This is a genomic window from Bradyrhizobium sp. LB14.3 (assembly GCF_040547985.1).
GTDB lineage: Bacteria > Pseudomonadota > Alphaproteobacteria > Rhizobiales > Xanthobacteraceae > Bradyrhizobium.
In genome coordinates this window covers 1-57,237 of sequence record NZ_JBEPQT010000032.1, presented here as the reverse complement: position 1 = coordinate 57,237, position 57,237 = coordinate 1, and the positions used below count along the sequence as shown (strand labels likewise).

Sequence of the window (57,237 nt, the reverse complement as noted above, 5' to 3'; positions counted from 1 at the left end):
ACCGCGGCGATGTCCTGACCCTTGCTGGTCGCGCCGATCGCCCAGGCGAGATCGAGGCCGGCAAACCCCATGATGATGGCGCCGATCGGCACCAGCGCGAGGTTCGGGCGAACGTGGCTCAGGCTAGCGGCGAACAGCGAGCCGATGGCAATGCCGATTGCGAAGACCGCGAGACACAGCGTTACCACGCCCTCGGTGCCACCGACGACGTCCTTGACCAGCGCCGGCAGCAGCGAGAGCACGATGGCGCCCACCAGCCAGAACCAGGAGACGATCACGGTGCCGTCCCACAGCCGGTGGTCGGCGTGCAGCGTCTTCAACAGGCCGAGCGTCGAGGTCCAGGGATTGGCGTTGACGGACAGATCGGGTGCAGAGGGCGTTGTTGCCGGAATGCGGGAGGCGACGGCCCAGGACAGCAGGGCCAGCACGACCACGGCCGATGCGACCCAGCCCATATGCGCGGAGCCGGCCACGAACTGGCCGCCAGCGACGGTGCCGAGCAGGATCGCCATGAAGGTCGCACCTTCGACCAGCGCGTTGCCCGTCGCGAGCTCGCCGAGCGCGAGCTGGTCCGGCAGCATCGAATATTTCACGGGGCCGAACAGGGCGGCGATGACGCCAAACAGTGCGAGCGCTGCGAACAGCAGCGGCACCGAATGCAGCAAGAAGCCGGCGGCGGCAAAGCCCGCGGCGAAGATCTCGGCGAATTTGAGCCGCCGCGCGACGACGGATTTGACGTATTTGTCGGCGAGCTGCCCGCCGAGCCCGGACAGGATGAAATAGGGGAAGATGAAGACGGCGCCTGCGACCGTCACCAGCGCATCTCCGTGGCCGGTCGCGACACTGTAAAGCAGGATGATGACGAGTGCGTTCTTGAGCACGTTGTCGTTCAGCGCCGAGAAGAATTGCGCCCAGAACAGCGGCGCAAAGCGGCGTGACGACATCAAATCCCTGATCATGACTAGTCCTGTTTTGGAAACGCTGTCTGAGGTTGTTTCGTTGTTGGTTGGGCATCGGGACCGGAGGAGACGCGACGGGCAATTGCGGGTTGACGACGATCGTCCCGGCCTGCGCTGCGCCTTGGCCTTCCGATCCTGTTGGTCTCCGCGTGGCGACGTTTGGTTCGCAAATGGTTTTGGTCGCGGCCCTATCAAGCTCCGGCAGGGAGGCGTGCCGGCTGCGCCCGCCTCAGGTGAGGTGGGCGAGACGGCGAAAGGGCGAGAAGCGGCCGAGCAGGCTGAAGCGCCGGCCCTCATCACGGGCACGGGCGCGGTTGGCGCGCCACATCCGGAAGGTTGCGCGGCGCTCGGTCAGGACGCCGGCGATGTCGCAGGCATTTGCGATGCGATCGATCGGCGCCATCGCGAACCGCAGGAGCGCCCGGCCAATTCCGGCAACGAGAGCGGTGGCGTCATCGATGAAGGTGGAGGCGATATCAACGGCGAGGGTTTGCATTTTGCAGGTCTCCGAGATAGTGTGAACATTGTTCAAATGAGTATCCTGAAAATGAACAATGTTCAAGAAGAATCGCTACGAGACCAAAAAAAAAGTCGCCGACGGTTTCAGATCCTGGAGATCGCCCGTCGTATTATTGCGACTAAGGGTTTGAGATCGCTAAAGGTTCGGGATGTTGCCGAAGCCGCTGGCTGCTCAATCGGAAGCGTCTATAACGAGTTCGGCGACTTCGACGGGGTCATTTTGACCGTGAATCGGGAGACCGTTCAGGCGCTGACCGTGCGACTTGGCGGAGTTCCGGCCGCGGATCCCGTTCGCCAGCTCTATGGGCTTGCCGCGACCTATCTCGAGTTCTTCGCGGAGCACGCCAACCTGCTGCGCGCGCTGTTCGAGCATCGGATGGAAGACGATCGTCCTTACCCCGATGACATCCTTCAGCTGGTGATGGACGCGTTCGCGCTGATGCATCCACCTCTGGTGCGGCTGCTTCCGAATGCAGACGACGTGCAGATCGCGTTGCTGTCACGCACCCTGTTTTCCGCCGTGCACGGGATCATCTCGCTTGGCCTGGAAGAGCGCATGGTGGCCGTGCCGCCGCAGATGCTGCGCCAGCAGGTCGAACAGTTCCTCGACGCACATCTCGCCGGTCTCGGGATTTTGCCCGTACGCTGACGGGCGCCGTCGTCACGCGCGCGCAGCTTCGCGTTGTCGCGAGGCTACGAGGACGACGTCCGGCCGCACGCTGTCGACCTGAACCCGGTTGCGTCCCTTCTCCTTGGCGCGGTAGCAGGCCGCATCCGCGTGCCGCATCGCGCCTTCGAGCGTGGTGCAGCGATCGGCAATACAGGTCACGCCGATGCTGGCGGTTACCGCGAAGCAACGATCGTCCCAGGTGAAGCTGAACAATTCGAGCGATCGTCGCAGCCGTTCGGCGATATCGATGGCGCCCGAAGGCGAGCATTGCGGCAAGATCAGGCCGAATTCATCGCCGCCGAGCCGCGCCACCAGATCGTGCGGCCGCCGTTCCTGCTGCAACAGTTGTGCGACCTGGCAGAGCAGGCGGTCGCCCGCGAGATGGCCGCAGCTGTCGTTGACGTTCTTGAACTGGTCGAGGTCGAGCAGGATCAGGCCGAGCGAACCTGTCGCGATGTTGTCGAGCTCGCTTTGCAGGCGCGCCTCGAAGGCGCGGCGGTTGGACAAGCCGGTCAGCCAGTCGTGTGATGCCTGCCAGGCCAGGCGCTCCTTCTCGGCATGCAAGGCATCCTCGAACGCCTGTCGTTGCAGCACCAATCGCCGCGTGTGCCAGATCAGGAGCAGGATCAACGTCAAGGCGGTGACGATATTGACGCAAGCCAGCGTCATCTTGATGGCGCGGGAGCCTTCGCCGAGGACGGTGGAGAACCGGTTGGCGTGCACCGTGAACTGAGCGTTGAGCTCCGAGAGCCGCGACGACAATAATTGCAGGCGGTTGCCGTCCTGAACGGGCCCGTTCTCCAGTTCTGACCGGATGACCTCGCCGAACACGTTCAGCTCCAGCAGCATGGGGTCGGTGGCGGCCCACTCGCGGATCGCTTCCTTGAGAAAGCTGACCTGTTTGAAGTAGCGGAACAGCCAGATCAATCCCGGCACGTCATCGGGATCGTTGTCGCCTTGCAGAAAGCCGATGCGGGCGACCTCGACGTCGACCGGATCGCGCTCGAGCGCCCAGCGTGCGAACTCGTCGCCGATGGGAACAGCCAGCGAGGTCTGGTATTGCGCGAACTGGCTGGCATCTCCCGAATGCAGATAGAGATTGAGGAAATAGACGGCGTTTTTCTGCGAGCGCGACCACATCGCCTCGCCCGCGACGTAAGCGCGGACCGAGGACATGACCTCCAGGCTGAATCCGGCGATCGCCGCCTGCAGCACGACGACCATGACGAAAGGCGAGACGAGCTTGATGACGTGAAGGAAACTGCGTCCCTTCGTCGACGTCGTTGTTCTGCGAAACACTTTGCGTTCCCCAAGTCACTCGACGACCCCAGCGGAGTGATCCGCTCATAACGCGGATTACGCGTGAGGGGTTCTAAACTCGACTTGAAAATGCCGGGAGACTGCGTCGCAGAGTGAAGACGTTGTGAAACGGATGTTCGCAGATCGTTGCAAATGCCGTCGAACCGGAACTGACGCGGCATCGACGAGCCGATGTCTTGCATTCGACTTGCGCGGTTTACTCGATCGAGAGAGTTTGCTCTGGCGCTAAACCAGCACCGGCTTGCGCACCCGACCGGCGTCGCCGAAAACGCGCAGGTAACGCTCGATCTCCGAGGGCAGGCCGGTCGCCTTCTCGGGGTTGTCGGAGAGCTTGACCGCCGGGCGGCCGTCGACCGACGACACCTTGCAGACGATCGAGATCGGATCGAGATTGAACGAGCCGTCCGGCGGGCAGCCGACGAAATCATTGGTGAGGTTGGTGCCCCAGCCGAAGGAGAGCCGCACGCGGCCGCCGAAGTGGTGATAGGTCTCCTCGATCGAGCCGACGTCCATGGCGTCGGAAAACACGAGCAGCTTGTCCCTGGGATTGCGGCCCTTTGACTCCCACCATTTCATGATCTCCTCGCCGGCCTGGATCGGCGGCGCGCTGTCGGGGCGGAAGCCGGTCCAGTCGGCGACCCATTCCGGCGCATCGCGCAGGAAGGCCTTGGTGCCGAAAGCGTCGGGCAGCGCGATCAGGAGGTTGCCGCCATAGGTCTGGCGCCATTGGTCCAGGATGCGGTAGGGCGCCCAGCGCAATTCCTCGTCGTCCTTGGCGAGCGCGGCGGCGACCATCGGCAGCTCATGGGCGTTGGTGCCGATGGCTTCGAGATCATTGTCCATCGCGAGCAGCACGTTGGATGTGCCGATGAAGGACGGGCCCAGGCCTTCCTTCACCGCCTCCACGCACCAGCGCTGCCAGAGGAATCCGTGGCGGCGGCGGGTGCCGAAATCGGAGAGACGGAGGTTCTCCAGCTTGCGCAGCCGCTCCACCTTGGTCCACAGCTTGGCCTTGGCGCGGGCATAGAGCACGTCGAGCTCGAAGCGCCCGCGGCCCTTCATCGCCGCGCGCGAGCGCAATTCGTTGAGGATGGCGAGCGCCGGAATCTCCCACATCGTGGTGTGGCTCCACGGCCCGTGGAAGTGCAGCTCGTACTGGCCTTCGACCTTGCGCAGCTCGTATTCGGGCAGCCGGAATTCGGCGAGCCAGCGGATGAAGTCCGCCGAGAACATGTGGGTCTTGCCGTAGAAGGTGTTACCGGCAAGCCAGATCAGCTCTTTCTTGGTGAAGCGGATGGTGCGGGCGTGGTCGAGCTGGGCGCGCAGCTCGCCCTCGTCGATGATCTCGGCGAGCCGGACATGGCGCGAACGGTTGATGACCGAGAATGTTACCTTCTGATTCGGGTAAGATTCCCGAATCATTTGTAACATCAACAGCTTGTAGAAGTCGGTATCGAGCAGGCTGCGGATGATGGGATCCAGCCGCCAGCTGTGATTGTAGGTCCGGCTCGCAATGTCGGTCACTGTCATGGGGGAATTCTAGCGTGGCTGCGGCGACGCAACCAGTGGATTTGGGGAGGGGCAGGCCACCGCCCCGCACCGGTCGCGGGGCAGCCGCAGGGCGGGTCAAGCCGGGGGAAATAGTCCCTGGTCCAGCGCAGTAGCGCCGGTGCCTTTGGCTGACGCCGCTACTTCCCTTCTAACGTATTGACCGGCGTCCACTCGTTCGGCGGTGGATTTGCCGCGAGCCTTCTGGCGCGTTTCGCGAACAGCGCTGATGCCAGATCGCTCGCTGCCGCGTCCTCGAACGCCTCGACTGCCTTCGCAAAGTCGCGCACCCGCCAACACGCGAGCCCTTCCGCATACGCCGTCGCCGCCTTAGTCTGATCGACGCTCTCCGCGCCCTTATCGGCCAGCGGCTCGAATACCTTGATCGCCTCACCGCGCCCTAACACCCTGATCGCATCGAGCTCGCGCCAGGCGAAGCTGTCGCCGGTCTGCGTGACCGTCGCTTCCGAGACCATGATCGCGGTGCCGTAATATTTGTTGGCGCCTTCGAGTCGCGAGGCGACGTTCACGGTGTCGCTCATCACAGTGTAGTTGAAGCGGCGGCGGGAGCCGATATTGCCGACCACGGCTTCACCACTGTTGAGCCCGATGCGATGCGACAGGCCGCGGCCGGCGAAGGCGGCACTGCAGGCGTTGAGCTCTGCCAGCTTTTCGTGGCATTTCAGCGCGGCGTGGACGGCGTTGCGCGCGTGCGCGGGATCGTCGGCTGGCGCACCGAACATCGCGACGATGGAATCGCCGATATATTTGTCGACATAGCCGCGGTGGCTTTCGATGATGTCGGTCATGGCGGAGAGATATTCGTTCATCAGCGTCACCAGCTCGCCCGGCGTCATCGTCTCGGCGATGGAGGAGAAGCCGCTGAGGTCGGAGAAGAACATGGTGACGTTGCGCATCTCGCCGCCGAGTGCCGGCATCTTGCCGGAGGTCACCATGGTGTCGATCACTTCAGGGGCGAGATAGAACGCAAAGCTCTTGCGCAGGAAACGCTCGTCACGATCGGCCAGCACGAAACGGTAGCCGACCATCATCGCGAGCGCGGCAAGGCTCGCGAGTGCTGGCTCCGTCAAGGGCAGCGCCAGCGCGTGAACGAACGCGCCGACGGTCACGGCGGCATAAGCGGCGGTGAGAATGATCCAGGCGATCACGGCGCCACCCGGTGCAAGCACGCAGGCCGCGCAGGCGATGATCGCTGCGAAGGCGATCGTGAGAATGGTCCGCGCGGGAAAGCCCAGTTCTGTCACGGCATCGTGCTCGATCAGATTGCGGGCGGCGGTGGCATGCACGAAGACACCGGCGACGTCGCTGCGGGCCTTTTGTGCGGTGCTTGCCGGGGCGGGCAGGGCGCATCGTGGCCCGGGCGTTCCGTCATATCCGCCGGACAGTCGCATCGAGGTGAGCTTGCGGTCCTCGAAATTCAGGGCGGTGCCAAGCAGCACGACCTTGCCGTCGAAGGCGCGGCGGAAGAAATCGCGGTCGCCTTTTTCGACGCAGGCGCGCAGATCGGCAAAGGAGAAGGTCGGAACGTCACGGCCCAGCCCGCGAAAATTGAGCGTCAGTGCATTCGGCACGGCGGTCGGAATTGCATAACCGGACAATTCGGTCGTACCGGACGGTGCAATCCCGGGCTTTCCGCCGAGCGCGCGCGCGGCGAGCTCGACCGCCATCGTGGGGACCGGCTTGCTGTCGATAGAAAAGCTCAGCGGCATCCGCCGGATCACGTCGTCGGTGTCGGTGTGGACGTTGAGGGCGCGGATATTGTTTCTCACCGCCAGTTGCTGCGCGCGGTCGGGCCTTTCCTGATGGTCGTTGCTCAGGATCTCGCCGAGCACCAGTTTTCCGTTGTCGGAGAGTTGCCGCAGCGCGATCAGGTAGTCCCGGTCAAACCCCCTCATGCGCGTGCCGAGCGGCGCATCGCCAAACGGGATTTGCGATTGCTCGATCGAGCTTGGAAAGATCACGTCGAAGCCGATCACCTTGGCGCCGCCGTCGGAGATGCTCCCAAGCACCCGGCCGATCTCGCGCGTCCAGGTCTGCGTCGGCGAGCCCTTGAACGGCGGCGTGTCGTAGGTCTCACCGTCGATCGCCACGACGACGACCGGCGATGTCGCGGGATCGCGGTGGTCGCCGACGAGCTTGCCGCGCAGCGCCGTGAGGATGTCGAGTGAAAGGCCTTGCAGCGTACCAAGCGGCGGGGACGTGAAGACCGCACCCGCAACGAGCGCGATCAGAATCGCTGCAACGATGTCCCGCCTGCCGATCCGCCGCATCGCCCCGTCGCTAGCTGCCTATTCGAGCCGCAGCAGGCGGCCGACGATCGGCGTCGACGACGACGTGGCGCCGGCATCGACCTGGAAGGCGTAGCGCTTGGCGCCGAGAATGGCCAGATAGCTGCCGCCCGGGGTCAGCGACTTTCCGGCCTTGGCGAAGTCGTAGAATTTGCCGCCGATCATGTTGTCATTCCTCAGCGGGATGCTGATCGTGGGCTCCTTGCCGTCGGTGCGTTCGATCACCAGCGTGCTGCCGCTCTTGGCCTGCACCAGCGGCGCGACGCCGTAGAGCGTCGGCAGCTTGGCCGGCGCGCCCTTGGCGTCCGAGCGCATGGTGCGGAAGGTCGTAGCCGCACTTTGGTTCGCCTCGCGCTCGGACAGTTTGGCCGCATTGGTATCGCAGGGTACTTTTTCCCGCTTGACCTCGCCGAGCTGCACGGTGCTCTGCTCGGCGCCGACCAGGACGACGCCTTCGCTGATGGTCTCGCGCTGGCAGGATTTGAGATAGCTGAGCGTAATGCTCGCCTTCGGCCCGAGCTTGATGATCTTGCCTGGCGCGACATAGTCCATGAACGCGATGCCATCGACCTTGCCTTGCACGTCCTCGACGATGGCGGCGGGGGTCTCCGCCAGGGCGGGGGTGGCAAGACAGAACGCGCCGACAAATGCGCCGATGAGGCTTTTCATGGGAATTCTCATTCGCTTCGACCGATGGATGACCGGTCCCATCCTGGGCCGATGCTTAGCAGCGCAGCGCCCAGGCAAGTGTGACCAGAATCACTCTTAGATATTGGTGCCACTTTAGCAGGAACCGGTTCAAACCGGCGACCGGAGAAAGCAGAGCCCAGGCAAGCTGTCGGCCGGATGGATAATGTCAGGCGGCCGGGACCGCCTCAAGTGAACGGTCCTCGACCGGATGGCTCTCCGCCGCAGCCTCTATAATGGGAGCCAGCGTGGCCTCGGTCTTCTGATACGGCGTCGTCTGCTGACCGGCGGCGATCTCCACGACCTCGTCCCAGCGCGACAGGAAGGCCTCGACACAGGCCGGGTCGAACTGCCGGCCCTGGTTCTCGACCAGATAGTTGCGCGCCACGTCCAGCGGCATCGGGTCTTTATATGGCCGCCGCGTCGTCAGGGCGTCGAAGACGTCGGCGACCGCGACCACGCGCGCGGCGACGGGAATCTCGTCGGCCCTGAGGCCGTTCGGATAGCCCGCGCCGTCCCAGCGCTCATGATGACCTGCGGCAATTTGCGCACCGAGCTGGATCAGCTCGCAGCTGGAGTCGGCCAGGATTTTCTCGCCGATCGTCGCGTGGGTGCGGATCACCGCCATCTCCTGGTCGGTCAGCTTGCCGGGCTTGAGCAGGATGTTGTCGGGAATGGCGACCTGGCCGACATCGTGCAGCGGCGCGGCCAGATAAATGTCGCGGCAGAGCCGGGCGGGCAGGCCGAGCTGCTCGGCGATGATGCGGCTGTAGCGGGCGACCCGCAACGTGTGCTCGCCGGTGTCGTTGTCGCGGTACTCGACTGCAAGCGCGAGCCGCAGGATGATCTCCTCCTCGCGCTCGCCGAGCTTTCGTGTTGCCGCCGCGACTTCGCTGGCCAGATGCGCGGCACGATCGCTGAGCTTGCGTCCGGCTGCACCAAGCTGAATCAAATTCCGCAGGCGCACCGTCATTTCGACGCTCTGCGGCTGCTTGGGCAGGAAATCGGTTGCGCCGGCCTGCAGCGCTTCCATCTTGATGTCATCGGTCTGTCGCGAAGTGATCATCGCGATCGGGATGTCGGAGCAGCCGGGCAGGGTGCGGAAGGTGCGGATGAAGCTGATGCCGTCCATATGCGGCATCTCGTAGTCGACCAGCACGAGGTCGAAGACGCGCTCCCGCGCGCAAACCAGCGCGTCCACGGGATCGAGGAAGGTGGTGGCCTCGACCAGACCTTCGGCCTCGATGTGATGTTTCAGGAAGTTGAGGACGGAGCGGCTGTCATCAACCAGGAGCGCTTGGGTCAGCATCGGCGGCCGGGGCTCGTGCGGATGGCGGGGCGTGACTTCTACACATAGGCTCTGCGATTTAACGTGAAGCAAACGCCAGGACGGCGACGAACTGCCTTGAGACTGCGCGGGACGCATGAGATTTGGCCGCGCCATGCACGTCTGCATGCATACGCGAAGTTCTTCGGATTGTGACCCGTAGTTGTACGGACACCCTCATTAGGAGTTTGAATACTCTCCGTTGCGAATAGTTGTCGCGCGGGATTCTCGCCATGCGTGCGGCGAATCCTGAGGAAATTTGGGGGACGAATGTCGTCTGATGTCACCGAGCCGAAATGGTCCCTTCGGCTGCCAGCTGATTGCAGCATCGCTGGGATCCGCAACGTCTATGACCTCATTCGCGAGGCGTTCGGCCGCCAGGAGCGGCTCGAGATCGACTGTTCGAGCGTCGACAAGGCCGATGTGACCTCGATCCAGCTTCTGCTGTCCACCGCCAAGACCGGTGAGGCCCAGGGCCGGCCTGTGGTCCTGACCTCCTTCTCCCAGTCTCTGCGCAACACCCTTCGTCGCGCCGGCTTCGCCAGCGACGCGATGATCGATCAGCACTTCCCGCAAAAGAAAGATGGCGCCTAATGGCCACGATTCTCACGGTCGACGATTCCCCCAGCATCCGGCAGATGATCAAGGTCGTGCTCGAGCCGGCCGGTCATAACGTGATCGAGGCCGGCGACGGCGCGCAAGGGCTCGCCAAGGCCCAGGCCGGCAAGCTCGACCTCGTCATCACCGACCTCAATATGCCCGTCATGAACGGGTTGGAGCTGATCCGGGCGCTCCGCAAGCTTCCGAGCGCGGTCGGCATGCCTATCGTGTTCCTGACGACCGAATCCAACGACACGGTGAAGCAGGAAGCCAAGAGCGCCGGCGCCACCGGCTGGATCACCAAGCCCTTCAAGCCCGAGCAGTTGCTCGCCGTCGTCGGCAAGCTGGTGCGTGCATGAGCGCGATGGACCCGACCGAGGTCTTTCGTCAGGAAGCCAGCGAGCTGTTCGAAGTTCTTGAGGGGGCCCTGCTCGATCTCGGCCTGCGTCCTGACGATCGCGAGCTGGTCGATTCCGCCTTCCGCGCCCTGCATACGATCAAGGGTTCGGGCGCCATGTTCGGCTTCGACAAGGTCGCCTCCTTCACCCACGAATTCGAGACCGCGTTCGACCGCGTCCGCAAAGGCGAGATCAAGCCGACGCAAGACCTGATCTCGGTCGCGCTCGCCGCCAAGGACTACATCCGCGCGCTGATCGAGGACCCGCAGTCGACCGACGACGTCATCGGCGAAGCCATTCTCGACGATCTCGAGCGCTACGTGTTTCCCGACCAGGCTGCCACTGCGGCCGCTGAGATCATCGAGGCGCCGCTGGCACCAGCCGAGAGCAAGCAGGCAGGCTGGCATCTCTATCTGGAATTCGAATCCCACGTCCTGCGCAACGGCTCCAATCCACTCGACCTGCTGGAAGACCTCTGCAAGCTCGGCCCCTGCTTCGTCGTGCCTGTGACCGACGGCATTCCGTTCCTCGACGAGATGGAGCCCGAAGATTGCTACCTGAAGTGGGACGTCAAGCTGCACGCGGCCTGCGACAAGGACGCGATCGACGACGTCTTCATGTTCGTCTCGGACGAGATGAAGCTGACGCTCTCGCCGCTGGAGCAAGTCGAGGCGCCCGCGCCGATGCCGCTGTTCCAGCTGCTCGAGGAGGAGCCTGCAGAGGTGGCCGAAATGCCTGCGCCGGTGGTCGAGGCTGCTGCGCCCGTCGCCGCGCCGCCCGCCGCAACGACGGAACCCAAATCTGAATCGAAGCCGGAGCCGAAGTCCGAGGCCAAGCGCGACGATCGCGGCATCGCCACCGTCCGCGTTCAGGCCGAGCGTCTCGACGAACTGATGGACCGGGTTGGCGAGCTCGTCATCGCCCAGGCACGGTTGACCCAGCTCGCCGCTTCCGGCTCGGACCTCTCGATCAAGATGATCGCTGAGGAAATCGAACGCCTTGCCTCTTCCTTGCGCGACACCACGATGGGCGCGCGCATGGTGCCGATCGGTTCGCTGTTTGGCCGCTTCCGCCGTCTGATCCATGACCTGTCGCGCGATCTCTCAAAGCCAGTCGAGTTCGTCACCACGGGCGAGGATACCGAGCTCGACAAGACCATGATCGAGTGCCTTGCCGATCCCTTGGTGCATTTGATCCGCAACGCCATCGATCACGGCATCGAGGACACAGTCACCCGCTCGGCCAACGGCAAGACCGAGCAGGGCCGGATCGAGCTCGCCGCCGTTCATTCCGGCGCGCAGGTGCTCGTCACCGTGAAGGACAATGGCGGCGGCCTCAACACCGCGCGCATCCGTGCGAAAGCGGAAGAGCAGGGGCTGATCGCTTCCGGCGCTGTGCTGACCGATCACGAAATCCATCAGTTCCTGTTCCATCCAGGCTTTTCGACCGCGCAGACCATCTCGGCGCTGTCCGGCCGCGGTGTCGGCATGGACGTGGTCAAGCGCACCATCGAGAACATGCGCGGCACGATCGATTTGTCCACCAGGCCGGGCCAAGGCACCACCGTGACGCTGCGCCTGCCGCTGACGCTTGCGATCATCGAAGGTCTTTTGATCCGCGTCGGCGAAGGCCGCTACATCATTCCGCTGTCGGCGGTTGAGGAATGCATCGAGCTGACGGCCGAGGACGAGCGTTCACGCGGCCGCGACTTCCTCAATGTGCGCGGCAATCTCGTGCCCTTCCTCAGGCTGCGCGAGATCATGACCGCCTCGGGCATGCCCGATCGGCACCAGAAGACGATCATCATCTCGACCGGCGAGACTCACGTCGGTCTTGTCGCGGACCAGATCATCGGCAACCACCAGACCGTGATCAAATCGCTCTCCAAGCTGCATTCCGACGTCACGATCTTCTCGGGCGCGACGATCTTGGGTGACGGTACGGCGGCGCTGATCCTCGACGTCGCGCAGCTCGTCGCGCTGGCGCAGTCGAAGGTCGAGAAGCATATCAGCGAGGCGGCGTGATGAACGAGACGCATACGGGCGAACATCAGGTCGACGCGATGCAGGTTGTGATGATCGGTCTCGGCGAAGAAAAGTTCGCGCTCGACGCAGGCCTCGTGCGCGAGATCATCGATCCCGTGCCCGTGACCAAGGTGGCAGGCGCGAGGGCCTTCGTTCCCAGCGTGATCAATGTTCGCGGCAACGTCATCCCACTGGCGGACCTGCGCATCCGCTTCGGCATGCCGCAGCCGGAGGATTCGGCCGACACGCGCATCGTCGTGATCGAGCTGGAGCTAGATGGCGAGCCGGTGCTGGTCGGCGTCACCGCCGACAAGGTCTACGAGGTCACGGAGATTTCGCAGACCGACGTGCAGCAGACACCGCGCGTCGGCATGCACTGGAAGCCGGAGTTCATTCGCTTCATCGCCAAATGGCGTGAAGAGTTCGTCATCGTTCCGAACATGGAACGCATTCTGAATTGAGAAGTCTCGGGCGAGACTGGGGTAGGGGCTGGAAATGAGATTTACCGTCAAGGCAAAGCTTGCCAGTGCATTCGGCGTGATCATCGTTCTGTCCGGGGTTGCGGGCGGTGTGGCTTACATGAAGCTCGGCGACATGATGGCGACCGCGGACAGCATGGTCCTCCGTGCCAAGCGCATGGAAAGGGCGACTGAAGTCGAGAAGGACATTCTCATCCAGCTTCGCGCGGAAAAGAACGCCATCATTGGCAACGAGAGCGAAGTCGAGCAGGCTGCGACCGACGCTGCCAAGCGTCGCGAGTCAGCCCTGAAGACCAAGGACGAAGTCTACGCGTTGGCGAGCCAGGCCGGCAGGAAGTTGCTCGACGGCTTTGACGTGTCCTACGCCAAGATGAATGCTTATCAGGAAGAAACGATCCGGATCGCGAAGACCGACAAGGCCAAGGCGACCGAACGCTCGAGCAACGACGGCCGCAAGATTGTGAACGAAGCGCTCGAGTCTATGGGCGCCTATGTCGAGAACACCAAAAAACAAATGACTGAGCAGGCCGTTCAGTCGAAGGAAGAGGGACACCAGGCGCAGTTCCTGCTGATGATGCTCCTCGGTATCTCGTTGATCGTTGCGATCGGCGCGGCCCTCTGGATTTCGATCTCAATCAGCCGTTCGCTCGGCCGCGCGGTCAGCCTCGCAGGTGCCGTGGCTGACGGTGATCTCAATCAGACCATTCCTTCCGCCAGCAATGACGAGATCGGCGATCTCATGAAGTCGCTGAACGTGATGGTCGAGAAGCTCCGGCAGATCGTCGCCGAGGCGCTCACGGCCGCGCGGAACGTTTCCGCCGGCAGTCAGGAGCTCTCCGCCAGCGCCGAGCAGCTTTCTCAAGGCGCGACCGAGCAAGCCTCGTCCGCCGAGGAAGCTTCGTCCTCGATGGAGGAGATGGCCTCGAACGTGAAGCAGAACGCCGACAACGCCAACCAGACCGAGAAGATCGCCGCGCAGTCGGCCAAGGATGCCGAAGCCAGTGGCGTCGCGGTGGGCCGTGCCGTCAATGCGATGCAGACCATCGCCGAGAAGATCACCATCGTGCAGGAAATCGCGCGGCAGACGGATCTGCTGGCTCTCAACGCGGCAGTCGAGGCCGCGCGCGCCGGCGAGCATGGCAAGGGCTTCGCGGTGGTTGCATCCGAGGTGCGCAAGCTGGCCGAGCGCAGTCAGGCCGCGGCCGCGGAGATCGGTACGCTGTCGACAGAAAGCGTGAAAGTTGCCCAGGAAGCCGGCGGCATGCTGTCGAAGCTCGTCCCCGACATCAAGAAGACTGCCGAGCTGGTGCAGGAGATCACCGCCGCCTGCCGCGAGCAGGACGTCGGTTCGGCCCAGATCAACCAGGCGATCCAGCAGCTCGACAAAGTCGGCCAGCAGAACGCCAGCGCCTCCGAGCAGGTCTCGTCCACATCGGAAGAGCTCGCCTCGCAGGCCGAGCAGCTTCAGTCGACGATCTCCTTCTTCCGGATCGATCATGCCATTCGCAATGAAAGAGCCGCGCCCGCGCCGATCGACCGCGCAGTGGGCCAGCTGCGTGCCAAGGCCGCAACCATGGCGGCGGCCGATCGTGGCCCGAAGAAGCCCGCTCCGGTCCGGAAGCCGGCCCGTGCGTTGAAGGCGGCGAACGGCGGCGGCTTCGCCTTCGACATGCATGACGGCGAAGACGACCGCGACGCCGATTTCCAACGCTGATCGATCGGTCCGGCCTCGTGCCGGACCGTGCTCATTCGTAAACCTGGAATTCCTGGACTGCATCATGGCCGCAACCTCGCAATATCTGACGCTCGGGCTCGCCGGCGAGACGTTCGGCATCAGCATCCGCAATGTCCGTGAAATCCTTGACATGCGGCCGATCTCGCGCCTGCCGCACGCGCCGAACTTCCTGCTCGGCATGATCGACGTGCGCGGCAGCGGCTATCCGATCGTCGACCTCCGCTCCAAGCTCGGCCTGCCGGCCGCGGAGGCGACCGAGGCGACCCGCATCATCATCCTCGATGTGCCGATGAAGGATCGTCTGGTCGGCGTCGGTTTCGTTGCCGATTGCGTGTTCGAGGTTACCGACATCGACGAGCAGGGGATCGAGCCGATCCCCCAGGTCGGTGGCAAATGGCAGTCCAACTATGCTGCCGGCATCGGCCGCAAGGGAGAAAAATTCGTCATGATCTTCGATCTCGCCAAGCTGATGGCGAACGACGAGATCTCGGAAGGACATAGCGTGGTCGCGGAATCACCCCGCGCCGCATGAGTTTGCAAGAGTAAAGCGTGATCAGGCGTAAGCACCCCAATTCGAACCGACGAGACTGAAATGAGATTCACGGTAAAAGCTAAGCTGGCCTCGGCATTCGGCGCGGTCATTCTTCTCTCGATGATCACGGGAGGTGTCGCCTATAACAGTCTCTCCAGCTTGACCGCCCAGCAGGAGCGGATCGTCGGCCAGGCCACCCGTACCAAGCTCGCGGCGGATGTGATGGACGCGATCCAGGGGCAGCAACGCGCCGAGACCCGGATGATCCAGGCGGTGTCGGACAAGGAAACCCAGGACAATCACAATGCAATGCTGGTGCGTCGCGAGAAGACGCTCAAGCTCTACAACGACCTGCATGGGCAGGCGAGCGACAACGGCAAACGCATGCTCGACCAGGCTTCCGGGCCCATGAAGCGCATGAATGAGTTCGAGGATCAGACCGGAAAGTTCGCGCTGCTCAACTCGAACAACAAGGCTGCCGAACTCTGGAAGAACGAGGGTCAGGCCGCGGCCAAGGATCTCGACCTGATGTTCGACGCCGCTGTCGCCGAGCTGAGCAAGGGTGCATCCGAAAACCAGCGGGTGGTCACGGCGATGTTGACCGCCCATGCGGACATTGCGCGTCTGTCCCGCGCCATCGTGACGGCTTATTCCGCCACAAGCACGCAGGAACTCGAGGTGGACGTCAAGGAGGCCACGCAACGGTTAAATGACGTCAAGGCAGCGGCGGCGCAGGCGGGCCAGGCCGGCGCAGCAGCGGGAATCAATGCGCAGTCGGAGCGCCTCGCGAAGGTCGTCGATAACGTCACGCGCCTGGCCCTCGAAGCTGGGAACATGAAGGCGGCGGCCGTCGCAAACGGCGAAGGCCGCAAGGTCTTCAATGAGACGCTGGGCGCAATCGAGCAGTACGCCAAGCTGAACGAGAAGCAGATGGCGGAGGTCGTGGAGGAGGGCGCCAGGGAGGCAGCCCTCGCCAAGACGTTGTTGATCAGCATGATCATTGGTGCTCTCCTGATCGCGGTGGCTTCCGCGACCTGGATCGCCCTCAACATCAGCCGTGGACTCGGCCGGGCGGTCGATCTCGCCAAGGCGGTGGCGGTCGGCGACCTCAGTCAGAAGATTTCAGTGTCGAGCAACGACGAGGTCGGCGACCTTGTATCGGCTCTCAATGCGATGACGACGAATCTGAGCGCAACCGCCGCGGTGGCTAGCGAGATCGCACAGGGCAATCTCACCGTCGAAGCCAAAGCTCTGTCGGACAAGGACACGCTCGGTCTCGCGCTCGAGCGCATGGTGGAAAAGCTCCGGCAGATCGTGTCCGAGGCCCTGACCGCCGCGCGGAACGTTTCCGCCGGCAGCCAGGAGCTCTCCGCGAGCGCCGAGCAGCTCTCGCAGGGCGCGACCGAGCAGGCTTCGTCCGCCGAGGAAGCTTCCTCCTCGATGGAAGAGATGGCGTCGAACGTGAAGCAGAACGCCGACAATGCCAACCAGACCGAGAAGATCGCCGCGCAGTCGGCCAAGGACGCGGAAGCCAGCGGCGCCGCGGTCGGTCGCGCCGTCAACGCGATGCAGACCATCGCCGAAAAAATCACGATCGTGCAGGAGATTGCACGCCAGACCGATCTGCTCGCGCTCAACGCGGCAGTCGAGGCCGCGCGCGCCGGCGAGCATGGCAAGGGCTTCGCGGTGGTCGCATCCGAAGTGCGCAAGCTCGCCGAGCGCAGCCAGGCGGCCGCGGCCGAGATCGGCACGCTGTCGACCGAAACCGTCAAGGTGGCGCAGGAAGCCGGCAATATGCTTTCCAAGCTCGTGCCTGACATCAAGAGGACGGCAGAGCTCGTCGAGGAGATCACCGCCGCCTGCCGCGAGCAGGACGTCGGTTCGGCCCAGATCAACCAGGCGATCCAGCAGCTCGACAAGGTCGGCCAGCAGAACGCCAGCGCGTCCGAGCAGGTGTCCTCGACCTCCGAAGAACTCGCCTCGCAGGCCGAGCAGCTTCAGTCCACCATCGCTTATTTCCGTATCGAGCAAGGCGGAAAGGGCCACGCGCCGGCACCGATCGAACGGGCAGTCAACCAGCTGCGCGCCAAGGCGGCCACGATGGCGGCCGTCGAGCGTCCGGCCAAAAAGCCGCAGGCCAAGCCGGCGCGCGCCGTGAAGGCGGCCGGCGGCGGCGGCTTCGCCTTCGACATGAACCACGGCGATGACGATAGGGACGCAGATTTCCAGCGCTGAGACCCGTCAAGAGATCGGTCCATCCTTCACCGGTGGGCCGATCCGCCACCAGTGATTGCGTGAACGCGTGGGATTCAAGATGGCCCGAACGGCCCGACATTCAGTGCAGATGGCCCTCCCGGATGAGGGCAGGCAGCGATGATGCCCGCCATGCAAAATACGGCCGTCCATCTGTCGGACCGCCACTTCCGGACCATCGCCGAATTGATCGAGGGCCAGGTCGGCATCAAGCTGCCGCAGGGCAAGCGGCTGATGCTCGAGGGGCGGCTGCACAAGCGGGTGCGCGCGCTGAACTTTTCCGACCTCAACGAGTATGTCGATAATCTGTTCGAGGCGGATCATTTCGACACCGAGCTCACCCATCTCATCGACGTGGTGACGACCAACAAGACCGACTTCTTCCGCGAGCCGCAGCACTTTACCTTCATGCGGGAGGTCGCGATCCCGGCCCTGCTCAAATCGCACGGACGGAAGAACGCGAACCTGAAGGTCTGGAGCTCGGCGAGCTCCACCGGCATGGAAGCCTACACCACCGCCATGGTGCTGGATGACATGACGCGGAACGGCTCGCGATTTCAGTACCGCATCCTCGGGACCGACATCTCGACCGCGGTGTTGCGCCTCGCCAAGGCCGCGATCTACGCCCGCGACGTGCTTGCCCCGGTGCCGGAACAGTTTGTGAAGCGATATTTCTTGTCGTCGCGGGACAAGTCGCGCGGCGAGGTGCGGGTGGCACCGGAGCTGCGGCGTATGGTGCAGTTCATGCGGATGAACCTCATGGATGCGTCCTATCCCGTCGATCGCGACGTCGACATCATCTTCTGCCGCAATGTCCTGATCTATTTCGAGCGCGAGACGCAGCGCAAGGTGATCGAGCAATTGTGCAGCCATTTGCGGCCCGGTGGCTATCTGCTGGTCGGGCATTCGGAATCGATGATTCACAGTGCAGTGCCGGGTTTGAAGCAAGTTCAGCCAACCATTTTCAAGGTCTAGCCGGAGCGCAACCAAAATGCCGAGGGAGAAGGTTCGCGTATTGATCGTGGACGATTCGGCGTCGGTGCGCCAAATCCTGCAAACGATCCTCAATGAGGATCCCGATATCGAGGTGATGGGGACGGCATCCGATCCGTTCGCTGCGGCGCGACGTCTCCAGAGCGAAATTCCCGATGTCATGATCCTCGACCTGGAAATGCCGCGGATGGACGGCATGACCTTCCTGCGCAAGATCATGGCGCAGCGTCCGATTCCCGTGATCATCTGTTCCTCGCTTACCGAAGAAGGCTCGAACGTGATGTTCGAGGCGTTCGAGGCAGGCGCGGTCGACATCGTGCCCAAGCCGAAGATCGACACGCGGCAGGCGCTGCTCGAATGCTCCACGCGGCTGCGCGAGGCCGTGAAGTCGGCGGCGCAGGCGCGGGTGCGCCCTCGTTCCGAGCGGCGGACCATCGAGAAGAAGCTCACCGCCGACGCCATCATTCCACCCCCGGTGCAGGGCAAGGTCCGGCCGACGACGGAGCGCCTCGTGTGCGTCGGTGCCTCGACCGGAGGGACCGAAGCGCTCAACGACGTCCTGGAGATGTTACCGCCGCACTGTCCGCCCATTGTCATCGTCCAGCACATGCCGGCAGGCTTCACCGCGGCCTTCGCCAAGCGTCTCGACAGCGTCTGCCAGATCCGGGTCAAGGAAGCAGAGGACGGCGAGCCGGTGCTGCCGGGTTGCGCCTATATCGCGCCTGGCGCCCGTCACATGCTGCTCCAGCGCATCGGTCTGCGCTACCAGATCGCGATCAAGGACGGCCCGCCGGTGTCGCGGCATCGCCCGTCGGTGGACGTGCTGTTTCGCTCGGCCGCCCAGCATGCGGGCGCCAACGCGCTCGGTGTGATCATGACCGGCATGGGCGACGACGGCGCGCGGGGAATGCTGGAGATGCGCAAGCTCGGCGCCTCGACGCGGGCGCAGGATGAAGAGAGTTGCGTGGTGTTCGGCATGCCCAAGGAAGCCATCGCCCATGGCGGTGTCGAGAAAATCGTTTCGTTGCACCATATCCCGCGCGAGATCATGCTCTGGTACCAGGCCGGGCATACGGCGCTGACAGGTTGATTGCAATGTCTGCCATTCCGGCCAATACACTCGCTGAGGCGACCGCCGCGATCGAGGACGTCTCGTCGCGGATCGAGGAGGTCTTTGCGCGGGTCGGCCAAGAGCTTGGGCGCGGCCACCTCATCTTCAAGGAGCTGAACCAGGGCCTCGCGACGCTCTCCGAGGAACTCGCGGGCGCCGAGATCGAGGGGGCGGCGACGGCGCTACAGGAGATCGCCGCGCGGCTCAGCGAGCTTGCGCAGGCACTCCCGGCCGAGAGCGCCCTGCTTGCGACGATCGGTACGAGCACCGCGGAGGCGTCTGCGCTGCTCAAGCCGCTGTTCAAGCACATCCAGATGATCACCATCATCGCGCGCAGTGCACGGATCGAGGCCGCTTCGCTCGACGGCGACCGCGAGGGCTTTCTGGCCTTCACGCAGGAGGCCTACGATCTCGGCAAGGCCGTGCAGCGTTCGATCGAAGGCTGCGCGCGGGATCAGCAGCGCCTGTCGGAAGCGGTCGCCACCGCGTCCGGCCGGCAGAAGGAGTTCGAGAGCCGCTACGGGAATCAATTGGTGTCGGAGAGCACCGAGCTCGGAGCGGCCTATTCGGGATTGCGCGACCAGCGCCGCAACAGCAGCCAGCTCGCCGTTCTTGCCAGCAGCAGCACCAAAAAGATCGCTGAGGCGGTCGGCAGCGCCATTATTTCCCTGCAGGCGGGTGACAGCACGCGCCAGCGTCTCGAGCACGTCTCTCACGGCCTCGGCCTCGTGTCGGGCTCCGCCCCGAATATCGTTCCCCAACCAGCTGCGAGCGACGACGGCGCGCGCGCGATCTGCCAGTTGCAGGCGGCCCTGCTCAGGGACGCCCAGCGCGAGTTCGGCGGCGACATCGGCCAGATCGTTCGCGCGCTAACGGCCATTCTGCACGATGCGGGAAGCGTCGTCGGCCACGGCCGCACGCTGTTCGGCGGCGGAGATGGCAGCTCGTCGTCGTTCCTGGCGCGCATCAAGCAGACGCTGGCGCACGCCTCGAACCTGATCGCCACCTGCGAGGGTGCCGGCCGTTCGGTCGACGAGGCGCTCGCGATCGTCGAGGACACGCTGACAAAATTTCGCCAGGCGATCGCTGGTCTCGCCGAGGCGACCGTCGACATCACGCTGATCGGAATGAACGCCGGCCTCAAGGCAAGCCATCTCGGCAGCCGCGGCAGCGCCTTCGTTGTCATCGCTAACGAGCTCAAGGCGACCGCCGACCAGGTCTCGGCGGGCGCAGGGCGCTTGCGCCCCGTGCTCGACGGCATCGAGCGGTCGGCCGGGGAGTTGAAGAAGTTTCGCGTGCAGGGCGATCCCACGCAGCTCTCCAAGCTCGAGCCGCAGATCCTTCAGGCGCTGCGCGAGGTCGAGGCCGGCAACGAACGGCTCGACAAGCTGATGAGCCGGCTCGTCGACGAAGGCGCGGAGTTCGAGCGGCTGATGAATTCGGCGCAAGCCCTGATGACCAAGCTCGGCGAAGGTTCCGCGGCATTGCCCTCGGTCGCCGCGCGCCTCGAGACTGCGAGCGCGGGCGCACGGCGGCCGGAGCCACAGGACGAGGCTGTGCTCGACGATCTGTTCGCGCACTACACGATGGAGCGCGAGCGGGACGTCCACCGGGAATTCCTTCAAACGCTCGGGTTGGCGTCGATCGCCGCTGCGCGCCGGGTCGAGGCGGTCGAGACCACCGATGACGGCATAGAATTGTTTTGACCTGGCTGCCGGCGTCGCTTCGCGCGTCGGCAGCAATTTGACCGGTTGGCTTTGCAGGGCGTTAACCGTGGCGGAATGCTTGCCGCATCGGTCATTGTCGCGCCCCAGAGTTGGTCGCACATAGGGGTGAATTTCAGGACGGATGTTTTCATGCTGAAGGACGGCAAATACGCTGCTTGGTTCAGGACCCCGCGCGGTCAGGGCACCGGCGTCGTGCATCTGGCGGAGGGGCGAATCTCCGGCAGCGACAGCTTCTTCACCTACGACGGCTCTTATCGAATTGAGGAGCAGCGCTTCACGGCGGTTCTGACCACGCGGCGACATGCCGAGGGGCCGCCGACCGTGTTCGGGCCTGACGAGGTCGAGCTCAAGCTCTCGGGCGTGTGCAGCGGTGCGATGGCGACCTGCTCGGGAACGGCCAGAGAAGCGCCCGATGTGACGTTCGAGGCGACGCTGATCTACAGCCGGGAGGATGCTCCGGTTAGCGATGCCCGATGCGCGGTCGTGAAGCTCAATGACAAATTGCCCAAGGGCCTCGACAGCCGTTCACGGCCGCGCCATCCGTTCACGCCGGGATCGCACGGATCAGAGCGGAATCGTCCGTAGATTGCCTTTCACCTGCTGCGACTGGCTTTTGACGGCGGCCGACCGAAGCATGTCAGGACTGTTTAAGCGGATGGGCCTTCTGGTGCCAGGCCCAGGCAGTGCGGATCACGGTGGACAGGTCGGAGTGACGCGGCAAGAAGTTTAGAACTTTTCGCGCAGCAGAGGGGTCCGCGACGAGATAGGTGGGATCGCCAGCGCGGCGCGGCTTGACGGTGTGAGGCACCTCGCGCCCGGTCTCCTGCCTGATCGCAGTCAGGATCTCTCGCACCGAGAATCCGGACCCGGTGCCGAGATTGAAGCTGCTGCCGGCGTGCCCTTCTTCCAGCAGCTTCAGCGCCGCGACATGCGCCGCCGCGAGGTCGGTAACGTGGATGTAGTCGCGGATCGCGGTGCCGTCGGGCGTGTCGTAGTCGTCGCCGAACAATGCGAAGTCGGCATGGCCCTGGAGCGCCATCATGGCGCGCGGAATAAGATGGGTCTCGTTGTCACGCAACTCGCCGATGCCGCCCGCTGGATCGGCGCCGCTGGCGTTGAAATAGCGCAGGCAGAACGCGCCGAAGCCGTAAGCCGATCGGTAATCGGCGAGCATGCGCTCGATCATCCATTTCGATGCACCGTAGGGATTGATCGGCGCGCAGGGAAAATCCTCCGGCAGCTCCTTGGAATCTGCGTTACCGTAGACGGCGCCGGTCGAGGAGAACACGATGCGGTGGCAGCCTGCGTTGCGCATAGCCTGCAACAGCGACAGCGTGCCCTGGACATTGTTGATGTAATATTTCTGCGGGTCCGTCATGGACTCGCCGACGAGGCTCGCGGCCGCGAAGTGCATCACTGCTGCTATCTTGTGCTCGGCAAAGGCGCGCGCCAGCGCCGCTCCGTCGAGCAGGTCTCCGATGACCAGCGGGCCGGCAACGAAGCTGCGATGACCTGTCGACAGATTGTCATAAACGACGGGCTGATAGCCGGCCGCAGTCAGTGCGCGGCAAGCATGCGAGCCGATATAGCCCGCGCCTCCTGTAACGAGGATGGTCGGTTTGTCGATCATGCCTGGTACCTCAAAGCGAACTCAACCAACATCCAGGCGACCCTCGCCAGCAGCGAATCCGCACAACGCACGAGCAGCGCAATTGTGAGCCATTCGGGGCCTCCCGGCGAAATCGGCCCATACGTCGTCGGCCAAAAGTGGTGGAGAAGACCAGAGGATACCGAGTGGTTCCCCCGGAGATGACGTGACTCAGGGAAGGGCTATCGAAGTGATCTGGCCCAATACCATCGGCCCTCGTTTTGATGGTGGATCAATCAGATGAGCATAGAGCGATATTCGCTGTATGCAACCCGGTGGTAGCTTCCGCACCCTTGCCGTTCTTCGTCTTAGCCTAGCGTTGACTCTATCATTGCGAGATGCGGTCGGCGACCGCAACGCGGCAACGGTACCTTTAGGCACGAAAACTAGATTGTTGCTTGTGCAAAAAGACGGACGGAAAACATGCCACAAATATGGATGACATATAGCGAACTCGCGACACTTAGCGGGTGCACGCCCGCGGAAGCCCGAATGCAGGCCATCCATTTGTCGCTCGATCGTCGCAAAAGCCGCGATGGCACGACACGCGTCAAACTCGATCTGGCGCTGACGGCCAAATTCTTCGCGTCTGTGCGCGAGTCCGATTTTGATCTCGACAGCGCCATTGAGGCGCTCCAGGCCACGCATCGCCAGATGGCCGAGCTCCTGGTGCCGAACGAGGTCCTCGGCAGGCGTGGGGCAGCTTAAATCGCCGGACACTGCCCCCTATCACGATAGGCTATGTGACCGGGAGCCGAGATTCCTGCGATGGTTATCTCGAATCAGGCATAAATCTGCATCCGGAATTTCCGGCTGGGGCCGGTGTTCCAACTGCGACGGGCCAAAGAGCCCGCAGGAGGGGCGATGAGGAAAGCCAACTATCGGGTCTGCGTGACACTGTTGGGGACGGCAATGCTGGGTGGGCTGGTCATCTCGATGGCCACATCGGCAAATGCAGAGGTCGTGAAGCTGCAGGCCGATCTCAAAGGCAGCAATGAGGTGCCTCCGAACACCTCGTCCGGCTCGGGCAAGGCAGAAGCGACCTACGATACCGAGGCGAAAACTCTGACTTATGCGGTCACCTATGCCGGCCTGACGGGTCCGGCGATGGGAGCTCATTTCCACGGTCCCGTGGAGGCGGGCAAGAACGCCGGCATCGTGCTGCCGTTCAAGACGGTGCAAAGCCCCATCCAAGGCAGCGCCACTCTCACCGACGCGCAGGCCGCAGATTTGCTGGCCGGAAGGTGGTACGCCAACATCCACACGGCGGCGAACCCGGGCGGTGAGTTGCGCGGCCAGATGGCGAAGTAAGTTCAGCTGGCGCGTCTCGCCGGTCGTCTTTGTCGAGCGATGCTAGGACGGCGGTCTGGGCAAGAACGCCAAGATCATCTGGGCGAGCATAACCCCGACGGTACCTCCTGCCGCTTTTTGCAGCACGTCAAGGAAGCCGGGATCCCGGTCGGGTGTGAACGCTTGCAAGAGCTCCAGCCCCATGGCGACCGTGATGACCAGAGAGCAGGCCAAAGCGAATCGGCCCGGTAGCAGGAAGGAAAGCAGAAATCCGAGCAGCCCATAGGCGCTGAAGCGCTCGATCACGACGACCCAATAGGCCTCGTGATGCCCCATGAGCGCGGGTCTTCCCGCGAGCCTCGCCAGGGTGGCGTAGACGATGAGCGCAAGGCAGATGCTTGCGGCTGCAAAGAGGTGGTTCCTGCGCATCACGCCAACATACAAGGTTGGTCGCCCGTCTGGTTCGAAAGCCGAAAATATCGTTAAATTCCCTGCCGCATCGAGCCTCGGCTGGCGCAGGAATGTTTAGGGGAGACGCTTGGAAGCCAAACATTATGTCGAGGAAGCAGAAATGCTTCCGCAACAGTCAGGCCACCATAGCCGCGTCGTCTGAGAGCGCCACGCCTGCCTGCGCCGCGCGACGGGACTCGATCAGGTTGCTGAACCTCGCAAAGGGCAGGGGCGCCGCAACGAGATAACCTTGTCCCTCCTCTACGCCGGCGGAGACCAGCGCGCGGAGCTGCTCCTCCGTCTCGATGCCTTCTGCGACCACGGACATATTGAGGTCCCTCGCGAGCGCTACCAACATTTCCACGATCGTTGCCGTTGACGCGTCCACGGTGATCGTGTCCACGAAGAACTTGTCGATCTTGATCGTGTTGGCGCCAAGGCCCTTCAGTCGGGACAATCCGCTATGGCCAACGCCGACGTCGTCGATGGCGACACGAAAGCCGTGCTCCCGCAGTTCGGCTACGACGGCTGCGGCGCGCGCGAGATCGTCAAGCTCGCCGCGTTCGGTGATTTCGACCATGATCTGGCGCGCGGAGACCTTTGCCGTCAGGACCGTACGGCGCAGCGTTTCAACAAAGCCTGTATCCAGGAGGTGCTTGGGCACGACGTTCAGGGACAGCTTGAAATTCTTGTCCGCCGTCAGCAATGGCTGAAGGTCGGCGAGCGCCGATCGCAAGATATGCCAGGTCATCGCCTGGATGCGTCCACTGGATTCGGCGAGTGGAATGAAGTTCATCGGCGGGACCACCGAACCATCTCGGCGCAGCCAGCGAGCCAGGATTTCGCAGCCGTTGATCCGACCGGTCCTGAGGTCGAAGATCGGCTGATAATATGGTGTGAATTCGCCAGCTGCCAGTGCCCGATCGAGATCGGCGACAGGTCCTTCCATGCGGCGGCTTCGTGCCAGCAAGACGCCAAAGATGGCGCCAAGTCCAAGGGCAACAGCGAGGGTCGGCCAGTAAGCCTCGTTGTTCCAGCTCGAGAGGACCGCGTGATCGAGCCGGATCGTGGTATGGAGCGGAAATTGGGTGGAATTCCTCTCGAAACTGATCGGTTGCGGCAAGGCGCTGCCGGCGTCGGTCTGGAATTCGCCGAGTTTTTCGCCGTTGCTCAAGGCGAGGATGACTTCACTGTGCGCGCGCAGTTCGGCGGGCATGATGTCGAACAGGCTGGCATTGATGCCGACAATGGCGACCAGGGCTGAGCTGCCATTGATGTCCCTGAGCACTCCCAATGCGTCGCCGCCGAACTGCTCAACGCGAAACAGCATGAGCTTCTTATCGCGGGAAGACAGCATATCGCGGCGATCCACCCATCCCTTGTCGAACTCTAGCGTCTCGGAATAGGCCGAGCAGATCACCGAGCCATCCGGATTGACGAGCCGGACGTCCTTGATCGCAGAGCGCTGGTAGACGTGGAGCCGGATAGCCTGCAATGCCCCGGATTCGCAGCTGGCAAGCTCCCGCCTCGCGAGCTCGTCCAGGCTGTCAGCGGCAAAATCGACCGCAGCTTCGGAGCGACGCAGAACGACCTCGGTCAACTCGTTGAGCTGATGCGCTTGCTGGTGGCCAATGACGACCTCAGCAGCGAAATGGCCCGCCAGCCCAAACGTCAACGTGCTCGCAAGCACGAGCGCCGCAAACGGGAGGTTCGGTCGCTGCAATCTCATCCGGTCCAGACGGAATCCAGGAGGGCTAGAGGCTCGATCCTAGCTAGCGCGGGCTAAGATAGGGTTTAACGGTGCTTTGCGGCTCGGCGGTGAATCTAAACGATTAGCTAATGAGCGATCGCGACCAGCAAGGGAACAGGACACCCAGCTACTTGGCGCGAAGACGTAGTCGAGGAGCCAAGCGTGGAGGTCAGCTCGGTCCCGTCGAAAGAACATCGCCTGCTTTCCGAGGCTAGGCCTTCTTGCCTGACTTCGGCTTCAACGAAAGACCAAGCCGCAAAGCCATCCGCTTGACTGCGTCAGGCGTGCGCCCGAGCTGTTTCGCCGCCTCTTCCAGCGAAGTCGAAGACTTAGCCAACTCCATCAACCGGCGGTCCTCTTTGAACGACCAGGGCTTGCGCGCCATAACCGAAATCATCCTCTCGTCGACACAAAGACAAAGCCGCCAAGCGGACCCATGTTCGCTCGGCGGCTTTGCTTGGGTGGGGCCGGGCTTGGGGAGCCCGGTGAGGCGATGGATAAGCGATCGGTGAGACTTCGCAACAAACTCCGCGGGTTAAGCTAACCGCTCAACCTTACCGCGATAAAATCGGCGCGCGCCGCACCGTATAACCACGGAGGTTTCGCTTAACAAAGCCGCCATCGTAAGTGGCAGGCGACATCTTCCAGCGGATCGCAGATGAACCCGATCCACTACAGGCGGTCCGTCACTATACTGAAGGCATAGACAGGACGACGGCGCGATGCGCGAAAGCAGTCCCGGATTGGACTCCCTGAGGTGAACCGGGGTTGACATCATCGTTGCATCAAGTTCGGGCAACATCAGCTATCCTCACGGCCTGAGCCCGTTTCTCTCAGGTGACGATCAATCTTCAAACAACACGTTGCACAAACTTCATCTTCGTCTGGCAAAACTTTCAGCGGCGCCGATCTTGATGTCGTCACAACGACAAGCTGAAATACTCAGGGAGGAACGTTCCAGCAAAACGTGGGAATATTCCAAATGGCAGCGATCCTGGTTTTGGCTTCGATTTTTGCAACAGGTTTTTGCTACGGTTACGGTGTGCGGGCCTGGCGCTCCCGCAAGCGATCAGCGCGGGTACCGCCTCTATGCGCCCTATACTCCGGCCTCGATGGGAGTTGGCCGAAGCCAGCGCCCGTCGTGATGGCAGGGACCGGCGCGATATCTCGGCGATGGATCGATCTGACTTGGTCTCGATCACCGCGGCGCACGAAATAACCATGTGCGGTTAGGTTAATTTGTCGCAGTCCTTGTGAGCTTTGGAGCAGTCGCTTAGAAATGGGCCAATTGATTGCGAGAGTTCAGCTGCCGCGATTTGCGGGGTAGGCGTAGATGGCGTATCTGATTGCGTTGCTGGGCATGACAATTTGCGTCCTGCTCTTGATTGCTTTTGTTCGTACCTATAGTCGGCGGCTCAAAAATCTTCGTGGTCCTTGGATCCTCAATGAGGGCCGTCGCAATGATTGATCAAGGGCGCAATGCGCCACGCAGGTATTTTGTCGATCGGCAAGGGCATCGTGTTCTGATCGGCCTTTCGCTCGACGAGACGGCGGAATTTGAAGCGCTGGACCTTCCATCGATGAATGCTGATCATTCGGTGATCGAGCATGGGAGCGCAGAGGCCGTCGCAACCGGCGAAATCCGATGGCTTGAGCTTTATTCCAAGCACGAAGGGGCCTGGCGGGTGTGGATAGCGCAGAGCCGGGCGGAGCAGGCGGAAAATTCAGCCTTTGTTAACTACGTCTGACCGATGGTAGCGGCTTAGAAAGCCAGAAGTGGGATGGCCCAAATGTTCCAGCTGTTCCTGAGGGCACGCGCACACAATCTTCTCAACCTCCGCCGCAAGGACAAGGGCTTCAAGGCCCGCTCCACCGAGCGTGACGCTGCGACCGATCGCGTGCGGATCGATGCGGTGATAACTGCGCTCGATGCCGCCCTGCAGGAGGCTGAAAGGGAGCAGGCCGGCCTCAATCGGCGCGTCGACGATGCGCTCGCACGTGCGTCCGTCACCTTCGGAAACGGCACCGATGAATATCTGGAGCGGGAGCCGCTCGACAACTACCATCAGGATCTGTTTGCCGCGGACATCTCGAACGGCCAGCGGCGGCTCAAGGAGCTGGCGAGCACGATCTCGCACCTGAAATTCGTCAAGGCCGCGATGCTCACTCGCTTTCCTGATTTCAAGCCGCCGCAGCTCAACAGCTAGCAACCGGTGGTTCCGCAACGGCGTCGTGCCCTGGTTCAGGATCTCGGCGGCACCAAGCCAGGGCAGATTTCCTCAGGTCGGCTGCTCTGCGGCCCGGGAAGTGATTCCAAGCATGGGTCCAATCGGCTCTGTTTGATGTTTGGCTCCTCTGTCCTTTTTGATATGGTTCCCACCAGAGTTCTCGGACGGATTGAAGGAGCGAGCCAGGTGCCCCTCGGAAATTTGCAAAAGTTGATTGGATTGACATTTGTGTTGGCCTTTGCCGCGCCGGTAGCGGCTTCGGCCGTTACCGTTGAAGTGGCGCGCGCATGTGATGCTGCATTGATCAAGGCCTTTCCGCCAAAACAGATCGGCAATCCCGCTGCAGGTAGCAGCAAGGGGACGGCCAAGGAGCGGCGCGACTATTTCAGCAAATGCGTCGCGAACAATGGCAAGGTCGACGACGGTCCAGCGGACACGCCGAAGGACAACAAAGCCAATAAATAAACGGAGACGCGATGATGATTCATCCAATCCCGTCGCGCTTTAACGTCGTGGCGGGCAAGGTGAGTAGAACGCGCCGTTCGTTGCGTTGATGCGTTCGACGCATTGGTTGGGATCAGTCGGCGTCCCGGCCACGGTGAAGTCATAGCCCATACCTTTGACCACCACGACGTAGCGACCCGGCGAAAGCGTAAAGCCGTCCTGCTCCGGCTGCAGCGATAGCATCCTCGGCTGGTCCTCGACCGGACCTACTTTGTATGGGAAGGACATGCTGCGAATGACCCAGGTGTCGCCGGCGGTGACCATGGCCGCTTTCCCGGTTGCATCGACGCCCATCGCTCGGGAGACTTTTGCGACCACCCGAACCTCGGTCCCGGTTGCATCGACACCACCGTCGGACCTGAACACAATGAAGCTGACATCTCCGCTTGTCAGCGTCGTGGCGCTCGGCGTGTTGATTGCGGCTGAGATCGCGACACGGCGGTCCGGGATCTTTCCCGGGACCGGCTTGAGCTCCTGGAGCTGGCCGTCGCTCAGGGCGTAGACGCCGAAGGTCGTCGGCAACGGCATCGAGGGTTGCGCAGCCGTCGCCGGCTCCTTCGGTTGATCCGGTGTCCGTTCGACGTTCTCACCGCTAGATGGAGTCACAGCGACGGTGGGTTGAGGCTCGGAGCTTGTCGAGGTGCGCTTGGACAGCGTCGCGGACTGCCACAATGCGACGAATTGTGTCCTCAACCGCGGCCAATAAGTAACTGCAGCGCTGGCGCCGGCAATGATGACCAGGATGGCGGCTAATCGGATGAGGGAGTTGATGATGCCGCTTCGCGAGGACTGGTCGGGCGGTCTTGGCGGTGCGACAGAACCGGGCCATGTTTCCGCAAGCTTCTGAACGGGCGCCAGATTCGTAACGGGAGTCGGGGGACTGAGCGGCGACTGATGCGAAGCGACGTCTAGCGCCGACTCCGGCATTGCGGACAGCGCGTCGCGCTCAGGAGCGCCGCGTTCAAATGAAAGCTCAACCTCCCGAATGGCGCGTTCCAGCACTTGCTGGACCTCGCGGGATTCCCGTGCGTCGCCATGGGTGAATTGTTCCAGGAGCTTGATGCGGGCCTGCTCGTACACGATCTCGCGGATCTGCCGCGGGTCGCGGGATATGTCGCGAATCCGCCCGGACAGTAGACGCACAAACCCGGCCTTGATAGCGTGCGTATTTGGAGCGCCGGCGGCAGTGTCGCTGGGGTCAGTCATCAAGGCCGATCAAGTAACCCGGAATAGGCAGTTTCGCTAGGCTTTTCCGCGTCAAATCCATCGCTGCGAAAGCCGCTCTGATCGCCAGCTTGCAAGAGCCCTTGTCGCACCAGCTTCGGGGGCTTGCTTTTAGGCAGAAAGCTGTGACAGTTCGACGAGTTCCTCTTTCCGGTATTTTGATCATGCGCGACGGTCTCATAGCACTCACGTTTGTGGCTCTTCTGGTGCAACCTTCTTTTGCACAAGGGACCAAGGACAAGGCCAATTTGACGAGCACCAGCATCGTGACCTCACCTACGAAGAAGACCCAAACGGCCCAGAGCGCCTCACGACCGACAGCCGTCCGGAACCTGGCGCCGGGCACGCTGCCGAGCGGGACGGCGGCGCAGGGGGTCTGGAGGGACGGCAAGTTGATCGCAGTGCCTCGGCAATGACGACCCAAGCAACCGTGAAGGAACGGTGATCGCCTCTCCGACGTTCTCGCTCGGGAGATATCTCATGAAACGATTAGTCTTGACCACAGTTGCGCTTCTTGTGACCGCGAGCACTTGGGCCCCAAGCGCCCGGGCCCAGGGGGTCAATGATCCGTCTACGCCCAATCGCAACGTGATTATCGTCAATCCGTCGCAGCCTTCGCCGAGCACGGCCACGCGAAACATTCCGAGCCAGATTCAGGCGCCCCGGACCAACGGAGGGCGTGCTCGCCCCTATTACGGGAGCAGGACCCGGGGCAGCGGGTCGAGCCGGCGATAATCGAAGCATAAGCCGGGCTATGGGGGATTTACCTCGACCTCCAGCATCGACGTTCCGGCATCATGACGGTTCTTGCCCGAGATCAGAAGGGTGAATCTATCGGTGCCCGGCGTTTCGGCTTTCGCCGAATATCGAAAGCCGGACCCAACCCGCCGCCAGCTGTCCGTGTGATGGTCCGCTCACGACCGACACGTTGAAGATTTGCATATACGACCAACGCAGTCCCTGGATGCAGTCCGCCCCAGGCTGGACCGTCATCATCCACTTCACCGTATCCCCTGATAGGGCAATCGGCGTCCGCTCCTTGACGCAAAGCGGGCTCGCTTGAGCCGCCATGGTGGATATTAAGGAAGCTGCCATGCAGGCACCCAGCAGCAACATTGGTCTCCCGCACATTCTCGGCAACCCCGCGAGCGGAGTGTTCGAGATTAATATCGATGAGCTAATGAGGTCTTAGACCGGCCATCGACCCTGCGCTGGCGGACGCCTGCAATCATCACTGTGACGCAACTGAGCGGCCGGCTGGCTACTGCCCGCTGGGCGTCATCCCGCCGCCGGCGGGGAAGTTGCTGGACTTGAGGGTCATTCCGCTGACGCGGAAGCGGACATTTCCTGCCAAGTACAAATAGTCCGAACTGGTGCTGCTGACCGTCCGCACCTCGACATAGGTTAGCGTGATCGAGCCGACGCTCGGGGTAACCTGGGTGATATCGACAAACCGGGCTCCCGGGAAAAGCTTCTGGTCGAGGCCATAGAAAATCTTTTCACGCTCGGACCACAGCACGAAGTGACCACCGGCTTTCTGATCGACTGCTTCGTATTGCGTATGGATGACTTGCGGGTATTCGATCGGACCTGCAGACGCAGACTGAGTCCCTAACCAGATGACGAGAGCCAAGAAAGCAATGCTGCGGACCACGGGCTGAAATCCTCGCGAGCTAAAGCACAAAGGTTGCCTGTGAATTGGCTGTCTTGCAATCGGCAAAGGTATAGACTGCAGGGGAGGAGATAGTCTTTGGAGTTATTGGTGTGCGAGCCGTTCGGCGTGACCACTCACTGACTTACGCAAGGCAGTTTGTGGCGCTGTCTCGAGCGGCCATCATTGCTGGTGGACTCGCCCTTTGCCTAACCTGTGCGCACTCCTGTCTTGCTCAGACAGAGCCGGAGCCCTCACCCAATGACTACCTTCCGCCAAGTGAGCTCGAACTGACGCGCGACGAATGGCGGCAGCGGATCGAAGACGGACGGCGACGGGCCAAAGAGGTCTCGCGCGAGCGGCGGGAGCACCCGGAAGTGTACAAGCCGGTCCCGGAAGATCCGGAGATCGTCGCAACCGAACGCATCCTCAACGACGAGAGCCTGCAGCGAGGCGACATCATCGCCACCAAGAAGGGCATGTTCGTCTACCAGGGGCGATCGGATCAACCGCGTGGCGAACAGGATTTTGTGCCAGTTAATCCGAAATCGGTGCGCTGAGGAGCATCTGGCAGCCTAAGCCAAGCCGCGCAAGGGCGCCCTCGATTTAATACCGCCGCAAGATCTCATTGAACTTAGGATCGGTTACCTGCGTGGCCTCCAGAAGCAGCGATTTGCCTTGTGGCGTTGCCTGCACGTAGGCGGCGATCAGGAGCGGCTCGTAACTAGAACGGTGGGCAAGCGCCGAGCGAATGTCCGACTGCGCCAGCAGCTTGATCTCATCGTCGGCTGCGGCCGCGCTCGACGTTACGGTTTGGACCCGGGAGAAGGCAACGGCCATCGGCACGGCTCCGGCCAAGTAAGACATTTTCACTGCAGGCGTTACCGGCTCGCCGGATTGAGCTTTCAGCGTGCCTAGCGTGAGCCATAGCGCGGGACGGATGGGCGATATTTTCAAGGCGGCAACCACAGCGCCTTGGGCCGCCTTGTTCTCGGTCGCTCGGCCGTTCGCATCGGCTGAGGGATGGTGAAGAATGTCCGCGGCTTTCGCTGCGGCGTAGTTCGCGAGCAAGTCGCCATCGAACGAAAAGGTCGCCAGTACCGCCGACGTCGCTACAATGGCCTTGTCGGGCGGAATCTCGCCAAAGAATAAATCGCTCGCCCGAAAGTTTGGCCGCGTGAGATCGCCGTAGGATCCCAATCCTGCATGAAGCAGCAGAAGCACTGCGGCGCAGAAGCCGATGACGCGAAGCAGGGACATATGGTTCATGATCGACTTCGAAATATTCGGGTGAGGCGGACCGAGTAGGCTGACAGCTCTACGGTCGCCTTAAATTGCCAGCAGACTATCGCCTTGGATCGTGAGGAGCGTCAAGTTGCCGGTCGCATAAGCGCCGGTGTCGATGTTGATCCGGTTGGGGCGGATATCGGGAGCGCTGACCGGGGTATGACCGTGGACGACATACTTACCGAAGCGTCGCTCGGACTCGAGAAATTCCTCGCGGATCCAGAGCAGATCCTCTTCCTTTTGACGATCGAGGGCTATGCCCGGCTTGACGCCGGCGTGAACAAAAAAGAAATCACCACACACAAAGGAGGTGCGGAGTTGCTGAAGAAATGAAAGATGCTCCGACGGGAGCGCACGCCTCAATCCTTCGATCAACTCAATCTGCTCCTCAGCCGTCGGATTCATCGTCGGGTTAATGCCATAGGAAACAAGGGTCAGCAGGCCTCCATAATGGCGCCACTCCTGCAGGCGTGCCGGATCCTTGAGGACCTCGAGCAGGAAGACCTCGTGGTTGCCTTTGAGGCAAACGGTCTCGTGCGACTTCGAGCGCTCGATCAGGAGGTCAAGCACGGCGCGTGAGTCCGGGCCCCGGTCGACGTAATCGCCAAGAAACACCTGGATGGCTCGTTGGGGAGCAGAGCGCGCAAGGTCGGCGTCGATGACGGTTAAGAGGGACTGAAGCAAGTCGGCCCGCCCATGCACGTCTCCGATGGCATAGATACGAACGCCATCGGGAAGCCGCGGCTTAATATTTTTACGAAAGCGTTTGGAAAGGCCCATCAGGTCGGTCGAATCGCATCTGCCGTCGCGAGCGGAACGTCGCGATCGCTCTTAGCAGAACAAGTCACATATCGGTATTCTTAATTGTTTCTGACAGACTCGCGGCTGTTTTGATTAAAGGATCGCTGGGCCCTTGAGCCGTATTTCAAGACGTCTCGCGTAGCGTTTCCCCAACAAGAACGGGGAGCGTGACATGCGCAAAGTTGTAAAGTTCCTGGCGGCCGTGGCCGCTGTTGTGGTGGCTGTTGGGGTCCAGCAGAGCGCGAGGGCCGCCTTCGTCGGTGCGCCGTTGGGGCTGCGCGGTGCCATGCAATACATCAAGTTCGACCAGCCCACGCTGGCGCCGATGGCGTTCACGATCTTTTGCCTAAAGTACAAGGATGAGTGTAAGCCGCGACCGCAGCACATCGTGTTCAGGGGCGGGCGTCTGAAACTCACGGCGGAGCGTATGGCCCAGCTTCAGGAGGTCAATCAGCAGGTCAACAGCGCGATCCGGCCGGAGCCCAATCTGGAAGGGCTGCGCGGAGAGAAATGGCTGCTTCATCCGACGAGCGGCGACTGCAACGACTATGCCGTGACAAAACGCCACGATCTGATCGCCAAGGGCTTTCCTGCGCGTTCGGTGTTGCTCGGCGAGGTCGTGGTGCCTTGGGGTGAGCATCATCTCGTAGTCGTGGTGCGGACCTCCTCCGGCGATCTCGTGCTGGACAACCTTTCCGGGCACATCCTGCCGTGGTCGAAGAAGTCCTATCGCTGGGTCCGCATTCAGACGCCCAATAACCCGACCTACTGGGCCTCACTCGGCGATCGCAACGCCTGATGACGGCATTACGGCTGGCAGATTTCTGCCGGCTGTGGTCTGCCATCGCGCGCAGCTCCACAGGAGCGGCGGCCCCTGGCAAGGCCCGTTTCGCGAAATCTTCTGACCCGCCAGGATTGGTGCGCTCACTCCGCTCAACGTCGCTGCACGCTTCGTCCTCGCCAGCTTTCCGTACGCGACTGCGGGCGCCAGAACATCGGCGACCGCAGAAAGCAGGAACCTCAGCCGCTAATTCCCGGAAGCTTGGCCGGTCGTAGGATGATCTACGTGCGGGCGAGTTCGATAACCAGGGAACTAATGCATCCGAAGGTTGTTGTTTGACATTCAGTCGGTGAGCCATACTTTGAAAGGTGTTTTGTGAATTTCCCCTCCACACGAACGGGAAGCACAAGATGCGCAAGGCTGCAAGATTCCTGGCGATCGTCTCGATCGTATCGATTTGGGCTCCACACGGTGCGGAGGCGGACCTGATAACCGCGCCGATGGAATTGCGCGGCGTAATTCAATACATCACATTCGACGCGCCGACGCTGCCGCCTATGGCATTCACGATCTTCTGCCTCAGATACAAGAAGGAGTGCAGGCCTCACCGGATACCGTTTAGGGGCGGACGGCTCAAGCTGACGCCTCAGCGCTGGACCGAACTCAACCAGGTCAACCGTCAGGTGAATCTTGCGATCCAACCCCAACCGAATCTGGAGGGCTTGGCAGGAGAGAAGTGGCTTCTGCATCCTGCGAGTGGCGACTGCAACGACTATGCCGTAACAAAACGCCACGATTTGATCGCGAAGGGCTTTCCGGCGCGCTCGGTGCTGCTCAGCGAGGTCGTGGTGCCTTCGGGCGAGCATCATCTCTTAGTCGTGGTGCGCACCTTCTCCGGCGATCTCGTGCTGGACAGTCTCACCGGGGGCATCCTGCCCTGGTCGAAGAAGCCCTATCGCTGGGTCCGCATTCAGACGCCGAAGAACCCGAATTACTGGGCGTCACTCGGCGGCGATCGCGACGCCTGATGACCCGCACTATCGCAAGGACCGGCTGACGCTCTGCGACAGTCCCAGTCCGACGATCACTGAAAGGCACAGGATTGCCGCCGGGTACAGCAGTCCTGGACCGGCCAAGCCCTGAATCAGCGCAAAGACAAGGCAGGCCGCGGCCGTCGCAGGGAAGAACGAGTCGCGTCCGCGCTGCAAAGCGCCCAAGAAAAGTCGCGCCAGAGCTGTCACGCCCACCAGCAGCGCGGCAGCCAGGCCAATCCATCCCGTGTCCGTAAAGATCGCCATCGCGGCTGATGGCGCCGTTAAAGTCGCACCGGAATTGCTCTGGTAGATCCTGCCTAAGGCCGCAAAGGTCCCTGCGCCCGCACCGAACCATCGGGTGTCGGCCAACATTCGTTCAAGCGCGGCTCTCGTTTCAGCACCTATATCCGGGACAAGCCGCAAGAGGATGGAGCCGGAACTCTTCTCGAAGAGGAAGGTCAGGACGATGGTCGCTCCGATCAATGCGGCAACGGACAGCGCGCCTGCAGCCAGGGGCGACAGGTCAAGCCGGCGAATGACAAGGATCAGCAAGATCAGCACAACACCGAAGCTTGCCGCGATCGCGCTGTTCGTGCCGGACAAGCCAAAGATCGCAATAGCCCCTGCGAGAGCGCCGACGAGACCGCAAAGGCCGATCGCAATCGAGCGAACGAGCGAGTGACGCGTTTCGGCCCGCTCAGCGGCCAACTGCATGACCGCCAAATTCAGCATAGTGCCGAGGCCGGCAAAGGTTGTCGCCAGGTCGAAGGGGGCGGTGGCCACAAGTCCCGGCGAGAGCCGATTCAGACCCAAAGCCAGGGCGCAGACTGTGGCTATTCCGCTCAAGACGAATAGAACCAGCTCGGCGCGGCCACGGTCGCGGACCACGACAATCGTAACCCCGACCAGAGAGAGAGCAGCAAGCGCCAAGAAAAGCGCGTTCAGCGTCAATCCGATATCGGCCGTGACCGGCCCAAATGGCAGGCCACCCAATGCCTCCTGCACACTCGCCCAGATCGGATGCGCCCAGCGGAGCCAAAGCGGCGCCAACTGGGCTGCGATACCAAGCGGAATGGCGATCAGAACCCAGTGGCCCCACCCCGTGGCACGCAGATAGTGCTCGTAGTCGGCCTTTCGTGCGCTGAAGGCTGCTGCCAATAGGCTCAGCGCCGCAGCCATCATCCCGAGCTGCGCGCCGAACTTGGCGCCGGCAATTTCGAGAGCTGAAGCGGAAACAATAGCAAGGATGAGGGCAAAATAAGCGAGGGACAAACAGCGCGCTCGAAGGAATCCTGAACCGGTCAGGGCACCATACAAGCCGTCGATCGGTTTTCAAACAGAGGTCTGCTCTCGACGAACGGGAAGTCTCGCACGCAACGAAGCTTTGCCCAGCGGGTTCTCAGGCGAGCTCCTGAATGTCTCAGCGAAGAGGTCAGCGAACGGTGTTGACCGGCCGAGCAAACACGCGGCCGGCACGAGCGGCGGCCAAGCCAAAGCGAGCGGCCGAGCCGAAGAGATAGCCGGCCTGGAGAGCAACGGCCGCGAGCACCAGGTTCTTCAGGCCTTCAAGCAAGCTGACATCGACCATCAATCCAACCGGGATGGCGGCAAGCCCCATGACCAAGGTCAATGGCAAAAGCACCAGGACCCGAAAGCGCTGGCCCAGCACAGCGCCTGTAAGAAAGCTGAAAATCAAAACCTCAGTCATCCGAAACACTCCGTCCTCCGGACCTTAGGTTCCGCACCCTAAAAAGAGCCTTAAGCTGTATGGCCAAATTCTGCCTATTGGCCGCAATTTGTCAGCAGCGAATGATAGGCCTCCCGGAGCCCGTTCAGGGCCACCATGCCCTTGATCTCGCTGTCGCTTTCCTGGACCACCACCGAAAGCGAGGGCGTCGTCTGCCACTTGCCTGCGGCAAAGGCGGAGACCTCATCGGGCAAGAGGACTGCAGCGCCTGCCGCCGCCATGCTGGCCTCGAATGTCAGGGTGCCACCCATTGCTGAGGTGATTGTGACCTTGGGGTGGCTCTTGGGTGAGAAGGGACGGATCAAGGGCAGCAGGACGTCAATCTTACCCCTGGGCGCGCAGCGGACGATCAAGCCCGCAAAGTCCGGGTCCGATTGGGTGGTATCCGCCGTCTTCATGATAGAGGCGAAGCTTTCTCCGTCCTTGGGCCCTTGGGTTCGGGTGAACTTCCAGCTGGAGGAGGGTGCCGCTACCCGGATCTGTGGTCGGCTCAGGCAAGCGAGCTCAGAAGCCGACGCGGCGATACATGCGGCCTGGGAGCCTAAAGCCAAAAACAATGCTCCAATCGCGAAAAGCGCCACGTCAGACGTCCACCCACGGGTATGAGCTGGGTTTCTAGCAGAAGCTTGGAGCGCTGGGGAGCCGCCGGCTCCGCGGGCGATTGCCTGATTTGCGCGCACACGGATTATAACAAACGGTCACAAAGGCTTAACGCTGGTTCCTGTAAGTTGCGCAAACGCAACACTCGCGGCCGGATCGCGCCATCGGGCCCGCATTTGGGCTTCAAAGCCTTGCCGGAGTTCGCAGCGCGCCGTACCAATTGAGTCAATTGGGGAACCACTAGGCCTATTCATGCATGCATTTGCGACGACTCGTGTTTTGAAGCTGACGCTTTTGCTCGTCGGTTTGGCGCTTGGCGCCTGCTCGACCAACCCGGGTTCTGGTCCTCTGACGGACGACGTCAATAACCATATCCAAACGGAAAGCGCGCCGGCCTACGAGCTCGTACCGCTCAACCCGGCCACCGTGAACATACTGCACAGCCATGAGCCCAAGGGGCTTGCGGGTGCGTTCACGGACAAGCGGCCGCCGGCCAGCATCGTGTTCGGGATTGGCGACGTCGTCGCCGTCACCATCTTCGAAGCCGCGGCGGGTGGTCTGTTCATCCCGGCGGAGGCCGGCGTCCGACCGGGCAACTTCGTGACCATCCCCGATCAATCGGTCGACAACGACGGCTTCATCACCGTGCCCTATGCCGGTCAGGTCAAGGCCGCGGGCCTTACGTCGGTCCAAATCCAGCGCGCAATCGTTGAAAAGATCGCCAACCGCGCCATCGAGCCGCAGGTTGTGGTTGCGATGTCCTCGCAGCGGACCCAGCTCATCAGCGTGCTTGGCGAGGTCAACGCGCCGGCGCGTTATCCGGCGAGCGCCGCGGGTGCGAAGGACAAGGTGCTCGACGCGATTACCCGCGCTGGCGGCATTAAGGGCCAGGGCTTCGAGACCTGGGTCATGCTGGAGCGTGGCGGGCGGCGCGCCACCGTGCCGTTCGAGAATCTCGTGATGGCGCCCGAGAACAACATTTATGTTCGTCCGGACGACAGCATCTACGTCTATCGCGAACAGCAGAAATTCCTGGCGTTCGGTGCCAGTGGTCAGAGCGGCGAGTTCAACTTTGATGCCTGGCGCATCAACCTTGGCGAAGCGGTCGGCAAGGCTGGTGGTCTTCTGGATGGTCAGGCTGATCCGGCTTCCGTCTACCTCTATCGCCGCGAGCCGCGTGAGGTTGCTGCCCAGCTCGGCATCGATGTTAGCAGGTACACAAGCGAGACGATCCCGGTCATCTTCAACGTGAACTTCCGCGATCCGGGTGGCTTCTTCCTCGCCACCAAGGTGATGATGAAGAACCAGGACATCATTTACGTATCGAACTCGCGCAACGTCGAAGTCGCCAAGTTCCTGACCTACCTCCGTGTGATCATGGCGACCGGCAACGATGCTGTGAATCTCGGCAACAATGCGCTCATCTTCCGCAACAACATCAAGTTGGCGCCGTAGGGCGGGGCCAACCTGATCCACGACATCCGATGGCGCCGGGGCTTTGTCCCGGTGCCATTTTCGTTTAGCAATCCCTGTTTGGGCTATGGATCAAGGCACCACTGAGCAAGGCGTGCCGATCATCGGTCACCCCGCAGTGTTGCGAGGGGCGTCATGCGGTTTGGACAGCAGGCATTCTGGTGTTTTCTGACCCTCATCATCGGGGGGCCTGTTTTGTTCGATCACGCTGCCGGTGCGACGGGGGAGTTCGGAGTACGCCACCGGATCGATGTAGTGGTCTCTGCCGAGCCCGACGCGCCGATCTTTCAGCGCCTTCGGGGTGCCAAGGGCGAAGTTTCATTCACAGTCCGGCTGTCGGCGAATTCCAAGGAGAGCCGGTTCTTCGGGATGCTGCACCCGTCCTTTCCGGATATCGTTGTGCCCGAGGGAGCGGGCAAACCTCTCGTCCAACAAACAAAGCTATGGGAGGAGGAGGTCTGCCATCAGCGGCGCGGCCTGCCCAAGATTACCGTTACCAAGCTCGGCGGCCAATTTGGCGAGGGGGAGGGGCGGGTCGAGATAAGCGGCATCAACCGCCATGTCGGCCTTCTGGTGCCGCCCGACGAATTAACCCCGGGAATAAAACTCGATCCGGGCCGTGATAGCCTGGGGACATTCTATGCATTTCGAGCGCAGACCCGGAACAGCCGCCTTAACGTGGATCTGAAAATCTATCCGATCGATTGCTTCCTCTAGAAGCTAGAGCAAAGGCCGGCTTAACCGACAATGCGCCTTCGGCTTCCCAACATAAGCTGGTCTTGGAGCTGGCCTGCGACCTTTATCCTGCTCTTCGTCGTGGCTGCCGCGCCGTTTCCGTTTGGCTCGACCAATGATCTATCGATCGCGTTCTGGTGCCTGTGTCTCAGCACGGCATTGATCTTCGCGCCGACGCGAGACTTGCGACAGCCGCACTTGTGGATGATCGCGGGCATCGGAATTATCGTTGCCGCCTACGCGTTCGTCTTACACGAGCAGCTATCCGACAGCCCTTGGGTCGCGCCGTTCCAGCCGATCTGGAAGCAGGCGTCGGATCTGTTGGGTGTTCCGATCGCCCCCTCGGCGTCCATCGTCAAGAACGAGGCGTTCTTCGCGCTGGGTGCGCCGCTTGCCAATATTCTGGCGATCCTCCTTGGAATTATCGTCGGAGTCAACCGCGAGCGCGCCCGCCGCATGCTGTGGGTCATCGCCATCTCTGGAGCGCTCTACGCGCTGTACGGTCTCGCGTCGTTCCTGATCGAGCCCACCATGATCTTGTGGAGGGACAAGACTGCATACCTCGGCAGCGTCACCGGGACCTTCATCAACCGCAACACGGCGGCGGCCTATTTCGGCTCCGGCGCGGTGATCTGGATGCTGCTGATCCTGGAAAAGGTTCGGCGCCGCATTCCGGAGCGCAGGCTCATATGGAAAAACGTCTCGCGCGATCTTTCCGACATCCCTCCGAGCGAGATCTTGCCCCATCTGCTGGCGTTCCTAGTCTGTCTGATGGCGATGTTCATGACAGGTTCGCGCGCGGGCGTAGGCCTGTCGCTGCTTGCGATGATCGTCGCCTTCACCGTGTTCTTGCGCAGGGATCTGCCGACGCGATCCGGGATCGCGCTCGCGCTTGTTGCAGGCGCGGCCATCGCACTTGGCCTGCTGCAGTTCCTCGGTGGGCGGGTGAGCACCCGGTTCGATTCACAAGGGCTTGCTGATGAGGGGCGGATGGAAGCCTGGAAGTCTACCCTGCGGATCATCGGCGATAACCCGTGGTTCGGGACGGGGATGGGCACGTTCAGGTGGGCGTTTCCGCCTTATCGGAGCTCTAACATTTCCATTTACGGGGTCTGGGACCGCGCGCATTCGACGCCCCTCGAACTGACTTCCGAAGTGGGGATTCCTCTGGCGCTCCTGATTGCGATCGCCTGGGCTGTCATATTCATTGTCTTGGCCAGAGGGGTGTTAAGTCGGCGGCGAGACGCCATCATCCCGCTCGCGGCGGCGGCCACTGCCAGCCTGTCCGTGCTGCATTCCTCGCTGGACTTCACACTACAGATACCCGGCTATTCCATTCCGTTTTTCGCCCTTTCTGGCGTCGGGCTGGCGCAGTCCTTCCGCACCGGGCAGGCGCAAGGGGAGAGGACGAGATCGCAATCGCTGTTGAGATGGACCAAGAGAGCGCAAACCTGGGACGCTGCTCCCGAATTGCCTGAGCATGCTCGGGAAATCCGCAAAACTGTCAGGCTTTGAAGCACTTAAGACTTTAACGATGTTATCACATCTGGTGGACAGTCGCTGACTGTTTCGATAGGGTCCGCATGATGATTTTAACAATGGTTGGTTAACTATGGTTTCGAGCGGCTTGTTTCAGGGGGTATCTATGAGCGTTATCAGGTTTACGCTTCGGGTGGTTTTCGCCGCGCTATTTGCCATGACGGTTACCGCTGCAGCCAATGCGGCGATCTACCCGCCGAACCGGCAGCTTCCGGCCTCAATGATTTCTGATTTCAAGGCCTCGCCCACGAGCCTTCTGCAACAGTTTACGTCGGGCGGCGCCCAATTGATCTCGCGGGCACGCGATCTCGGGGCCTCTGATCCGACGACGGTGCCGGCCTTGATCGCGCTGCTAAAGGATCCTGCAATTACGAAGGATCAGATGCGAGCAATCGTGGCCGGACTCGCGCAGGTTGCGCGCATGGCGGCGCAGCAGGATCAGGCATTCGCCAACGAAATCCAGAACGCGATCGCAGGCACCGGAAACCCCGACGTGATCGCTGCCTACCAGGCCGCAACCGGCGACGTCTCGATCGCAGCGACCGGCGGCGGCGCCGGCGGTGGTGGAACCGGCTCCGGCGGCGCTACGGGCAATAGCAACTCTGGGGGCGGCGGATCGAGCGGCAGCGCCTTCTCGTTTGGCGGACTACATTACCCAAATACGGCGACAAACTACACCGGCTCGACCAGTGGCTCGAACGTCGGCCAGTCGGTCAGTCCTTGATACATTGAACTTTCAAGCCACCGTCATCATTTCGATGTAAGTAGCCTAGCTTCGCTGGTGGTGTCTGCCGAAAAACGAAATAGCGCTCAGCGGCGCTGTTTTGTTTAGGTCCGGTTAGCTTCGCTCCATTTATCGGGTGTGTTACGCGTCCCGTGGTCCTTCCAGGTTCATTTCCCAGGTAGCGCCATGCTAGAGCTGGTTCGCGTTCAGAAGACAGCGGACATGAGGCCGACGTAAATTCAAATGCGGCATGGCTCTCGCCGACGCAGGATTGGTTTTGGAAATTGCTCCATGCTGCAGGTAAATAAACCGACCGCCGAGATCAACCGTGCGATCGGTGACGCCGAGGAGTCCTCCGCCCAGACGCTCAGCACGTTTGTCGGCATGATCAGGCGTCAGCTCCCGACTATGCTGGCGATTGTCTCGGCTTGCCTCATCGTTGCACTACTCTATCTGTTCACTGCCGCTCCGCGGTACAGCTCCACTGCATCGATAGTAATCGATACTCGGAAGGTGCAGCTGTTTCAGTCGCAATCGGGCCTCGGAGATGTCGCAATCGACTCTGCGACGGTCGAGACACAGGTCGAGATCCTTAAATCCGAAAACATCAGCCTCACCGTCATTCGCGACCTGCATCTGATCGACGATCCCGAGTTCGCCGGCGGCGGTGGTGGGTTTCTTGGTGCAGTTCTCAGTTCGGTCACGGGGCTCGGTGGCCATCTTGCGTCAGAGTTCGAATTGACACGTGGAGCGTTGCAACGCTTTGAGAGCAACCGCACCGTTCGGCGAGTTGGTCTGTCCTATGTGATGGAGATTGGCTTCACTTCTTACGATTCGCAGAAGGCGGCGCGGATCGCCAATGCGATCGCGGATGCCTACATTGTTGACCAGCTAGAGGCAAAGTATCAGGCGACGCGTCGTGCCAGCGTCTGGCTGCAGGATCGCATCAAGGAGTTGCGCACCCAGGCTTCCACCGCCCAGAAGGCGGTGGTTGACTTCAAGTCCGCTAACAACATCGTCGATACCGGCAAGGGGCTGATGAATCAACAGCAGCTGACGGAGGTCAATACCCAGCTAATCTCAGCGCGCACGGCATCCGCCGAGGCCAAGGCGCGGCTCAATCGCATGAATGACATGCTGAAGCAGGAGATCCCGGACGCGTCCGTAGCTGACGCATTGAAGAATGAAACGATCATCAAGCTAAGGGGGCAATATGTCGACATTGCTTCGAAAGAGGCAATCTGGTCGGCCAAATACGGGTCGGAACACCTTGCCGCCGTTAACCTCCGAAGGCAGATGGCAGAGATCAAAAGGAACATCACGGACGAACTCAAGCGCATACAGGAATCCTACAAGAGCGACTACGACATCGCAATGACCCGCGAGGAAGCCATCAAGTCGAGCCTTAACAATATCGTGTCGGAATCCCAGCTTACCAATCGGGCGCAGATCCAATTACGCGAACTCGAAAGCAACGCGCAGTCCTATCAGGCGATGTACGATAATTTCTTGCAGCGCTACATGGAGTCCGTGCAGCAGCAGTCGTTCCCAATCACCGAGGCACGAGTTATCAGCACAGCAACGACCCCGCTGGTGAAGAGCTATCCCAAGACCTTGATTGTTCTCGCTGTCGCCTTGCTGGGTGGCCTGATTCTTAGCCTTGGCGCCGCCATGGCGCGCGAGCTTACGGATAAGGTATTCAGGACCACCAGCCAGGTGGAGGAGGCGCTTGGCACAAACTGCATCGCCATCTTGCCGGCATTGGGCGATGCCGCTGGACAGTCCGTGCTTGCTGGCAAGTTCAGCAAGAAGGCTGACGGTCCACGGCCCAATTTATTGCGCTACGTCGTCGACAACCCGCTGTCCCGTTTCGCGGAGGCCGTGCGTTCGCTCAAAGTGGCGGTGGACCTCAATTCGATCGTGCGCGAAAACCGGGTGCTGGCGGTCACGTCGACACTTCCCGACGAAGGCAAAAGCACACTCTCGACCAATTTGGCGCAGTTGATGGCGCATGGTGGTGCGCGCGTGATTCTGGTCGACTCCGATCTGCGTAATCCCTCGCTGTCTCGCGCATTAGTGCCGGACGCGAAATGTGGCCTCGTCGACATCGTCGCGCAGAAGATGCGGCTAGAGGATGTACTGACGGTCGATCCCGAAACGGGGCTTTCGATCCTGCCTGCGGGCACCAGCTCAAAGCTCCTGCATACCAACGAGATCCTCGCCTCGAAGGCAATGCGTGATCTCGTCGGGCTGCTGCGCTCGAAGTTCGACTACGTTGTTCTGGACATGCCGCCGATGGCACCGGTGGTTGATGTGCGCGTCACTACATCGTTTGTCGATTCCTACGTATTCGTTGTCGAGTGGGCCAAGACCAACACAGACCTCATTGTGCATAATCTGCGTGGTGCGCCGGAGATCCAGGATAAACTGCTTGGGGTTGTGCTGAACAAGGCGGACCTCAATGTGCTCGCTCGATACGAATCCTATCATGGCCGCTATGACTCGAAGTACTACGCCCGTTATGGATACACGGAAGACTGAGTAGCAATGCGAAGGGACTGGGTGCGCGCGCCGCTGCTGCTGCTCGGTCTTGTCGGCGTCCTTTGGTTCTACGCTACCCTGCCATCAATTTGGTTAGCGGCGCCGGTTCGCGACGTGACGGCACAGATACTTTCGGATGATCGATTCAAGTCGGGTACCCTCAGCAAGCTGGTAGCACAGATTGCAGTGCGGCCAAGCTTAATGGTCGAGCCAAGCGACTTCGTGCGGGGAGAAGCGCTTATACTACTTCGCACGAGCGAGGAAATGATAGGAAGGAAGAGCCCGGAGGACGCGGACCGAAAGGTGGAGGCCGCCACAGACAAGGTCAAGTATTCGCTTTCCGTCAATCCGACGGATGCTTTTCTCTGGCTGATGCTTTACTCCACGGCCATAAGTCGCGACGGTCTCGATTTTCGCAACATCAAATACCTTGATCAGTCCTATGTGATTGCACCTTTCGAAGGCTGGATTGTTCTCAGGCGTAATAGGGTGGGACTTGCGCTATTTCAGTCATTAAGTGAGGCAACTCAGCAAAACGTTCTTACCGAGTTCGGCGCGATGATCAATAGTGGTTTCATCGATGATGCAGCGATGAATCTCGAGGGTGTGGGTTGGGCCGAGCGTGATCGGCTCCTCACAACCTTAGAGCGGGCAAATGAGATTCCGCGGGAGGCCTTCGCCAGAAGGTTAGCTCGCGACGGTGTGAAAGCAATCGTGCCTGGCGTTGAAATTGATCAGAGGTCATGGCGATGATCTAGAAGATCGCGGATCGAACCAAGTTCGTCGCCGCGATCGCGGTCCCGCTACAACTTGTTTTACTTACGACAATTCACGCGCAAAACTGGCGACTAAAGTACGTCGAAGGGCTATCAGGCAAGGATGGGAGCGCTCGCGAGCGCCACATCCACCATGCTTGAATTTAGAAGCGGTTGCCCGCTCGCGTCATAGATCCCGGTTTTTGACCAAGCGGTAAATTTCAAAAAACTGTGCCAGACGGAGGTTATTAATTCAATTCAGACAGATCAAACGAGCCTTCGGTTAGTGGATGTGGCCCGGCAGATACGATTTTAGGAACTGTCGGGGATACAGTACTTTCGCTGTTCAATAATCCAATGTCAGACAAGCAAGCGGCATTATTGAGTCGATCGTGAAAGACCTCACGAGCAATTGAGCGAGAATCGACGTTCCGGAGCAAGCGACGTTTGTGTTCGCAGATCCTTAGAGGCTGAGGCCTTTAATAGGCTGAAGGTCGACCGATGACCACGATCGTGCGTAGCAGGATTGAGAGGTCCAACAACAAGCTCCAGTTATTGATGTACCAGAGATCATGCTCGACACGCTTCTCCATCATCTCAAGCGCGTTTGTTTCGCCACGGTAGCCATTCACTTGCGCCCAACCGGTGATGCCGGGTTTTACGTGATGACGGAAGGCGTATTGGCCGATGATTTGCTCGTATTCGGAATTATGGGCGGCGGCATGGGGGCGGGGGCCGACCAGCGACATGTCGCCTTTGAGCACATTGATGAGCTGAGGCAGCTCGTCGATCGAGGTCTTGCGCAGCCATTTGCCGATAAAGGTCACGCGCGGGTCATTCTTCGTTGCTTGGACGATGCAGGGCCCATCCTCCATCACGCGCATGGTGCGAAACTTGAAGATCCGAAAAGCGCGCCCGCCGAAGCCGTTGCGCGTCTGCCGGAAGAGCACCGGCCCGCGGGAGCTTGTCTTAATTAGAACAGTCGTTAAAAGCAGGACTGGTGCAAAGACGACCAGCGCCAGCGAGGCGCCGAGTAGATCGAGCGTGCGCTTTAGGGCGCACTCCTTCCAGCTCAGCGGCGCGCGCCGCAATTCGGCCGTCCACGTGCCGCCGGCATTGATCTGCGGGTAGCGCATAAATCGCGAAACATTCGCATCGGGCAGCAGATGCACCGGAATGGGCAATATCTTCAGTCTTTCCAGGATGCTGTCGATCGCGTGCTGGCGTTCCCAGTTCACCAAGAGAAACACCCTGTCAATCTGGTTCTCCCGTGCGTAACCGACTAGCTCCTCGAAGCGGGAACCAACCTGAGACATCAGGAGCGGCGAGGCGAGCTCCCGGGGGCGGATCTCCAGAATCCGCATCACGCGGTAGCCGTGCTGGCAAAGCTCCATCATCGCGGCCGATGAGGCTGGCAAGCCGAACTCGGCGATGACGATCACGGGGGTGTTGGCAAACCCGCCGTTGCGCAACGCATTCGCCGTCCAGCGCGCCGCCGCAGCCTTCAGGGCTAAGAGCACGATGAGCCCGACTACATAGAACGAGATCATCGCGCCACGGGAAAACTCGTCACTCGCCTTCATGGTAAAGGCAACCGCAAGTAGCGCCGCAAACACTCCGGTCCAGGTTGTGAGCGTAATCCGCCATTGTCGTTTAAGGTTGGTAATGTCCTTCAGCCGATAGCCGTGCTGAACAGTGATTAGTAGACCGAAATTGACCGCCACGAGCAGGCTCGCGGCGGTATAGAATTCCGTCTTGCCGAGGGGCGATCGGGTATAGAGGTGATATATTATCGCGCAACCAACGCCACAGGCTATGATCAGGAGGCCATCCCCGAGCATCATCAGCTGCTCGACAACCGAGGGACGCAGCCAGCGCCGCGCCGGCCGCGAGGAGGGTGCGGCCGGGTTGTCGGAAATTCGGGAATCTGGTTTTCGCTCGATATTAGGGTCGTAGAATGCAAACGTCATAGTTCTGAAATCCGAAGTCGTTCCGAAACTATTAGCAGTATCAGATATGCGTTTGAACAAAATCGCCGCAAACCAGTGATCAGAGAAAAGTAACCTTACCGCTGTCAGCCTAGCGCGACACATCCAATCCTTCAACTGATGCGCAAGTACCGGAGGAGTTTACAGGTGACTCGAATGCGATCGCGGCGAAGAGTGAGAATTAGATGCCGTCGCCTCACGCTAACGGCTCTTGTTCTCACAGGCGTCGCGGGAGCGCTGATTTTGGCGCTTGGGCCGGAGGCGCTGCCGGCAAGGCGGCCCCATGAATCGACCGCGCGGCTCAGCCTGCTACTAGACGGCTCCTTCGGGGCGCGGTTTGCTGGAGAGATGATCGCACAAAGGGAAGGGCTTTTCGAGCCAAATATCAAGCTGCGCTCCGACCCGGGCGATCCGGATTTTGTTGCGCGAGTTGCACGCGAGCGCGCCATTGGCGTTACAAGCGGCCAGAAATTCCTGCTGGCGGCTTGGAGCGGCGTCCCCGTCACCGCATTCGGGGCAAGCTTGCTTGATACGACCACCGTGATCTTCACCCTGGAAAGCTCCGAGCTTCGCCGCCCCAGCGATCTGGTGGGAAAACGGGTTGGGTATCGGAAGGGGAGCGAGGGGGAGGTGGTATTTGATGCAATGATGGCGCAACTCGGCCTCCCTCGCAGCCAGACACCTAAAGTCACTGATCAAGATACGTTTGACGCGCTCCGAGCCGGCGAGGTGGACGCGATTATCGCTACGGTCGGCCAGCAGCCGAGCCCCTCAGATCCCGGCTACGTCCGATTAAATGTGATCAAACCTCAGGAATACGGCATTCATGTCCCCGGAATGGTATATTTCGCCGCTTCTGGTCTGATTCACGATCGCCCCTCAACCATAGCGCAGATATGCGAAGGCCTCATCAAGGGTTGGCAGTTCGTCTATGGTGACTATTCACGCAGCGTGCCTATTCTCGTTAGCTTTGATCCGGAAAGGCTGAAAGGGGATCGCCTCAAGTTTGAGCTGCAGCAACAGCGCGACCTGGTCCTCCCGACCGGCGGCCGCATCGCGGATTATGATGAAAGCCGCTGGAGGACTCTGCGTGATATCCTAGTCTTTGCGAGGCTCGGCGAGGACGATGTGCCCCTTGCCCTATCCGTCAATTACCAGTTCTTGCGGGATGTCTATCGTCGTTCGCCCGATTTAGCTGGGCCGAGAGCTTGGAACGGGGAGAACTAAGGTCAAAAGAGTAAAACTTGTGCGCTGTATTGTCCCAAGCCGCAATTCCGACTCTGCGTCGTTGCCTTCAACTCCATCGGTTGATACCCTAGTGTTCTTTCTAGGCATTTTTGGGGTAACACGGATCTCGTTCGTTGCTGAACTGGCTCTCGTTTGGAGAGCAGCGTAACACAGGTCTCGTCGGGGGCAAGGGAGCTTTAGAATGTTAAAGTCGTTCGCGCGGGTAGGTCTTTTGGCTTTGGCCGCTGTAGTTTGTACGCAAAGCGACGCCAGTGCCGCCGTGCACATGCCCGGTAGCGCAGCTATGCTGACGGTCGATAGCAAGGCGCTGCCCGTCACCTTTTGGTCCCATCCTTATCCTTACCGCTATGTCCCTTCGCGTCGGTGTCCGCTAGTGCGGGTGGAGACGCCTTATGGCTGGTACCGGGATCGCGTCTGCGTATCTTCGGGCGGACCGATTCTGCGCCGCGCGTACTGATCGCTGCGGACTTAGATCTCATTTCTTTGATCTATGGGACATACATCCGTTCCAGGACGCCTTAATTGGGTTTGCTATCGATTTAACGCATCGATTGTGGAGCGGCTTCCCAACAGGGTCGTCGAGAACGAACCGCAATTGGTGGCGACGCAAATCTGACGTGTCGCGGATGACTTCGATGAAGCTTATCGCAAAAACCTGCGGGTTGATCCGCTCGGTGATCGGTCAGGCTTGAACGCGAATGCCAAAGCTTGGCCTGGTGCCTCGCGCAAAACAATCGCAGATCAACGCGGCTCCGAATCTCGCATCACCCGGACTTTCGGATTCCGCACAGCAGACGAACCGGGAGGCCCGAAGACAATCGATACTATGCTGGGGTTGCGCCAGAGAAGCTCACATCGAATGTTTCCCGGACTGTTATGAGCTTGTCTGCTCGAAACTGTGCAATGTTAGACCGATAGCGCCTTCGTTGATACTGAGCCGCGGCAACGCACGTTTTAGGACTCGATAAGGATATCTGCTTGCCTGGCAACGTAGCTTGGGGGCACGGGGCCTCGGCTTGGGCAACACTGCTGATGAGGTATTATTAGTTATGCGGATCGCGCTTGTAGCGTACGGATGTGAGCCGAACAAAGGCTCTGAGCAGGGCGTTGGCTGGACTTGGGCGAAAGAAATTTGTGCCAGGGGTCATGACGTAGTCGTCTACACACACGGCAGTCAGCGAGAGGCTATAGAGCGGGCGCCTCCCGTTCCGGGGTTGCACTTTTGCTATCATCAACTAGGGCAAGGACCTCTGGAGCATCGGAACCGCGCGGTTCACCAGTTGCAATATACGCTCTGGCAATGGTCGGTGATGAACCGGATCGTTCGAGACGCAGAGCGGGAGCCAATTGACCTCGTTCACTTTCTTACATGGGGTGGGGTGCGAATGCCCGTATTCGGCTGGCGGTCCAGCATACCATATATCATTGGTCCAGTTGGCGGCGGCGAGGAGGCGCCTCTCGTCTACTGCTTGAGACTTGGCGTGCGCGTCTTTGCCAAGGAAGTAGTTCGAAAAGTTCTCAATCGACTGTGTCTGATAGATCCACTACTTGCGATCGCTTATCGTCACGCGACGCAGATTTATGCCAAGACGTCAGAGTCGAGAAATTTGGTAGTTCCGTCTGCTCGCCATAGTTGCTTCGTGCGATCGGAAATCGGTGCGAAGGAGGAGCTCTTGTCGATCCCTCTGCCCGATACCACCGATTGTAGCAACCGAGCTCTGCGTTTGGTATTCGTCGGGCGTCTTTTGTATTGGAAGTGTCCACTAACGGTCGTTGCAGTCTATCGTGAACTGCTTCGGCGAGGACTGATGGCAGAATTGACGATTGTGGGGGCAGGGCCCGAAAAAGAAAGACTCCTTGCTGCTATTCGCAATCTCCCGCCTGAGGGGCGCGTAAACTATCAAGATCGCTTGCCGCAGTCGGAGCTTTTTGCGCTGATGCAAGAACAAGATTTAGCTATGTTTCCGAGCTTGCACGATTCGTCAGGAAACTTCGTCCTGGAGTCGTTATCATGCGGCCTGCCGGTTCTTGCGCTAGCCCTAGGTGGGCCAAGAGAGTTGCTGAAATCAGGTGGCGGTTTGCTGGTGTCGGTTGATGGTCAAGATTTGCAGCAGGTTATCACTGCATTTGTCGACCATATTCAACGCCTAATCCGCACTCGATCAGAACTGGATGCTTTGCGGCAGGCAGCACGAGCAAGCGCCCGCGCACACACTTGGCGGGATGTGGTTGCACGAGTATACGCTCCCTTGGAACTCCAGCTTGAAATGAAACTTCCGCCATGCCATGCAACATCCAAATCGCCTGAGATGCAGACAGATTTCCTTTAATCGCAAATTTGGTCGCAATCCTTCGCATGTCAAAAATTAGGGCCGTTCTTGCTAGGGTGGGGATCTATGTCCTTTGCTTCTTTGACTACGGCGTTCGTAGCTATGGCGCATTAATTTTTGCTGTCGTAATCCTAATTTCGCTGCTGTGCTTGTCACGATCTAGTTGGGCGCTGTTGAAGCCTTTCGTACCACTTTGGCTGGTAACGAGTGCATACATTGCTTTATCATTCGCTCACATTTTGCCTCCAGCGTGGACCGTGCTCTACGAACCGGAAGCAATCTTGCGACAGTCCCTCTGGGTTTTCGAACTACCGTTGATCATCAACCTTGCTAGTTGCTACCTTTCGCTAGCGCTAAAGGGGCACGCCACAAGAGAGTTTGTTATTGTAACCGTACTTCTTCTGGCGAACTTTTGTATTTCTGGAATATTGGTTGCCGATTGGACCTATTCGCAATGGTCTTATGGGCCGTTCGGTTACCTGTGGGCTCCGTTGTCGATCTATCTGATCGTAGCTGGATGGGGTGCCTTTATAGAACCTCGCAGGTTAATTGTAGTGTTATTCTTAATACAAGCTATTGCTGCTACCCTCCTTGCGGATGGCTCGCAGACCCAACTAGCATATCTTACCTTTGCAGCAGTGATAGTTTTTCGGAAACTAGGCCGGCACGTTGCTACGGCCGCTATGATTGGATTATTAGGCTTGATTGTCTCAGGATATGCTTGGGCTTGGATTGACCCATCGGCGGTCACTCTTCGCGATGCTGCAATACGGGCTCTTATGGCAAAGAACGCCTTCTATGCAGCTGAGCAAACCAGCTTCGTAGGGGTCGGCTTCGGGACTGAATCGCTGCAGAATTACTATCCAGAAATTGGGGTCCAATCATTCAACTCTCTTGATGAATCATTCGTCCTGATAGGTACGCATAATGTGTTCTTTGATATTTTGATGCGCATGGGTGTGCTTGGGCTAGCCGCGTTTCTCTGGGCGCTGTTTTCACTCGGGTATCCGGCAGGCGGAAGCGAACGTATTTCCTCATACCGAAAGCTCTTGTTCGCAATCATGGTTTTGAACCTATCTGTGAACGTCGCTCTTCAATCCCCGTTTCATATGGGAGGCGTCGCGGTAATGCTTGCCGCATCGTTCGTAGTTTCTCAACGCCCGCAACTTCGCTCCGCTCCAAGTCGATCCGCCTCCCGAAGGATAGAGGCAGTTGGACTATTGCCGGTTTGATCGACGCCGATATGGTGGTGATGAAGCATTAACATGGGAAACGACTATGTGAATTCTAGTGTGGTCCGAATTGGATCGCGCGGCGGCCATGCGTGTGAGTCTTGCCAGGCGGGTCACATCGACGTTCTGCGGAACGACAAAGACCCCGACAGCCGACCTCGTGTCGGCCAACTTGCTGAATCAGCAGTTCGTCGCCTGCCGATCCAACTTGAAATGGATCATCAATCAAAAAAAGGAGAGTGCGCACAAAGAACCAGGAGATGATGTCATGGCATTTGTCTGAGTTTCCATCGGCGTTTGTACCGATGGTGCTCGACGATCAAGTATTTTAGCCAGTTGAGTTGGAGCAATCAGCTGCGCGCCCATCAAAACGGGCAATTTCGACAGCAGCGTACGCATGCGAGCGCTACACGCTCCGCAAACGACTCACTATTTAGGGGGCAAATTTGGTTGAGCGGAATAAAGAATTTCCACCTCGGGCGTGGATCCTAGGGCTACCGATCAGCGTAGTTTCCATGTCAACCGCACTCGAGTGGCTGGGTAAGATGATTGCTCAGAAGAGCGGCGGGTATGTTTGTGTTACTGACGTGAGCAATATAATGGTGGCCCAAGATAATAAAGCGCATCGCGAGGTGCTGCTTGGATCTCGAATGATCCTGCCCGATGGCACCCCTTTGAGCTGGATTGCGCGGCTTCGGGGATGCCAAGGGATGCGTCGTGTCTGCGGGCCGGACTTGATGCTAGCAGCATTCGAGGCTTCCGTTAAAACCAGATGGCGGCATTACTTGTTGGGAGGCGATGCAGACGTCCCTGAGTTGTTGAAGAGCCGTCTTGAACAAAGCTTCCCTGGTGCCGAGATAGCCGGGGCATATTCACCGCCATTTCGGCCGTTGTCTGAGGAGGAGGACAAAGAACTGGTGGCGCGAATTATAGAATCTAAGCCAGACATTTTATGGGTCGGGCTGGGTTGTCCGAAGCAAGAAAAGTGGATGTCGGATCATGAGCATGTCCTCAAGAATATCGTACAGATCGGTGTCGGTGCAGCTTTCAACTTCCATTCGGGAAAGATCGTTCGCGCTCCAAGATTGATGCGAAACAATGGACTCGAGTGGCTACATAGGTTGGCCTCGGAGCCACGACGCCTTTGGCGGCGATACGTGCTACTCGCGCCGAAGTTTGTATGGGCGTCATTGGTTGAGACCACTTTAGGTTCATATCGTAGATTCGAATGACGGTACATCGCGCGGGTGCTTTTTTGGGGCGCCTTAGGAAAGTCATTGGCTTGGAGCTAGTGTCGCTGATCGCATGGCAGATTGCTAACTATGCGATACCGTTGGCGCTGTTACCCTACTTTGGCCGAGTCCTTGGCGTGAGTGGATTCGGCGTGTACGGGATTGCGCTCGGCGTTCTAAATGTTTGTATGATGATAACCGATTGGGGATTTCTCTACACGTCACAGCGTGCTTTGGTAGAGGCGTCGGGCGAAATTGCAAGAGAGCGAGACATAGTCTGGGAAACCGCAACCGCAAAGCTAATGCTTGCCCTTTTATGCTCTTTGGCGCTTTTCGCCATCGTGGCATGGCTTGGCTTTAAAAGCCCCTATGCTATCCCACTATTGGCAGGCATTCCTGCGCTTATCGCAAACGCACTTTCGTTGGAGTGGCTTCTTCGGGCAAAAGAAATGTTCTCGACGTTCGCTGTAGCTTCTGTTGCAGGCCGTGCGTTCTCAATTCCTTTTGCTTTGCTCACTGTAAAATCTCCTTATGATTCTGCCTGGGCGATCGCATCGGTGTCGTTTGGATTGCTCCTCGCGGCGGTTCTCAGCATTGTGCTAGCTCGGGGAGTTAAGTTCGGTGCGATTCAATTCCCAGTCACCCGCGCACTATATCGGATCCGAGACGGCTTGCCATTGTTCATACCTCTGGCGGCAGTAAATCTATACACTGTTATGATCCCACCGCTCGTTGGCGTGTTATCGGGGCCGTCGCAAGCCGGCCTTTACACGGGAGCCGACAGGATGAAAGCTGCGGCTCGGATGCTGTTCTACCCATTGACCATTGTCGCATATCCGAGGATTAACAATCTGCGTGTGAACGATCCCGTCGCGCTAAGATCCTACCTTCCTCGCCTGATAACTGTGATGTTCTTCAGTAGTGCAGCGATTTGTTCCGTGCTGGCGCTGTCGGCCAAGCTCGTCGTGTACATGTTTCTAGGCCAGGACTTCTACGAAGCGGTAATCGTACTACAAGTGCTTGCTGCCGGCGCTTTCGTCTCAAGTTTGTCAACCCTTTTAGGGACAAACGTTCTTGTTGCACTTGGAATGAATCGTGCATTTCTCGTCTCTCATTTGATTGGTATCGGGATTGGGGTTGCGGTAGTAATTGCGATGACAAATGCACATGGAGCACTAGGTGCCGCGATTGGTGTTCTCTTTGGAGAATCAGTTACGCTTGCAGTGCTCGCCATCAGCATCGTTCGCTCTGAGCCATGGGTTTTCGGTCGTGCTTAATGTGCGGGTACAATCCCGTTCTGCTCCTGCGAAATCGGAAATAAGCGCAATCGCATAGGGCATCTTCGTTGGACCATTAGTATTAAGAAACGATACAGTTGGACAGCTTTCAGCACTCAGTTTAGTCACGTTGACCATCAACCATTTCGTGGAAACCTCCGCCATCGATGAGGAATCGGACCATCCTCTTCAAGGCACACCGTCCGCTCAAAGAAAGAAATGCGAGAAAGGGAATTTTATGACTAAGACGGCTCTGGTTTGCGGAGCAGGCGGCTTTATCGGAGGCCATCTGGTAAAGCGTCTCAAACGTGAAGGCTTTTGGGTGCGCGGCGTGGATCTGAAATTTCCACCATACGCCGAGACGGAGGCCGATGATTTCGTCATAGGCGACCTTCGAGATGCGCATTTCTGTAGGCAGATTGCCGATCGCAAGTTTGACGAAGTGTTCCAGCTCGCGGCCGATATGGGGGGCGCTGGTTACATCTTTACGGGAGAGCACGATGCCGACGTGATGCACAATTCCGCAACCATAAATCTTAACATGCTAGACGCATGTCAAAAACGCAATGTGCGCGGCCTGTTTTATTCCTCCTCCGCTTGTATGTATCCGGAGCACAATCAGATGGACCCCAGCAATCCAAATTGTGCTGAGGACTCCGCGTATCCCGCTGCACCTGACAGCGAATATGGCTGGGAGAAACTGTTTTCGGAGAGACTCTATTTGGCTTACAATCGCAATTACGCCATGCGTAATCGAGTCGCGCGATACCACAATATCTTCGGCCCGGAAGGAACGTGGGAAGGTGGTAAGGAGAAGGCTCCTGCCGCAGTGTGCAGAAAGGTCGCGCAAGTCTCAAATGGCGGCGAGGTAGAGATCTGGGGTGACGGGACGCAAACTCGCTCCTTTCTTTATATCGATGAATGTTTAGAAGGAACCATTCGACTGACTCGGTCTGATTTTGAAGGACCCGTCAACGTTGGGTCGGAGGAGATGGTCACAATTAACCAACTCGTCGATTTAGTCGCAGACATCGCAGGCAAAAGAATCTTGAAGAGGCACATACCCGGACCACTTGGTGTCCGTGGGCGGAATTCAGATAATCGATTGATCGAACAGAAGCTGGGTTGGAAGCCTTCGGCGGCACTTCGTTCAGGTCTTGCTAAGACCTACCAATGGATTGAGCTGCAGGTGCGCAGGAATCGAGCGGCTGCTTAATCGACAAAGGGGAAAATAGTCGCCTGGCGCAGGCCGAGAGCTGGTGATGGGCAATAGGGGCTATTCCACTGATCATCTGCAGTGTCCTCGTGAGTTCTGTTGCGACAGGTTTGCGCGAAGTATATCTTGAGTGACCCAAGCCCAAAAGATCATCCAGTGATGGGTAGAATCCTTTGGATCATTTGAGCCTGTGTGGCTCCGCGATGCAACGGGGCGGGCGCGGAGCCTTCGACACAGCGCAACGTCCCGTCCCGGTGCATGTCGAAGGCTGATTGCTTGGCTCAAGTTGAGGCGGCAAGTTGCCGATCCCGTTGTGCGGAGGCAAGGTGTTGTGATCATCCTACCATTTGAGCGGTAGCTCCCAGCATGATCGAGTGACGAGAACAATGACTCTTCAACAACTCATCGCGTACCCTCCAAGGAAGCTTTCCGCAAAGGCAATCTGCTGCGGCTTGCCCGGCGCGATGTAGTCCTGCACCATGCGCAAGACCAAACATCGGGGCATCGCTCGCGTCGCCGCCGACTTCCTGCATAATCTGATCGCCTATAACCTGATCCGAATTCCAAAACTGCTCGCCGCATAGCCACCCCGCGCCGGCGCACACCCAATACCAAGCTAGAATTACATCCAACTCTACCGCGCCGCTCCAAAAACGACCGGCGGAATGTCATTCGGCCTGCAATATTGACCCCCTAAGCCGGGGGATCGGCGTCCAAAATTGACCCCCTACAGGTTGGTCTGTTGCGCTGCCTGCTTCGTC

Annotated in this window: 51 protein-coding genes (1 of these 51 only partly in view); 32 read left to right on the top strand and 19 right to left on the bottom strand. The window is 60.1% G+C overall.

Features of this window, described 5'->3' with window-relative positions:
* Window positions 1–959: the 5' end (the start) of an acyl-[ACP]--phospholipid O-acyltransferase gene (locus tag ABIB00_RS33865; protein WP_354107364.1), read on the bottom strand. It extends 2,446 nt beyond the left edge of the window; the window shows 959 of its 3,405 coding nt (coding positions 1–959); it begins with the start codon at window positions 957–959; the stop codon falls past the left edge of the window.
* 547 nt (window positions 960–1,506) lie between these two features.
* On the opposite strand from ABIB00_RS33865, the gene ABIB00_RS33855 reads away from it, so the two are divergent.
* Complete coding sequence (locus ABIB00_RS33855; protein ID WP_247347472.1) at window positions 1,507–2,127, top strand: TetR/AcrR family transcriptional regulator; 621 nt, start codon at window positions 1,507–1,509, stop codon at window positions 2,125–2,127.
* 12 nt (window positions 2,128–2,139) lie between these two features.
* Here ABIB00_RS33855 and ABIB00_RS33850 read toward each other — a convergent pair whose 3' ends face one another.
* The 5 genes from ABIB00_RS33850 to ABIB00_RS33830 all read right to left on the bottom strand — a co-directional run bounded on the left by ABIB00_RS33850 (window position 2,140) and on the right by ABIB00_RS33830 (window position 9,321).
* Window positions 2,140–3,447 carry a GGDEF domain-containing protein gene (locus tag ABIB00_RS33850; RefSeq protein ID WP_354107363.1) on the bottom strand — a complete coding sequence of 436 codons (1,308 nt, stop codon included), beginning with the start codon at window positions 3,445–3,447 and terminating at the stop codon, window positions 2,140–2,142.
* Window positions 3,448–3,693: 246 nt separating this feature from the next.
* Window positions 3,694–4,998, bottom strand: coding sequence for a nicotinate phosphoribosyltransferase (gene pncB, locus ABIB00_RS33845; protein WP_354107362.1), 1,305 nt, complete (start codon window positions 4,996–4,998; stop codon window positions 3,694–3,696).
* Window positions 4,999–5,156: 158 nt separating this feature from the next.
* Window positions 5,157–7,307 (bottom strand): CHASE2 domain-containing protein, encoded by a 2,151-nt coding sequence (locus ABIB00_RS33840; RefSeq protein ID WP_354107361.1) that lies wholly within the window; start codon window positions 7,305–7,307, stop codon window positions 5,157–5,159.
* An 18-nt stretch (window positions 7,308–7,325) separates the two neighbouring features.
* On the bottom strand, window positions 7,326–7,994 hold the full coding sequence (locus tag ABIB00_RS33835) for a hypothetical protein (protein WP_354107360.1): 669 nt from the start codon (window positions 7,992–7,994) through the stop codon (window positions 7,326–7,328).
* A 187-nt stretch (window positions 7,995–8,181) separates the two neighbouring features.
* The gene (locus ABIB00_RS33830) at window positions 8,182–9,321 is read right to left on the bottom strand and encodes a response regulator (RefSeq protein WP_354107359.1); all 1,140 of its coding nucleotides are present in this window, start codon (window positions 9,319–9,321) and stop codon (window positions 8,182–8,184) included.
* Window positions 9,322–9,609: 288 nt separating this feature from the next.
* On the opposite strand from ABIB00_RS33830, the gene ABIB00_RS33825 reads away from it, so the two are divergent.
* The 11 genes from ABIB00_RS33825 (at window position 9,610) to ABIB00_RS33775 (ending at window position 21,776) form a co-directional block, all read left to right on the top strand.
* Window positions 9,610–9,933 (top strand): STAS domain-containing protein, encoded by a 324-nt coding sequence (locus tag ABIB00_RS33825; RefSeq protein WP_247441055.1) that lies wholly within the window; start codon window positions 9,610–9,612, stop codon window positions 9,931–9,933.
* Window positions 9,933–10,298, top strand: a complete 366-nt coding sequence (locus tag ABIB00_RS33820; RefSeq protein WP_008142319.1) for a response regulator — start codon at window positions 9,933–9,935, stop codon at window positions 10,296–10,298. The genes ABIB00_RS33825 and ABIB00_RS33820 overlap by 1 nt, the downstream gene beginning before the upstream one ends.
* Window positions 10,295–12,361: a chemotaxis protein CheA gene (locus ABIB00_RS33815; protein ID WP_354107358.1), complete on the top strand. Its 2,067-nt coding sequence runs from the start codon at window positions 10,295–10,297 to the stop codon at window positions 12,359–12,361. The genes ABIB00_RS33820 and ABIB00_RS33815 overlap by 4 nt, the downstream gene beginning before the upstream one ends.
* Entirely contained in the window at window positions 12,361–12,822 is a 462-nt protein-coding gene (locus ABIB00_RS33810; protein ID WP_247441051.1) for a chemotaxis protein CheW, read from the top strand. The genes ABIB00_RS33815 and ABIB00_RS33810 overlap by 1 nt, the downstream gene beginning before the upstream one ends.
* Before the next feature lie 34 nt (window positions 12,823–12,856).
* Entirely contained in the window at window positions 12,857–14,554 is a 1,698-nt protein-coding gene (locus tag ABIB00_RS33805; RefSeq protein ID WP_354107357.1) for a methyl-accepting chemotaxis protein, read from the top strand.
* Between the two features lie 64 nt (window positions 14,555–14,618).
* The gene (locus ABIB00_RS33800) at window positions 14,619–15,107 is read left to right on the top strand and encodes a chemotaxis protein CheW (protein ID WP_354107356.1); all 489 of its coding nucleotides are present in this window, start codon (window positions 14,619–14,621) and stop codon (window positions 15,105–15,107) included.
* Between the two features lie 60 nt (window positions 15,108–15,167).
* Entirely contained in the window at window positions 15,168–17,342 is a 2,175-nt protein-coding gene (locus ABIB00_RS33795) for a methyl-accepting chemotaxis protein (protein WP_354107355.1), read from the top strand.
* Window positions 17,343–17,480: 138 nt separating this feature from the next.
* Window positions 17,481–18,335 (top strand): CheR family methyltransferase, encoded by an 855-nt coding sequence (locus tag ABIB00_RS33790; RefSeq protein ID WP_354107354.1) that lies wholly within the window; start codon window positions 17,481–17,483, stop codon window positions 18,333–18,335.
* 16 nt (window positions 18,336–18,351) lie between these two features.
* A complete protein-coding gene (locus ABIB00_RS33785; RefSeq protein ID WP_354107353.1) occupies window positions 18,352–19,443 on the top strand; it encodes a protein-glutamate methylesterase/protein-glutamine glutaminase in 1,092 nt (363 codons plus the stop codon).
* 5 nt (window positions 19,444–19,448) lie between these two features.
* Window positions 19,449–21,170: a chemotaxis protein gene (locus ABIB00_RS33780; RefSeq protein WP_354107352.1), complete on the top strand. Its 1,722-nt coding sequence runs from the start codon at window positions 19,449–19,451 to the stop codon at window positions 21,168–21,170.
* 150 nt (window positions 21,171–21,320) lie between these two features.
* On the top strand, window positions 21,321–21,776 hold the full coding sequence (locus ABIB00_RS33775; RefSeq protein ID WP_247347305.1) for a hypothetical protein: 456 nt from the start codon (window positions 21,321–21,323) through the stop codon (window positions 21,774–21,776).
* Between the two features lie 52 nt (window positions 21,777–21,828).
* Here ABIB00_RS33775 and galE read toward each other — a convergent pair whose 3' ends face one another.
* Complete coding sequence (galE, locus tag ABIB00_RS33770) at window positions 21,829–22,821, bottom strand: UDP-glucose 4-epimerase GalE (RefSeq protein ID WP_354107351.1); 993 nt, start codon at window positions 22,819–22,821, stop codon at window positions 21,829–21,831.
* 510 nt (window positions 22,822–23,331) lie between these two features.
* Between galE and ABIB00_RS33765 the strand changes: the two genes are divergently transcribed.
* On the top strand, window positions 23,332–23,547 hold the full coding sequence (locus tag ABIB00_RS33765; RefSeq protein WP_354107350.1) for a hypothetical protein: 216 nt from the start codon (window positions 23,332–23,334) through the stop codon (window positions 23,545–23,547).
* Window positions 23,548–23,703: 156 nt separating this feature from the next.
* A complete protein-coding gene (locus tag ABIB00_RS33760) occupies window positions 23,704–24,150 on the top strand; it encodes a CHRD domain-containing protein (protein WP_354107349.1) in 447 nt (148 codons plus the stop codon).
* A gap of 42 nt (window positions 24,151–24,192) precedes the next feature.
* On the opposite strand, the gene ABIB00_RS33755 is transcribed toward ABIB00_RS33760, so the two are convergent.
* The 3 genes from ABIB00_RS33755 to ABIB00_RS33745 all read right to left on the bottom strand — a co-directional run bounded on the left by ABIB00_RS33755 (window position 24,193) and on the right by ABIB00_RS33745 (window position 26,714).
* The gene (locus tag ABIB00_RS33755) at window positions 24,193–24,558 is read right to left on the bottom strand and encodes a VanZ family protein (protein WP_345946813.1); all 366 of its coding nucleotides are present in this window, start codon (window positions 24,556–24,558) and stop codon (window positions 24,193–24,195) included.
* A 157-nt stretch (window positions 24,559–24,715) separates the two neighbouring features.
* The gene (locus tag ABIB00_RS33750) at window positions 24,716–26,308 is read right to left on the bottom strand and encodes an EAL domain-containing protein (protein WP_354107348.1); all 1,593 of its coding nucleotides are present in this window, start codon (window positions 26,306–26,308) and stop codon (window positions 24,716–24,718) included.
* A gap of 232 nt (window positions 26,309–26,540) precedes the next feature.
* Window positions 26,541–26,714 carry a hypothetical protein gene (locus ABIB00_RS33745; protein WP_354107347.1) on the bottom strand — a complete coding sequence of 58 codons (174 nt, stop codon included), beginning with the start codon at window positions 26,712–26,714 and terminating at the stop codon, window positions 26,541–26,543.
* A gap of 1,075 nt (window positions 26,715–27,789) precedes the next feature.
* On the opposite strand from ABIB00_RS33745, the gene ABIB00_RS33740 reads away from it, so the two are divergent.
* From ABIB00_RS33740 to ABIB00_RS33730, 3 genes are all read left to right on the top strand, one after another.
* Window positions 27,790–28,077 (top strand): hypothetical protein, encoded by a 288-nt coding sequence (locus ABIB00_RS33740; RefSeq protein WP_354107346.1) that lies wholly within the window; start codon window positions 27,790–27,792, stop codon window positions 28,075–28,077.
* A 42-nt stretch (window positions 28,078–28,119) separates the two neighbouring features.
* Window positions 28,120–28,536, top strand: a complete 417-nt coding sequence (locus ABIB00_RS33735; protein ID WP_354107345.1) for a hypothetical protein — start codon at window positions 28,120–28,122, stop codon at window positions 28,534–28,536.
* A 207-nt stretch (window positions 28,537–28,743) separates the two neighbouring features.
* Complete coding sequence (locus ABIB00_RS33730; protein WP_354107344.1) at window positions 28,744–29,022, top strand: hypothetical protein; 279 nt, start codon at window positions 28,744–28,746, stop codon at window positions 29,020–29,022.
* Between the two features lie 39 nt (window positions 29,023–29,061).
* Here the strand turns inward: ABIB00_RS33730 and ABIB00_RS33725 are convergent, their stop codons facing one another.
* Together ABIB00_RS33725 and ABIB00_RS33720 are read right to left on the bottom strand one after the other, a co-directional pair.
* Window positions 29,062–30,267 (bottom strand): hypothetical protein, encoded by a 1,206-nt coding sequence (locus tag ABIB00_RS33725; protein ID WP_354107343.1) that lies wholly within the window; start codon window positions 30,265–30,267, stop codon window positions 29,062–29,064.
* 1,279 nt (window positions 30,268–31,546) lie between these two features.
* Window positions 31,547–31,939 (bottom strand): hypothetical protein, encoded by a 393-nt coding sequence (locus ABIB00_RS33720; RefSeq protein WP_354107342.1) that lies wholly within the window; start codon window positions 31,937–31,939, stop codon window positions 31,547–31,549.
* A gap of 158 nt (window positions 31,940–32,097) precedes the next feature.
* Between ABIB00_RS33720 and ABIB00_RS33715 the strand changes: the two genes are divergently transcribed.
* Window positions 32,098–32,496: a hypothetical protein gene (locus ABIB00_RS33715; RefSeq protein ID WP_354107341.1), complete on the top strand. Its 399-nt coding sequence runs from the start codon at window positions 32,098–32,100 to the stop codon at window positions 32,494–32,496.
* 46 nt (window positions 32,497–32,542) lie between these two features.
* Here the strand turns inward: ABIB00_RS33715 and ABIB00_RS33710 are convergent, their stop codons facing one another.
* Entirely contained in the window at window positions 32,543–33,205 is a 663-nt protein-coding gene (locus tag ABIB00_RS33710) for a hypothetical protein (protein ID WP_354107340.1), read from the bottom strand.
* Window positions 33,206–33,265: 60 nt separating this feature from the next.
* The gene (locus tag ABIB00_RS33705) at window positions 33,266–34,003 is read right to left on the bottom strand and encodes a metallophosphoesterase family protein (RefSeq protein ID WP_354107339.1); all 738 of its coding nucleotides are present in this window, start codon (window positions 34,001–34,003) and stop codon (window positions 33,266–33,268) included.
* A 193-nt stretch (window positions 34,004–34,196) separates the two neighbouring features.
* Here ABIB00_RS33705 and ABIB00_RS33700 point away from each other — a divergent pair, with 193 nt between their 5' ends.
* Window positions 34,197–34,823, top strand: a complete 627-nt coding sequence (locus ABIB00_RS33700; protein ID WP_354107338.1) for a transglutaminase-like cysteine peptidase — start codon at window positions 34,197–34,199, stop codon at window positions 34,821–34,823.
* A 392-nt stretch (window positions 34,824–35,215) separates the two neighbouring features.
* Window positions 35,216–35,833 (top strand): transglutaminase-like cysteine peptidase, encoded by a 618-nt coding sequence (locus tag ABIB00_RS33695; RefSeq protein ID WP_354107337.1) that lies wholly within the window; start codon window positions 35,216–35,218, stop codon window positions 35,831–35,833.
* A 9-nt stretch (window positions 35,834–35,842) separates the two neighbouring features.
* On the opposite strand, the gene ABIB00_RS33690 is transcribed toward ABIB00_RS33695, so the two are convergent.
* From ABIB00_RS33690 to ABIB00_RS33680, 3 genes are all read right to left on the bottom strand, one after another.
* A complete protein-coding gene (locus ABIB00_RS33690; RefSeq protein WP_354107336.1) occupies window positions 35,843–37,111 on the bottom strand; it encodes a hypothetical protein in 1,269 nt (422 codons plus the stop codon).
* A gap of 160 nt (window positions 37,112–37,271) precedes the next feature.
* Entirely contained in the window at window positions 37,272–37,547 is a 276-nt protein-coding gene (locus tag ABIB00_RS33685; RefSeq protein WP_354107335.1) for a hypothetical protein, read from the bottom strand.
* Window positions 37,548–37,621: 74 nt separating this feature from the next.
* Window positions 37,622–38,167 (bottom strand): hypothetical protein, encoded by a 546-nt coding sequence (locus ABIB00_RS33680; RefSeq protein ID WP_354107334.1) that lies wholly within the window; start codon window positions 38,165–38,167, stop codon window positions 37,622–37,624.
* A gap of 271 nt (window positions 38,168–38,438) precedes the next feature.
* On the opposite strand from ABIB00_RS33680, the gene ABIB00_RS33675 reads away from it, so the two are divergent.
* From ABIB00_RS33675 to ABIB00_RS33650, 6 genes are all read left to right on the top strand, one after another.
* On the top strand, window positions 38,439–39,641 hold the full coding sequence (locus ABIB00_RS33675; RefSeq protein ID WP_354107333.1) for a polysaccharide biosynthesis/export family protein: 1,203 nt from the start codon (window positions 38,439–38,441) through the stop codon (window positions 39,639–39,641).
* 153 nt (window positions 39,642–39,794) lie between these two features.
* Window positions 39,795–40,376, top strand: coding sequence for a hypothetical protein (locus ABIB00_RS33670; protein WP_354107332.1), 582 nt, complete (start codon window positions 39,795–39,797; stop codon window positions 40,374–40,376).
* 30 nt (window positions 40,377–40,406) lie between these two features.
* Window positions 40,407–41,909 (top strand): O-antigen ligase family protein, encoded by a 1,503-nt coding sequence (locus ABIB00_RS33665; RefSeq protein WP_354107331.1) that lies wholly within the window; start codon window positions 40,407–40,409, stop codon window positions 41,907–41,909.
* 97 nt (window positions 41,910–42,006) lie between these two features.
* On the top strand, window positions 42,007–42,657 hold the full coding sequence (locus tag ABIB00_RS33660) for a hypothetical protein (RefSeq protein ID WP_354107330.1): 651 nt from the start codon (window positions 42,007–42,009) through the stop codon (window positions 42,655–42,657).
* Between the two features lie 291 nt (window positions 42,658–42,948).
* A complete protein-coding gene (locus ABIB00_RS33655; protein WP_354107329.1) occupies window positions 42,949–45,198 on the top strand; it encodes a polysaccharide biosynthesis tyrosine autokinase in 2,250 nt (749 codons plus the stop codon).
* Between the two features lie 21 nt (window positions 45,199–45,219).
* Window positions 45,220–45,951: a hypothetical protein gene (locus tag ABIB00_RS33650; RefSeq protein WP_354107328.1), complete on the top strand. Its 732-nt coding sequence runs from the start codon at window positions 45,220–45,222 to the stop codon at window positions 45,949–45,951.
* Between the two features lie 481 nt (window positions 45,952–46,432).
* On the opposite strand, the gene ABIB00_RS33645 is transcribed toward ABIB00_RS33650, so the two are convergent.
* A complete protein-coding gene (locus ABIB00_RS33645) occupies window positions 46,433–47,923 on the bottom strand; it encodes an undecaprenyl-phosphate glucose phosphotransferase (RefSeq protein WP_354107327.1) in 1,491 nt (496 codons plus the stop codon).
* 261 nt (window positions 47,924–48,184) lie between these two features.
* On the opposite strand from ABIB00_RS33645, the gene ABIB00_RS33640 reads away from it, so the two are divergent.
* The 3 genes from ABIB00_RS33640 (at window position 48,185) to ABIB00_RS33630 (ending at window position 52,751) form a co-directional block, all read left to right on the top strand.
* Window positions 48,185–49,168: an ABC transporter substrate-binding protein gene (locus ABIB00_RS33640; RefSeq protein ID WP_354047362.1), complete on the top strand. Its 984-nt coding sequence runs from the start codon at window positions 48,185–48,187 to the stop codon at window positions 49,166–49,168.
* 1,502 nt (window positions 49,169–50,670) lie between these two features.
* Window positions 50,671–51,519, top strand: a complete 849-nt coding sequence (locus ABIB00_RS33635; RefSeq protein ID WP_354107326.1) for a glycosyltransferase family 4 protein — start codon at window positions 50,671–50,673, stop codon at window positions 51,517–51,519.
* A 314-nt stretch (window positions 51,520–51,833) separates the two neighbouring features.
* A complete protein-coding gene (locus ABIB00_RS33630) occupies window positions 51,834–52,751 on the top strand; it encodes an O-antigen ligase family protein (RefSeq protein ID WP_354107325.1) in 918 nt (305 codons plus the stop codon).
* 225 nt (window positions 52,752–52,976) lie between these two features.
* Here the strand turns inward: ABIB00_RS33630 and ABIB00_RS33625 are convergent, their stop codons facing one another.
* Window positions 52,977–53,150: a hypothetical protein gene (locus ABIB00_RS33625; RefSeq protein ID WP_354107324.1), complete on the bottom strand. Its 174-nt coding sequence runs from the start codon at window positions 53,148–53,150 to the stop codon at window positions 52,977–52,979.
* Window positions 53,151–53,197: 47 nt separating this feature from the next.
* Between ABIB00_RS33625 and ABIB00_RS33620 the strand changes: the two genes are divergently transcribed.
* The 3 genes from ABIB00_RS33620 to ABIB00_RS33610 all read left to right on the top strand — a co-directional run bounded on the left by ABIB00_RS33620 (window position 53,198) and on the right by ABIB00_RS33610 (window position 56,476).
* Window positions 53,198–53,983 (top strand): WecB/TagA/CpsF family glycosyltransferase, encoded by a 786-nt coding sequence (locus ABIB00_RS33620; RefSeq protein ID WP_502917756.1) that lies wholly within the window; start codon window positions 53,198–53,200, stop codon window positions 53,981–53,983.
* Window positions 53,980–55,260 carry an oligosaccharide flippase family protein gene (locus ABIB00_RS33615; protein ID WP_354107323.1) on the top strand — a complete coding sequence of 427 codons (1,281 nt, stop codon included), beginning with the start codon at window positions 53,980–53,982 and terminating at the stop codon, window positions 55,258–55,260. Before ABIB00_RS33620 ends, ABIB00_RS33615 begins: the two co-directional genes overlap by 4 nt.
* A 238-nt stretch (window positions 55,261–55,498) precedes the next feature.
* Entirely contained in the window at window positions 55,499–56,476 is a 978-nt protein-coding gene (locus ABIB00_RS33610) for an NAD-dependent epimerase/dehydratase family protein (protein ID WP_502917757.1), read from the top strand.
* Window positions 56,477–57,237 lie beyond the last annotated feature (761 nt).

Excerpts from the sequence above, each read along its gene's own strand:
- ABIB00_RS33805 (WP_354107357.1), top strand. The coding sequence starts at position 12,857 with ATGAGATTTACCGTCAAGGCAAAGCTTGCCAGTGCATTCGGCGTGATC.
- ABIB00_RS33750 (WP_354107348.1), bottom strand. The coding sequence starts at position 26,308 with ATGAGATTGCAGCGACCGAACCTCCCGTTTGCGGCGCTCGTGCTTGCG.
- ABIB00_RS33755 (WP_345946813.1), bottom strand. The coding sequence starts at position 24,558 with ATGCGCAGGAACCACCTCTTTGCAGCCGCAAGCATCTGCCTTGCGCTC.
- ABIB00_RS33840 (WP_354107361.1), bottom strand. The coding sequence starts at position 7,307 with ATGCGGCGGATCGGCAGGCGGGACATCGTTGCAGCGATTCTGATCGCG.
- ABIB00_RS33655 (WP_354107329.1), top strand. The coding sequence starts at position 42,949 with ATGCTGCAGGTAAATAAACCGACCGCCGAGATCAACCGTGCGATCGGT.
- ABIB00_RS33785 (WP_354107353.1), top strand. The coding sequence starts at position 18,352 with ATGCCGAGGGAGAAGGTTCGCGTATTGATCGTGGACGATTCGGCGTCG.
- ABIB00_RS33625 (WP_354107324.1), bottom strand. The coding sequence starts at position 53,150 with ATGCGTACGCTGCTGTCGAAATTGCCCGTTTTGATGGGCGCGCAGCTG.
- ABIB00_RS33685 (WP_354107335.1), bottom strand. The coding sequence starts at position 37,547 with ATGACTGAGGTTTTGATTTTCAGCTTTCTTACAGGCGCTGTGCTGGGC.
- ABIB00_RS33775 (WP_247347305.1), top strand. The coding sequence starts at position 21,321 with ATGCTGAAGGACGGCAAATACGCTGCTTGGTTCAGGACCCCGCGCGGT.
- ABIB00_RS33815 (WP_354107358.1), top strand. The coding sequence starts at position 10,295 with ATGAGCGCGATGGACCCGACCGAGGTCTTTCGTCAGGAAGCCAGCGAG.
- ABIB00_RS33780 (WP_354107352.1), top strand. The coding sequence starts at position 19,449 with ATGTCTGCCATTCCGGCCAATACACTCGCTGAGGCGACCGCCGCGATC.
- ABIB00_RS33660 (WP_354107330.1), top strand. The coding sequence starts at position 42,007 with ATGGTTTCGAGCGGCTTGTTTCAGGGGGTATCTATGAGCGTTATCAGG.
- ABIB00_RS33830 (WP_354107359.1), bottom strand. The coding sequence starts at position 9,321 with ATGCTGACCCAAGCGCTCCTGGTTGATGACAGCCGCTCCGTCCTCAAC.
- pncB (WP_354107362.1), bottom strand. The coding sequence starts at position 4,998 with ATGACAGTGACCGACATTGCGAGCCGGACCTACAATCACAGCTGGCGG.
- ABIB00_RS33800 (WP_354107356.1), top strand. The coding sequence starts at position 14,619 with ATGGCCGCAACCTCGCAATATCTGACGCTCGGGCTCGCCGGCGAGACG.
- ABIB00_RS33795 (WP_354107355.1), top strand. The coding sequence starts at position 15,168 with ATGAGATTCACGGTAAAAGCTAAGCTGGCCTCGGCATTCGGCGCGGTC.
- ABIB00_RS33700 (WP_354107338.1), top strand. The coding sequence starts at position 34,197 with ATGCGCAAAGTTGTAAAGTTCCTGGCGGCCGTGGCCGCTGTTGTGGTG.
- ABIB00_RS33665 (WP_354107331.1), top strand. The coding sequence starts at position 40,407 with ATGCGCCTTCGGCTTCCCAACATAAGCTGGTCTTGGAGCTGGCCTGCG.
- ABIB00_RS33705 (WP_354107339.1), bottom strand. The coding sequence starts at position 34,003 with ATGGGCCTTTCCAAACGCTTTCGTAAAAATATTAAGCCGCGGCTTCCC.
- ABIB00_RS33835 (WP_354107360.1), bottom strand. The coding sequence starts at position 7,994 with ATGAAAAGCCTCATCGGCGCATTTGTCGGCGCGTTCTGTCTTGCCACC.
- ABIB00_RS33745 (WP_354107347.1), bottom strand. The coding sequence starts at position 26,714 with ATGGCGCGCAAGCCCTGGTCGTTCAAAGAGGACCGCCGGTTGATGGAG.
- ABIB00_RS33765 (WP_354107350.1), top strand. The coding sequence starts at position 23,332 with ATGCAGGCCATCCATTTGTCGCTCGATCGTCGCAAAAGCCGCGATGGC.
- ABIB00_RS33740 (WP_354107346.1), top strand. The coding sequence starts at position 27,790 with ATGATTGATCAAGGGCGCAATGCGCCACGCAGGTATTTTGTCGATCGG.
- ABIB00_RS33820 (WP_008142319.1), top strand. The coding sequence starts at position 9,933 with ATGGCCACGATTCTCACGGTCGACGATTCCCCCAGCATCCGGCAGATG.
- galE (WP_354107351.1), bottom strand. The coding sequence starts at position 22,821 with ATGATCGACAAACCGACCATCCTCGTTACAGGAGGCGCGGGCTATATC.
- ABIB00_RS33810 (WP_247441051.1), top strand. The coding sequence starts at position 12,361 with ATGAACGAGACGCATACGGGCGAACATCAGGTCGACGCGATGCAGGTT.
- ABIB00_RS33615 (WP_354107323.1), top strand. The coding sequence starts at position 53,980 with ATGACGGTACATCGCGCGGGTGCTTTTTTGGGGCGCCTTAGGAAAGTC.
- ABIB00_RS33725 (WP_354107343.1), bottom strand. The coding sequence starts at position 30,267 with ATGACTGACCCCAGCGACACTGCCGCCGGCGCTCCAAATACGCACGCT.
- ABIB00_RS33675 (WP_354107333.1), top strand. The coding sequence starts at position 38,439 with ATGCATGCATTTGCGACGACTCGTGTTTTGAAGCTGACGCTTTTGCTC.
- ABIB00_RS33735 (WP_354107345.1), top strand. The coding sequence starts at position 28,120 with ATGTTCCAGCTGTTCCTGAGGGCACGCGCACACAATCTTCTCAACCTC.
- ABIB00_RS33695 (WP_354107337.1), top strand. The coding sequence starts at position 35,216 with ATGCGCAAGGCTGCAAGATTCCTGGCGATCGTCTCGATCGTATCGATT.
- ABIB00_RS33790 (WP_354107354.1), top strand. The coding sequence starts at position 17,481 with ATGATGCCCGCCATGCAAAATACGGCCGTCCATCTGTCGGACCGCCAC.
- ABIB00_RS33855 (WP_247347472.1), top strand. The coding sequence starts at position 1,507 with ATGAACAATGTTCAAGAAGAATCGCTACGAGACCAAAAAAAAAGTCGC.
- ABIB00_RS33670 (WP_354107332.1), top strand. The coding sequence starts at position 39,795 with ATGCGGTTTGGACAGCAGGCATTCTGGTGTTTTCTGACCCTCATCATC.
- ABIB00_RS33645 (WP_354107327.1), bottom strand. The coding sequence starts at position 47,923 with ATGACGTTTGCATTCTACGACCCTAATATCGAGCGAAAACCAGATTCC.
- ABIB00_RS33825 (WP_247441055.1), top strand. The coding sequence starts at position 9,610 with ATGTCGTCTGATGTCACCGAGCCGAAATGGTCCCTTCGGCTGCCAGCT.
- ABIB00_RS33760 (WP_354107349.1), top strand. The coding sequence starts at position 23,704 with ATGAGGAAAGCCAACTATCGGGTCTGCGTGACACTGTTGGGGACGGCA.
- ABIB00_RS33610 (WP_502917757.1), top strand. The coding sequence starts at position 55,499 with ATGACTAAGACGGCTCTGGTTTGCGGAGCAGGCGGCTTTATCGGAGGC.
- ABIB00_RS33710 (WP_354107340.1), bottom strand. The coding sequence starts at position 33,205 with ATGAACCATATGTCCCTGCTTCGCGTCATCGGCTTCTGCGCCGCAGTG.